Here is a 57,671-nt window from a genome sequence, read left to right as displayed (position 1 = left end):
TTACTTGTAGTCTTGGCAATAGTTTTAATTGGTGCATCAGTTGGCGGCACATTAGCTGTTCTATCTATGACGGGTGATAAAGAGGAAATGGCAGCAGAAGGTGAGGGCGGCGAAGAGGAAGTAGAAGAAGTTATGGCGCCGGCAATATATTACGCACTTAAACCGCCAATTATTGTGTCCTTTGATTCAAGAGGAAGACAAAGGCTTATGCAAGCTGAAATTACCTTGCTAACTCGAAGTGAAGCTGTTGTTGCCAATATCGAAACGCATATGCCGATGATTCGCAATGCTCTGGTGATGTTAATTGGTGGGCAGTTATTTGAAGAAATTCAAACGGCGGAGGGCAAGGAATTGTTGCGAGTGCAGTGTTTACAAGAACTACAGCGTTTAATGGAGAAAGAGACGGGGGAGCCCGGTATTGAACAAGTGCTATTTACCAATTTAGTGATGCAATAAAACTATTTATTGAAGATTACAGCGAAGAGTAGGCCGTGCAAGACTTATTATCACAAGATGAAATTGATGCCTTATTACATGGTGTCGACGATGGCGATGTTGAAACAGAAGGTGAAGAGGGTGGCGAAGGTGTTGCCTCCTATGACCTGACCAGCCAGGATCGTATCGTACGCGGGCGTATGCCCACTTTGGAAATGTTAAATGAACGTTTTGCCCGTTATACGCGCATTAGTATGTTCAATTTATTAAGACGAACAGCGGATGTTTCTGTTGGTGGAATTCAAATTCAAAAGTTTGGCGAATACGTTCATACCCTTTATGTTCCTACAAGTTTAAATATGGTGAAATTTCGCCCGCTAAGAGGAACGGCTCTTATTATTTTAGATGCTAAGTTAGTCTTTAAATTAGTGGATAACTTTTTCGGCGGGGATGGACGCCACGCAAAAATTGAAGGTCGTGAATTTACCCCCACAGAATTACGCGTGGTACAAATGGTACTGGAACAAGTATTCATTGATTTACGCGAAGCTTGGAAAGCCGTAAAAGAAATTACCTTTGAATATATAAATTCAGAGGTTAATCCTTCCATGGCGAATATTGTCAGTCCCAGCGAAGTGGTGGTCGTCAGTACATTTCATGTAGAGCTTGATGGTGGCGGGGGAGAGTTGCACGTAACTATGCCTTACTCCATGGTCGAACCTATTCGCGATGTGCTCGATGCAGGTTTACAGTCTGATACAGACGAGAAGGATGATCGTTGGGCCAAAGCGCTTCGTGAGGATGTTCTAGATGCACATATTAATCTCGAATGCGATATCGTGCGAAGAGAAATTCCGCTACGCGATATTGTGGACCTACGAACGGGAGATATTATCCCTGTCAATATGCCGGATGTTCATGTAGCAACCGCCAATGGTATTCCTTTTTTTAAAGCAACTTTAGGGCAATCTAACGATAATCTAGCTCTCAAAGTTTCTGAAATCATTTTAACTCCCGCTACCATTAAAGGCGATGATTCTGAAGGAGACGAGTAATGAGTGATGAAGATAATGAAGATAGCTCCAACCAGGATGACATGGCCGACGACTGGGCGGCGGCAATGGAACAACAAGCTAATGAAGAGAGTACCCAACAAGAAGAAGAGGGGCAAGATGCGGTCGATTCTGTAGACTTTGAAGATTTCGGTGATTCAGGCCAAAGTGGCGGTGCAGAAGGTAATCCAGATTTAGATGTTATCTTAGATATTCCCGTCTCTATCGCTATGGAAGTAGGCAGCACTTCAATTACTATTCGCAATCTTCTACAGCTTAACCAAGGTTCTGTAGTAGAGCTAGATCGGCTGGCGGGAGAGCCCTTAGATGTATTAGTTAACGGTACCTTGATTGCACATGGTGAAGTGGTTGTAGTGAATGAAAAGTTTGGTATTCGTATGACGGATGTGATTAGCCCATCTGAGCGGATTAAAAAGCTACGTTAATACCGTAATAGAAAGAGAGCCGGTGAGATGACACAGTATAACATTTACGTCATTGCGATGATTGTTCAATTTCTTGTCAATGATTATACAAACGCATTGGAAAGTACAAATGAGTTAAATGCATTGCAAACAATTCCAATGATGTCACAAGTTATTATTGGTTTGCTCTTTGTTACTACAATGATTTTTGCTTTGGCATGGCTGGCTAAAAAATTAGGTGCAGGAGCGATTTTACAGCAAAAAAATATGAAAGTTTCCGCGTCGCTAATGTTAGGGACACGAGAAAAAGCGGTATTATTAGAAGTGGAGGGTAAAAAAATACTGCTAGGTGTTTGCTCAAACCAAGTTTCTTGTTTACATGTCTTTGATCAGGAATATACTTTTGCTGAAGATAGCCACCATACTTCTTCTCACACTTCTTCTCATATCACTAGTATGGGCGCTGATGAAAAATACCCTGGCCACGAGAGAAATGTTGTCAATATTCCGACAGGAGATTTAGAAAAAAGTACCTCAGAAACTCCAAAAGCAGAGCGCATCGGTAGTTATCCATTGGGGTTTTCTCACTACTTTAAAAGTATTGTTAATAAAGCTTGTGGCAATGGCTCATGAATAACACATCCATTCTTAGAAGCCGATATATTTTTGCATTATTATTAGTTATATTTTCATGTTGCAGCTACGCACAAAACACTACTACAGCGAATAATACGCAAGCTAATACTGATCAAACCAGTGCTTCTAATGATAATAGCTTTAAAGCAATTGAAGCGATACCTGCGATCACTGTAAAAACTAATGAAGATGGATCTCAGGATTATACAATAAGTTTACAAATATTGTTATTGATGACGTCATTATCGTTTTTGCCTGCGATATTGATGATGATGACATCTTTTACTCGTATTATTATCGTTTTTTCGATCCTACGACAAGCAATGGGTTTACAACAATCACCCTCTAATCAAATATTAATAGGTTTGGCGCTTTTTCTGACGTTTTTTGTTATGTCACCAGTTTTAGAAAAGGTAAATCAAACGGCTCTTCAGCCTTATATCAATGAGAAAATTCCAGCAAAGGAAGCATTTGCACTAAGTAAAAAGCCTTTTCATGAATTTATGTTAGCGAATACTCGAGAAAGCGATATCGATTTATTTTTTCAAATTGGGAAAGTAGATCCTGTTGCCTCACCTGAGGATGTTCCCTTTAATATTCTAATGCCTGCTTTTGTAACTTCGGAGTTAAAAACAGCTTTCCAAATCGGATTTATGATATTTATTCCATTTTTAGTGATTGATATTGTTGTTGCCAGCGTGTTAATGGCAATGGGGATGATGATGTTATCGCCATTGATTATTTCTTTACCTTTTAAAATAATGTTATTTGTTCTAGTAGATGGTTGGGGGTTAATTATTGGGACATTAGCATCAAGCTTTGGGATTTAATATATGACTCCTGAAATCGCACTAGGATTATTTGGTGAAGCTTTTTTCCTTACTATGACAATGGTTTCGGTAATTGTTGGGCCAAGTTTAGCCGTAGGCTTACTTGTTAGTACATTTCAAGCAGCTACGCAAATTAACGAACAAACGCTGAGCTTTTTACCTCGATTACTTATTACCTTAGCTACTATTATGCTAACGGGCCCTTGGTTATTGCAAAATATATTGGATCTTTTTCAACGTATTATGCTCCAAGTTCCTGAAATACTTAGTTAACGAGAATGCCCTATGCAGTTTAGCGAAGCTGAAATTGCAGCATTTATACAGCAGTATTTTCTACCATTTGCCCGTATCTCTGCCATGTTTATGGTCATGCCTGTGCTAGGCTCTCGAACTGTGTCTCCGCGTGTAAGGCTAGTCCTTGCCTTTTTTGTCACACTCATTGCCGTGCCATTGATGCCCAAATTAGCCCATATGGATAGCCTTTCTCTTGCAAGCTTTTTAATAGTCATACAAGAGGTAATTGTCGGTTTGGTAGTTGGCTTTTCTTTTCAAGTTGTTTTTCAAGTATTTATTTTAACTGGGCAAATTATGGCCATGAAAATGGGACTTGGTTTTGCCTCTATGAATGACCCCACCAATGGCGTGCAAACGACGGCATTGTCACAATTTTTTCTAATGCTAGTTACGTTAATGTTTGTATCTGTTGATGGTCATATGGTGTTAATAAAATTATTGTTAGAAAGTTTTGTTAGCTTACCACCAGGAACATGGTTTTTGAATGCCAGCTTTTTCCAGTCTCTTTCTTCTCTTGCCAGCTGGATGTTTTCTGCAGCTCTAATCTTTTCTTTACCAGTATTAACATCTTTGTTAATTGTAAATATTGCTTTTGGCGTAATGAGCCGTGCTGCACCACAATTGAATATCTTTGCGGTAGGTTTTCCTTTTACTTTGGTCGTAGGACTGATGTTGGTATGGTTCGGTCTTACTAACTTTGTATCAGCATTTGAAGATGTGATGGCTTACGGCTTGTTTTTCTTAGAAGATTTACTTAGGATAAATTGATGGCGGAAGAAGACAGTTCTCAAGAAAAGACCGAAGAGGCGACGCCGAAACGTTTGCAAAAAGCCAAGGAAGATGGTCAGGCACCTCGTTCAAAAGAGTTGACAACTACCACAGTTATTTTGTCCGGCGCTTTGGCTCTTTTATTTTTTGGTGGGCTGCTAGCAGAAAAAATGTTGGCCGTGATGCGATTTAACTTTTCTATTAAAAGAGAGGTTTTATTCGACAATAACTTCATGATTGCCTATTTAGCCGAGTCATTTTACCAATCGCTACTAGGCTTAATTCCCTTCTTTGTGATTTTATTTGTTGCCGCTATCGCCGGGCCATTAGCTTTGGGCGGGTGGATTTTTAGTGGTAAATCTCTATTGCCTAAGGCCAGTCGTATTGACCCGCTTGCAGGTTTAAAGCGGATGTTTTCCGCAAAGTCTTTAATGGAGTTGTTTAAGGCAATTGGCAAAGTTGCCATCGTTATTGCGGTATCATATATTTTGCTACTGAGTATGAAAGATTCGCTTATGGGCTTGTCTTCAGAAGGGTTGCAACGTGGCATTGCTCATTCCTTGCAGCTTTCAATTCTAGCAACGATTATTTTATCTGCTTCCACCATTTTGATCGCACTTATTGATATTCCTTTCCAAATTCATGATTATACACAGAAGTTAAAAATGTCTCGTCAGGAAGTGAAAGATGAATTAAAAGATTCTGAAGGAAAGCCTGAAGTAAAAGGTAAAATTCGACAATTACAACAACAAATAGCACAACGCCAAATGATGTCGGCGGTACCAGAAGCTGATGTGATTATTACCAACCCCACGCATTTTTCTGTTGCTTTAAAATATGACCCAAAAACAATGGATACACCTTTATTGTTAGCAAAAGGTGTTGATCATATGGCGTTAAAAATACGCGAGGTTGGTAAAGCTAATGGTGTCGAGTTTGTGGAAGCGCCAGCTTTGGCTCGTGCTGTTTATCATACCACTAAGATTGAAGAAGCGATACCCGAAGGCTTGTATGTCGCTGTGGCACAGGTATTGGCTTATATCTTTCAATTAAGGGAGTATCGCCGAGGTAACACAGAAAAGCCCATGTATCCGCGATCCTTGAAGATACCAAAAGAAATGCAATATTAAAGACTGACAACTTATTAATAGAGCTTAAAAATAGTATCGAATATTTATTTGTTTGGTGTTAATAATATCTCTATACTTAAGCTAATTTCTTATAAAAATGAGGTCAGCTTAAACGCGAAAAAATGAAACAAGTTTATCAAGTTTGCCAGCCTGATTCGCCATGCTCTCGGCTGCAGCCATAGCTTGCTCAACCAGTGCAGCATTTTCCTGTGTCATGGAGTCCATTTGCATAATGGCTGAGCCTACTTGATCAATACCTGCTGATTGCTCTTGAGCACCCACAAGAATATCTTCCATCTTATCGCTCACCTGTTCAATTTCTTCGACAATGGTTTTTAATGTTTCGTCAGAGCTATTGACTAGGGTGGTACCATCTTCAACTTTTCGTACCGAATCCATAATCAAATCTTCAATTTCTTTCGCTGCCGCAGCTGAGCGTTGGGCTAGGTTGCGTACTTCTGATGCTACTACGCCGAATCCCTTTCCCTGTTCGCCAGCACGTGCTGCTTCTACTGCAGCATTTAATGAAAGAAGATTGGTTTGAAAGGCTATCTCATCAATAACGCTGATAATATTTGATATTTTCTTACTTGAGTCTGAAATCTCGGCCATAGAAGCTGCCGTTTTTTCTACTGATTCATTACCTTGGCGAGCAATATGAACAGAGTCAGTGGCTAAACTATTTGCCTCCTGAGCTTTGAGTTCACTTTGTTTGACTGTAGACGTCATCTGATCCATTCCTGAGGCTGTTTTTTCAAGCGAAGCGGCTTGCTGTTCCGTGCGTTTACCTAAGCTTTGCATACCCGCACTAATCTCACTTGAAGCTCTGGCGATGGTGTTCGATGCTTCGGTAATATCCCCTGTTACTGTACGTAGTTTGTTGACAGTCTTATTCGCGTCTAGTTTAAGTTGTCCAAAAGCACCTTGATAATTATGTTCTATTGTCTTGCTTAGATCGCCTGCTGCGAGGGCGGAAAATAGGTGGGCAATATCAGTAATAGCAATATTAATTGTCTGCAGCAGAGTGTTAAGTTCCTTGCTAATAGAATAGAAAAAACCTGATTTATTCGTTAAATTTAAACTCGTGCTAAAATCTCCCTGTGCGGCTTTATCAATAACGCTATCAATTTCTTTTTCTATTTTTATTTCTTCAGTTCTATCTTTCCATTCAATGACAGTGCCTAAACGCTTGCTGCGTTGATCAATAATTGGTGTGGTCGCTATGGCAAAGGTACTATTTGATGCATCTACCTGGTCAGATTTAGTTTTTGTTAATCTATCTATGTCAGATAATTTAAACGCGACATCTTTTTGAAATATATCAAGATTTTGTCCTATTAGTGAGGCGGAGTTAATTCTGCCAAAATGCTTATCTAAATCATGTCTCGTTCTATCAACCATGTTAACTAAAGCGCGGTTAGCATAGATGATGTTATGATTAGTATCTGCAATGAGAGTACAGGTGGATGAATTATCTAACGCTTGTCGAATGCGCGCATTTTCTTCTGATATTTTCCTCTCTTGTTTGATTTTTTTAAGCTCTTGTGTTTTATTAACCCATTCAATCACTGTTCCTAAGAAAACTCTGTCGTTATCAAAAATTGGCGTTGCATTAAGATTAAAGGTTAAATCAGCAACAGCAATCTCAGTTTCATAACCTTGTGTTAAACCAGATAGTAGTTGTCGCTGATGAGAGGGAATTTTGTGGAAGGTATCAATATTGCTGCCCATCAGCTGCGATGCCTGAAAATTTGGCAAAACTGTTTGTAAATTTCTTTCTACATCACGCATAAGTTGGTTAGATGCTTGGTTCATATAAATAATATTAAAATCAGCAGAAGCGATCATCACAGAAGTTGCTGATACATCAAGGGCCTGTTTAATGATAAGATTCTGTTGGGCCTGTTCCTTAGCTGCATTTGCGGCATGTTGAGCGGTTTTTGCGTTTTCTTTAGCAATTTTAGCGCTTTGTTGTGCAGATTTATCGGCGGCTTTAACTTGATCCACAGCGGTATTTACCCCTTGGATTAAATGTCCTAGCATACCTGCATATTGCTGAGTTACTTTATGTTCGAACCTTCCTTTGCTTAAATGGTCAAGTACACTATTAGTGCTATTAATAGCGCTTGATACATTGAACATCAATTGGTTAAAGGCCCTGGCAGTATGGCCAATTTCGTCTTGACTTTTATTATCGAGAGCGAGCCGAAAGTCTCCTTCTTTTTCCACCTTTTGAATGATGTTACTTAAAGCTATTATAGGTGATGAGATAAAGCGACTTACGTTAATAGCAAATAGTACAATTATTACGGCGAAGATTAGCATTAAGCCGACAATTGTTTGAGTGATGTCATCTATAGCTTCGAATGCTTCTTGCTTGTCTATTTGTGCTATGACAGCCCATTTAAATGAGCCTAAGTCTAAATGAGAAAACGATGACAAAGTTAATCTATTGTTGTAATCAAGGTTTATTTCATTACCGGATAAACCTTTTAGTCCCTGTTGGCTTGACTGAGTTTTGGCTTTTCCCTCAGCGGGGTTTTTAAATGAGGCTATAACAGAGTGGGTTTCTGGTGCAAGATATGAATCTGAGCGCATCAGAAAGTCTTCGCCTACCAGATAGGTTTCGCCACTTCTTCCCATTCCGGTATGTTCTGTCATAATTTCATTGAGAGGCTCTATAGGCATTTGAAATACTAAAACACCAACTATATTGTTATTGTCGTAAATGGGAGTTGCTATAAAACTCGCGGGCGCTTCATATGAAGGAGGGTAGGGGTGATAATCGGTAAGATCTATTTGATCTTCATTCATATTTGAAGCGTTTAAAAATGCTTTAGCGAAATGGCTGCTAGCGTAGACGCCGTTTATTAAAGATGTACCGTAGTCTACTTCTTTATAAACTGAATAAACAATGTCGCCATTTTCGATATTAATTAAAAATATATCGTAGAAATTAAATTTCTTAGCAAAAGATCGTATGCGGCTATGATAGACGCCATGGTGTCGATGGTAGTTATTTGCTTCGCTTGCTCTATCAAGCTGATCTTTTTCACCTAAATCATAAGGGTTGTTATAAATATAGTGATACTGAGCTACAACGGCTTGCTTGTCTAGCTTGCTTAGCAGAGGCGCAATGTCGATAGTACGGTTGCGATTATCTTGCTGATATTTTTTTGCATAACTATTTTTATAATACTCTGCTAGCTGTTTGCGCATGGCGCTAATTTCATTGTCACTCACTTTTTCACTGCTGGGAAGCTTCTCGAATGAATCGGCAAAATCTTTCATGGCATTGACAATTAAAGGCATTTTGGCCAATGAGGTTACTTGATTCTCCACTTGCTTAAAGTAACGAGTGACAGCTGCCGACTTTATTTCTCTTACAGCCGATAGCTCATTAAATGCTTTATCCTCGAAATACCCTTTTGCTATCTGCTCAGCGACAATTGTAACGATAAGCATTGGTATAAAGCCGGTGACTATCAGAACGAATATCTGCTTTTTTGAAATAGATAAATTTGAGAACCAGGATTTCATAGACACCTTTATAGGCTTCACGCGACCTTTTTGACGTATTTTTACGGCAATCAATATGAAGAAAGTTTCAGCTAACAATATGATTAACTATAGGAAGAAACCCGCAAAATGCGAGCTATACAAGGTGCAGCAGATTATTGATAAAGTGCTCATCGAGGAAAATCGCACTACATATTAGCGCTATCATACTAATAGTTATAAAAACGCTGCTGTTAATTTCAGACGTGTATGCTCGGTATGCTGCGCTGTAATAACGTATCTTGCTATTGATGCAGGCTAAGATTTCGACGCATTACTCTCTAACTTAAAACGGTAATTCCCTATAACCGTTCGATAAATAACCTTTTAATTCAACAAGATACGAGTGTTATATGAGTGATATGACTAATGTTTGCTCCATTGGCAAGATTATTAAAAAATAATGACATCTTGTGTTGACAAGCTGATGGTTTGATGTAGAATGCGCCCCTCTTCACCAAGGGTGGTTAGCTCAGTTGGTAGAGCGGCGCCCTTACAAGGCGTAGGTCACAGGTTCGACCCCTGTACCACCCACCAATAAGATTTCATATAAAAGAAGTCTTATGTAGAAATTGAAGAGTCTGCGGCCCGGTAGTTCAGTTGGTTAGAATGCCGGCCTGTCACGCCGGAGGTCGAGGGTTCAAGTCCCTTCCGGGTCGCCATACAAATAAAAAACCCCAGCATCGAAAGGTGCTGGGGTTTTTTATTTGTATCATGTTTCTGTAACGAATCCGGACTCAATGCGCAAGGTTCACAAATTCGTCAGGAACGAATTTGGTTGCGCAGCAATCCGAAGGATCAGCCACAAGGATGTGGCTGACAACTAATTCGTCAGGAACGAGTTTGCACAGCGATAGCTGCCCGCTGAACGAGCGCCAAGGAAGGCGCTCATGAACTTCCTTCCGGGTCGTTATATTTAATGAAATACCTTCTCCCTATTAAATAGACTCCTTTGGGACATCTCATTTCTTCATTTATTGGTATGTTTTATACAGCTTTAGGGGGAGAGCATATCCCTGCAGTTTAAAGTAATGCTTAAAGCAACCAAGTTAGGTGTGCATTGCTCGATAAAAGCTGAGATCTAAAACTATGAATAATGAAGAAAGTCAAGTTTCTGAAGCTGTAGAACGGCTTAAAAAAGCTCGCGACAAAATCATTGCAAAAAAACAGAAGTCAAATTTAGAAGAACCAAAATCTTTGGTCAGTGGCCACCTTGATGAAGTTGAACTTAAAAGGCGAGATAAAGGTATTGATAACAATGACTGACACGGTAAAAACTTCAAATATTGTAAAATCTATTGATGAAGCCAAAGCAAAAATTGAAAAAATAAAAAATGAAAAGGTAAAAAAGAATACAAAAAATCGAAAGATAAAAGAGGCTGCTAGGTAGTCTTCACGCTTTTAGTTTTTCTTATTCCCGCACCTTTTGTGCAGGAAAAATACGAATAATTTGGAAATATCTATCGCCAGGAAAATTTGAAAACCTTGCGAGCCACCTAAAATTTATCTTTACCCAAATTTTTTTCTTTTTCTTTTTCTTTTTCTTTTTTTATAAAAATATTCATTTTTTTAAGGCGAAGCTTAGTAGCTACCTCTTGATAGGGTAAATACTCATAAATATTAAATATAGTTTATTAATGAACTAACATGCAAAAATCCATACTTATATTGTAAACAAATAACAACGAGAAGAGGATAGAATGTTTGGCATTAGACAACACCAACGTGTACATCAACAAAGTAACTTAAATACTGATAGCGTAAAAAAAAATAGAAATCCATTTCGGGCGAAGTCATCTCGACCTCAGTTTTCCTCGTCAGCTGATAGCCTGCTGAGAAAAGAGGCAAAAGCTGCCTGGAAAAATAGCGATGCAAGAACTCAGTCACACAAAGAACACGGCATAGCTAAAATGACCTTAGTGGCAGGTGGTGTCTTGACGGCGACCACTCTAGTAGGTGGTGTGCTCGCGCCAGCTCTTGGCCCAGCGATAGCTATTGCAAATCGAAGAGAGGATAGAGAACAATTTATAGGCGAGTATCTACGGCAAAAACAACAGTAATATATTGTAAGGCATAACTCAGTCAGTAATTCATTGTATGCCTTATACCCCTAAAACCAAGGGGCATTCTATTTATGCCTTAAAATATAACGCTTTATGTGGTTCGAATAAAAAACAACCAATTTTGTGGGAATAATTATGGGACACTGTTTCAGTACAAACATAGATTCTGGTAGACGCAGTTCTACACATAATCCAGTTAGCAGCACACGACCAACTTCTGACTCCCGGCGACACAGAAGTGCAAGGCCGACTGCACCAGTCATGCCCTCAACATCGCAAAGTTTAACTCATAAACGATATCCTGGAGGTAATCATGGTGCTAACTATGTCTTCGGTAATGTTTCTGGAGACGAATTTAGAAAAACTGATATAACCTTGTCTAAACATCAACAATCCAGAAGAACACTTGTAGGACATGGAACTACGCAAGGAGGGCTTGTAGTTAATAACGAATATATTCCTACTCCAGAAGCGGCAAAGCGTATGAAAAGCACTATTTCAAGTGGTAGCTCATCCGTTAATTTGAATGTTTGTCACCCTGATAAAGGATTAGCTCAAGCCTTCGCCAATGAGTCAGGTAGGAGAGTACATTCGGCAAGTCATGGTAAAACCCAGGTTAAAATGCAGGAACACCCTAGAACTGGAGAAACCAGAAATGAACGCTTTGATTACAGCGACCCTACAGCAACAGAAAAAATTTACCGTCCAAACAATTCAAGAAGAAGATAAAAATAAAATGTAAGTTATCTAGCTATACTAGCTTGCACTAGTAATCTTTAAATCATATCCTTGTTCTAGGTATATCACATTCAGGTCAAATAACACTTATCATTACCCAATGTTATTGAGTTTTCTTGGGTTTTTCTTCTATTACTTTTATTGCTTCAAAAAATACCTGAAGCTTCTAATTCTGGAATAAGAATTTTTGGCGACTGTCCAGAGTTTCTTTATAAATGATTTTTTTAAATTATTTAATTTTTTTATGCCTTGAAGTTCTCCGAAATAACCTCTCGTGTTAGAACACTTATATGCTGAGTTAAGAGTATTCTTTTCAATGCTTGTATTCATTTAGAAGTGGAAATTACTGTTTGTTTGTCACTTTTTTTAGCGATCACATTATTTTTTAAAGTTTTTGTAAGAATATTATATTGAATCTATCTTTTTATCGTTTTAGTTGTTTGTTTTAGAAGGTAAATAAATCGCTCGAATAAGTCGTTTTGATAGTTTTCAAAAACAATACTGGAGATAAAAAAGAGAGAATATATAGTATATCTGGCTTTTGTCATTCTTATTCGCATGATCTTATTGTGTCGTTTTAAAGATGACGTTAAAGAAATTTTGAAATTTCATAGTAGTCTAAGTTAATACTAATAAATGCACATCCTCGAATAAGGCTCTTTTTAATGAATACTTATCTATAAAAGAAATAACTAAGTAGGGAAAATAAGCTTAGGAAATAAATAGAAATAAGTAATAAGTGCCAGATAGGAAAAAAAATTTGCTTTTGAGGGCGAAGCCACAAAATTAGTATTTGTCCGTTATAAAAATTAACTTAACTTTAAGTTAAAATAGGAATTATCTAATACAGAGCATTCATGCGCTATATGTAATTTTTTATGGCAGTGGAAGCATTGTATTTGACTAATAAATTATTGATATGCTTTTTATTTATTACGTTGTCGATGGTGGGGGATTATTAGCCTAAAAAAATATTTATTGAGTGGTTTTTAAGCGCAAACTGACATTGGTGTTTGAGATCCATAGGTTATTTCAAATAATTGCTATTTGTCGTCAGTATTAGCTTCTTAACGAATGCCGGATATTTTTATTTACTTGTTATTGATGTATCTGTCGTTTGTGCCTAGTTTGGACAGTTTTTATTTCTATGTTAATTATTGCGCTTGATTAGTGATGAATACCATAACCTTTCTTGTGACCGAATTTGTCAAATGTTTGTCATTTTTTGTACTTAAAATAAGATGATCAAACATAGCCTAATATCCTTTTTTAGAGGATTTGTATAGAGGATTCAACGTATGCAAGATTACACTGAAGAGCTTTTGGAGTTAAGTTTGTCACTTGAATTGTCAGCGCAAGATTATATTGATTCTGAAACTATCGACTTAGATGAATCTATTGACGACTATTCGTTCATATAAAAGATAATGCGGTCTTGTCATCAATAGTTGTTTTTTATCGCTCATATTATTTTGTTTGGTTATTAAACGTCCTATCTTAGTATTTTATTTGAATTTTTGTGATTTAATTCATAGCTTTTTCATCTTATTATAGAGTTTTAGTCTAATTGATTAGTAATGGTTCACATTTTTACGCCTCCTTTTGCTTGATAATGTAAAAGGATGGAAATAAGGACGGCACCTGTCTTATGGGCGGCTAAACTTTATACAAAACGCAAACAAAATAGGTTTCTTGAGTGATTTTTGATGAGCACGATCTAGCTGGCGCTGTATATATGTTCTCTGAGGATATGGAGGTTATCCGGGAGATGAACTTCGCCGAATTCCAAGCTGTTGTAGATGGCTATGCTCCTGCGGTCGACCTTGCCAACCGCAGTTTACATGCTGTTTTTGTTGAAATTAACTGCCATTACCATATCAGAAATGCAGTTTTCTTTAATGTTCGGTTCACTTCTGAGGGGTTTGTTGATTCCAACTATGCTTTGCCCCTATTCGAACTTTCCCAAAATACTATGCCTGGTCCTGACCTGGGCTCAGGCCCCATCGGTTTGGCTTGTTCGAGTCATTGTGCGCTCAAATCGATGGCGCCCATGCTATGGCAGCCAGACTTAAGCGAGAAACTTTCAGAGTTAAGAATTCTTGCGGATGTAGTGGTTCGCAATCGTATTGCCATTCATTTTAGTGATACCAGTAACAGCAGCGGTATTCGCATGGAGCGAGAGCCTGATATCAGCAGGCAAGTGATGGAACGCTCTATTTCTGAGAGTCTGCGCAAGGAATATGATAAAGAACTCAGAGAGCAATTGACGAAAGCCTTCCAAGAGCAGCACTTACGTGACGCTGAAGCTGTGAAAATGCGTGAGGGTGCTCTCTCTGAAATGAGGCAGCGGTATGACAGCCGCATAGATGAGTATCAAATGCGGCTCAGTGAGCTACAAAAGCGTTTGCAAGAAGAGCGTGACCGCAATGCTATGCTGACAGAGACAATTGATGGGCAGGCGAAGAAGATAGAAGGGTTGCGGGAGTACTTTGCACTTAAACTTGAGCAAATGGAGGCTCCCGAATCCGATGGTATTAGTGCCAACTATGAAGAAGATCTTAAAATGGCGGTTGAGGATGCCACCAGCGAGTTAAAAGATTTGCTGCAGATGCGTGAAGTGGAAATCCTGTACCGCAATGAACAGGAAAACAAACTTAACGAAGATCTAGATGACTTACGCGCCCAGAACAAAGCACTTATGTCTAATAGTGGCGATGTGCTACTTAGTCGTATGCTAGAAAACGGCATCAGCTTTGTCACTTTCCAACCGGGAGCTGGTCATATCACCTTACCTGTGGGAGAAATCTCTCGCTATATGGAAAATCCTGTGGCCTATGTGGCTGAGCGCTGTGATGTTTCCGAGGCTCACTACAATGCTTGGTTAGAGCATTATCATGTGCCTATTTGCCAAACGACAAATGATAGTGGCGAGTTTTGTGGAGAGAATATTAGTCGGGTTGAATCTCCTGCGGACTTTGTCGTAGGTGAGTCTGACTGTTGCCATAAGCATCGAAAGAGTAAAAAACCCAGGCTTAAGCTAGCTGGTAGCTAGCCCCAGTGCAAAAATCCACCGCATTAACTACGGCGCTATTTTTATATAAGTGTTCAAATATAAGTAGTGCCCTCACCAGCTAATTTTGGCATCATTTCTGAATTTCTAATTTTTATTCTTGGTAAGCTGTATTGTTACTTCCAAAAAACTGGACTGAGTACTGCCTCAGTGATATCGCTTGTATCGCCCCGTTGCAAGAAGTTAAATTAAAATCACTCAGTGACAGCGGTGTGCGCCTGTTTATCAAACGGGAGGATTTGCTTCACCCGATCATCGGCGGCAATAAAATATATAAATTACACGGCCATTTGCGCGAACATCAGTGCCACAGTTCTCATTTACCCATCGCATCCTTTGGTGGTGCATATTCAAATCATATTCTTGCCTTGGCCGTTACCGGTCAGATGTTAGGTATTGAGACCGTAGGAGTGATACGTGGCGAGCGTCCCACTAGATTGAGTTCAACCTTAAAAGATGCAGAGAATGCTGGAATGCGGTTGTTGTTTGTGTCGCGTCAGGACTATCGTCAACGCGGTGATAAACAATATCACACGCAACTAGAACGGCAACTCGGCCCCTGCTTCTGGGTTCCAGAAGGTGGCGCAGGTTCTCTAGGAATAGAGGGCTGTGCTGCTATGGCTCACGGCATTTTAAAAAGTTGTGAGCAGCACCCCACGGCGGTATTCCACGCATCTGGTACAGGAGCATCCATTGCTGGTTTAACAGTAGGTTTTGCAACTTATCGTGCCAATCAGGTGTATACTTATGGTGTGTCTGTTTTGAAAGGCTACACTACTCAAATGCGGCGAGATATTATTCGTGAGTTGACGCATAAAAAATTATACGACAGTCAGCATGGAACCGAAGGAGACGTAGTGTCGCAAACATGGAAAATATTGGATGAGTATCATTTTGGCGGCTATGCCAAATACCCTGAAAGGTTGGCGCAGTTTGTGCAAAGCTTTGAGCAAGAAACGATGATTCCATTAGACCCGGTATATACCGCTAAAGTCATATGGGCATGCGTAGACCAGATAAAAAGAAAAATGTTTTCTCCGGGGGATAGGTTGATTGTTATTCACTCTGGAGGCCTTCAGGGGCGACGAGGTTTTGGCTTAAACTTTGATAATGGGTGTGTATATTGATGATGGCATTTGATGCGTTGTTTCAATCGCGCGGGCAATTAGTAGCTAATGCTTTTCAGACGGCAGATACTCTAGTTCCCCTAAAATCATTACGGCCCACTTTTATAGAAGATTTATTTCAACATGTGACGGTTCATACCGTTTTTGCAAATGAAACTTTGTTTGAAGACGGTGCTATCGACGGCCAGCATATCTATTTGCAAAGTGGTGATGCTGAATTGCAATATCCCAATGGATTTGTCGAGGTGGTGAGGGCTTCCGAAACATTCTTACCTCTTGCGCATCAGCAACCTAGGCCTTGTCGCTGTGTCACTTTAAGTGACTGCACGGTAATGCGCATTGACAGTGATCGCGTTGATCGCACACTTGCCTGGAGTCAAATTTCCGAATATATGTTATCAGAATTGTCACTTGAACGTGATTACGATGAAGATATTGAATGGATGCAGACGGTATTAAATTCTAATTTGTTTCTCAAGGCGCCCCCTGTCAATGCTGAACATATATTCTCTCGACTGACTCCAATGGTGGTGGAAGATGGGGATGTAATTATTACTCAGGGAGAGGTAGGAGACTGCTGTTATTTTATTAAAGAAGGCAACGCTAAAGTTATCGTTCGTTATGAAGATGCAGATAATACCGAGCTTTTAGCTGAAATAGGTCCAGGCCGATGCTTCGGTGAAGATGCACTGGTTAACGACGCACCGCGCAACGCATCTGTTATTATGACTTCAGATGGTGTTTTAATGCGTCTTGAAAAGAGTGACTTTGCGGTGCTGCTGAGAGATCCGGCAATAGATGAGATTTCTCGGGAAGATGTCAAGGAGATGATGGAAGAACCTATTTATGTGGATGTGCGAACAGAGGAAGAGTACGCCGCTGGCCACCTTGCTTTCTCTGCCAATTTACCTTTGTCCTTGCTAAGTATTAAAAAGCGCTTATTAGCTCCCGAAAAATTGCATATCTTGTATTGTGATACCAGTAAACGAAGCTATGCTGCGGCCTATTTATTAGGCAAGCTAGGCTATAATGTGATGGCACTCGAAGGCGGGATCAATGGCGCAGAAATCAACGATGAGCTGGTTACTAATGAGAATCACATACTGCGAGATGGTGTGCTAGTCTCTGGCCAATGATCGGCTACCAACATTACGGGTATAAATCTTTCACTCGTTTGTGTGCCGTTTCTTATTAAAAGCAGTGTTGGTGGGGTGGTTTTTTTTACTCTCGCCGCATGTTCAAGTATTTCCTGAATTCTCTTTTCAATAGCTGCCGGGCAATGTAAGGTGTGTTGACGTTCAGGGCCAACAAACCATTCCATTTTTTCACAAAACAACACCTCATATGCGTGCTTTTTTACCTGTTTCAAGAATGCACTGTAGTGCATCCATGTGCCCTTTAGAGCATGTTGACTGGTGTCTAAAGGCATTTGTTGTGTCGTGTTAATGTCGTCATGGAGATAGCTTTTTAATTCACCATAGCTTTTACCAAACAGGTAGCCTTTAATAAGGTGTCTAGAGATAAGACGCTTCCCTTTGATACCAAGAGTATTTGTAATGTCTTCTAATGCGCTTTGGGTGAAGTCTTTGTGGGGCAGCGCCAATTGATGATCCATCATTCTATTGAGCTTTATATCTAAACGGTCTTTAGTATTAGGGCCAAGCCAATGATGCCATAGCTGATGACCGCAGTTTATTTGAAGATAATACTTCACTGCCAGCTCAATATGGATGATTTCGCCAGCGGTGTTTTCGATGAAGAAATCACACTCTCCCAATGTTGTCTTGTCTCGGTTGATCTGTATATTTCTTGCCAGTAATCGGTAGGGCGCTGCGCGAGTGTTGGCGTGTTGGAAATAAAACGCGAGCAGTGCTTCTGCATAAAGACCTAGCCTGCGAAAATTATCACGAGCGATGATATCAGGTGTGCTTTGTGGATCTTGACACCATTGTCGGTCAATATTTTCTAACCAGGGTAGTAAGGATGTTAGCGGCTCATTTATAGTAAATGCATCAAAATGCGCAAGCTTACCGTCGAGCATAGAAGGAGAAAGTAATAGCCAAGCCAAATCACGAACAACAGGGTGCTTGTATTTTAGCCATTTATTGGCGAAACGATAAGGTATATTCAGCATTAGGGTCTTATACTACACAAATAGCTGGTCGATCACTACGCCTGAAGCTACTATTATTGGCCATCAAACGATGGGACGGATTATGGAGCCTAGCATCCAAAAGTAAAAGAGAAGCAAAATTGAAGTGAGGTAGAGCGCTTATAAGACTGTTAGATATAAGAAATAAAGTCCTTAAGCCAATGTGTTTCGTATAATTTTGCTATTTACTTATACTTAGCTAGCTCCCGTTGGTTAACTTGATAATTTTATAGGTAGTAAAGGCTCAATACATGAGTGAATTTTCGACTATTGGTCTCATCGGTCGCTTAGCGAGTGAAAGTACCCAGTATTCATTGCAGCGCTTGGTAACTTATCTTAGCAAGCAGGACGTGACGATCTTATTAGATGAGGAAACTTCATCTGCCATGCCAGATAGCACGCTTAAAATTGAACCACGTAGCGTTTTGGCAGATAAGTGTGATTTGATAATTGTCGTTGGTGGCGATGGTAGTTTACTCTCAGCCGCAAGGGCTTTCGCGGGACGAGATGTGAAAATACTAGGTATCAATCGAGGTCGCCTTGGCTTTCTTACTGATATTTCTCCAGAGCAAATTGAATATAAAGTTGGTGAAGTACTCGACGGTAAATATGTCTCTGAGGAGAGGACACTGCTGAGCTCTATGGTGTATCGAAACCATAAGCCCGTGTCGCAAAGTATCGCGTTAAATGATGTGGTTGTTCATCCGGGAAAATTTATCCGCATGATTGAATTTGAGTTGTATATCGGTGAGCAGTTTGTTTATCGACAGCGTTCAGATGGTTTGATTATCTCATCGCCTACAGGCTCTACTGCCTATGCCTTGAGTTGCGGTGGTCCTATTATGCATCCTCAGTTGGATGCGATGGTTTTGGTTCCAATGAATCCGCATACTCTAAGTAGTCGCCCCATACTAGTTAATGGTGATAGTGACATTACGTTGGTCATTAGCACCAGCAACAATTTAAATCCGCACGTTACCTGCGACGGTCAGACACATGTAGTTTCGCAACCGGGTGATGAAGTGCGAATATCAAAAGCAAATAAGTCTATTACCCTTATTCACCCATCAGGGCATAACTTTTACGAAACATGTCGTTCGAAACTGGGGTGGGCAAGTCAGACGGGAACACATTGATGTTGGAGAGTTTTTAGATGCACTACAGCGGCTATGACTTCATTGGCGACGTCCATGGTTGCGCAAAAACCCTTGAAAGATTGTTATTGAAGCTGGGATATAAAAATGAAAGTGGCGTTTTTTGGCATCCTAAGCGCCAGGCAATTTTTGTTGGTGATATTGTAGATCGTGGCCCTCGTATTAGAGAGGCGCTACATATTGTTAAAAACATGGTTGAGGCTGGCACAGGTCTATGTGTCATGGGAAATCATGAGTATAACGCGTTAGGTTATATCACTCCAAAACCTGAAACCGCAGAAGGCGGTGATATAGCCTATGTGCGTGAACATAATCATCACCACAATCGCTTGATAGCAGAAACATTGACACAATTTGCTTCCTACCCTGAAGAGTGGCGAATGTTTCTCGACTGGTTTCGCGAGCTACCAATATTTCTGGAACTTGAAGGCTGTCGTGTTGTCCACGCTTGCTGGGATGCTGCGTTGATTGAAGAGTATCGATCACGGCAAATGCCAGCAAAACTTGATACTACATTCATCCAGCGATCAGCTGACAAAGCGACTTTTGAGGGGCGATTTATGGATCGTTTGACGCGTGGTACTAACCTTCCATTGCCGCAGGGCTATGTGATCAAAAGCAAAGATGGTTATCAGAGAAGCCTGTTTCGTACTAAATTCTGGTCACACCAACCGCAAACATTTGAAGATGTGGTTTTTCAGCCTGACCCATTGCCTCAGGAAGTGGCCAGTATCACCTTAAATGATGAACATAAGGCTTCTTTAATTTATTATGATGAAACACAGCCACCGGTATTTGTCGGCCATTATTGGTTACAAGGAAAGCCTAAACCTATGCGTCATAATGTCGCCTGTTTAGATTACAGTGCTGTAAAATATGGTCGTTTAGTGGCTTATCGTTTTGATGGCGAATCGCAATTAGACGAGGCAAAGTTTGTCTGGGTTTATGTGGACTCGGATGTTAACGAACAATAGATACTTTTAAAAATTCTGATATAGATAGAAATAATATTAATTGAGTGCCAATACGAAATTTAGCAGCAATATTTATAATGTAACTGTTAACAGTAATGACTAAGCACTTTTAATTAATTATTAATAACTAATAATAGACAAAAGAGATGACTTATCGAGATGGATGTTGCTAAATTCACACAAGCGCTCACTCCCGAGATTATTGAAAATTTTAAAACGGCTATAGAAATTGGCAAGTGGCCCGATGGCAAAAAGTTGACGAAGGAGCAACTGGAGACTTGTATGCAAGCAGTCATTGCATACGAGCACCAGCATTTAAAAGAACAAGAACGCACAGGCTATGTGCCGCCTAAAGAAACACCTTGCGCGAGCGATGATGAAACCCCACTTAAATGGGAAAAATAAATACATTTCGCGACTTATTTAAAGCGTCTGCCTTTAATGTTTGTTGCTTTTTAAGGCGAAACAGACACTATACAATTCGTGTGTACAGACCCTAACACACAATAAAACGAGAATAAAAATGAAAGATGCTCAACCGAAAGCAATATACTTAAAAGACTATCGTCAACCGGATTACTGGATTAATAAAACACATTTAAGTTTTGATTTAGAAGAAGAGTTCACAATAGTAAGTTCTTCTCTGGAATTAACTCGTAACGCTAACGCCGCTGAAAATACCCCTTTAGTACTTCATGGCCAGGAACTAGAACTTGTTTCACTCCATTTAAACGACAAGGAGTTGACAGCCGATGACTACTCTGTGGATGATGAGACGCTAGTCATTCATAGTTTACAACAACAAAATACTCTTCGGTGTGTGACCAAAATAAAACCGCAAGATAATACATCGTTAGAGGGCTTGTATCGTTCTCGTACAATGTATTGCACACAATGTGAGGCAGAAGGTTTTCGTAAAATCACTTATTACTTAGACAGACCTGATGTAATGAGTGAATTTATAACTAAAATAAGCGCTGATAAAAAACGTTATCCTTTACTACTTTCCAATGGCAATTTAATAGAATCTGGTGAACTAGATGCAGGTCGTCACTATGCTGTTTGGCATGATCCCTTTAAAAAACCTTGTTATTTGTTTGCCCTGGTAGCTGGTGATTTAGCATGTGTTGAAGATAGTTACACCACTATGTCTGGCCGTGACATAGTGTTACGTATTTTTGTGGAAGAAAAAGATTTAGATAAGTGCGATCATGCAATGACATCTTTGAAAAATTCTATGAAATGGGATGAAGATGTATACGGCCGCGAATATGATTTAGATATTTTTATGGTGGTTGCGGTTGACGACTTTAATATGGGGGCCATGGAAAATAAAGGCTTAAATATATTTAATACTTCTTGCGTATTGGCTAAGCCTGAAACTACAACGGATGCGGGCTTTCAACGAGTTGAAGGTGTTGTTGCTCACGAATACTTTCATAATTGGTCCGGTAATCGTGTTACCTGCCGTGATTGGTTTCAGCTGAGTTTAAAGGAAGGTTTTACGGTTTTTCGTGATCAGGAATTCTCTGCTGATATGGGGTCGCGAACAGTAAAACGTGTTGAGGATGTTTCGCTGCTTAGAACGATGCAGTTTGCCGAAGACGCCGGACCTATGTCTCATCAAGTTCAGCCAGATTCATTTATTGAGATCTCTAATTTTTATACCCTCACAATTTATGAAAAAGGTTCGGAAATTGTGCGGATGATTCATACTCTATTAGGGCCGGAATTATTTCGCAAAGGCTCCGATCTTTATTTTCAACGTAACGACGGTAAGGCAGCAACAATTGATGACTTCATCTCTGCTATGGCTGATGCGTCTGGGAGAGATTTCTCTCAGTTTATGCATTGGTATAAACAAGCAGGCACACCAGTAGTTAAAGCCCGTGGTCAATACAACGAGAATGATCAGACCTACACCCTTGAATTAGAGCAAAAGTTACCGTCGTCTGCGAGTGCGAAGCCATTTCATATTCCTGTGGCCATGGGATTACTCGGAGAAGCCGGTAGCTTACCTCTAAAATTGCAGGGCCAACAGACGAACATCGAAACCGAAGATAATACCCACTGTGTTGTGGAATTCACTGATACAAAGCAGCGTTTTATTTTTGAAGGTGTGAAAGAAGAACCCGTTCCAGCACTGTTACGTGGTTTTTCGGCCCCTGTAAAACTGCAGTATAACCATACACGCGATGACCTTGTGCGCTTAATGACGCAGGATGATGACGGCTTTTGTCGTTGGGATGCTTCTCAGCAGTTTGCTGTACAAGTAATTCATGAAGTAATGGCCGCTCTCGTACTAGAGCCTGCCCCCAAAGTTGATGAACGTTTTATTAATGCTTTGCGAGGGCTGTTAGCCGATAGCAGTTTGGATCCTGCGATGGTGGCATTAATGCTACAACTACCGAGTGAAGCTTATTTGGCTGAGCTTGCTGTCACGGTAGATGTGGATAGTATTCATCATGCACGTAAAAGGGTTGAGCGAAAAATTGCCCAAGCTTTGCACGATGATTTTATGCGGGTTTACTGCGATTACGATCATGATAGGCCTTATCGGGCAACTGCTGATGATATTGCGCGGCGCAGTTTGAAAAATATCGCGCTTCATTACCTGATGCTTGGCACCGATAAAGAGGCTATCTCACTATGTGAGCGCCAATGGCTAAATGCCACTAATATGACTGATGAATTAAGTGCATTCAGTGCTATTGTGCACTCTACAAAATCATCATTAGAAGAACTCAAAACTAAGGCTATTAATGACTTCTATCACAAATGGCGACACGAAGCCTTAGTTATTAATCATTGGTTTTCTGTGCAAGCCAGCGCTCCAGGAAGTAACACTCTGATGCGCGTGAAAGAGTTGATGGAGCATAGTGCGTTTGATATTAAGAACCCTAATAAATTGCGCTCACTAATTGGCAGCTTTACTATGCGAAACCCAATAAATTTTCATAATGCCAAAGGGGAGGGATATAGTTTCCTCGCTGATCGTATTATTTATTTGAATACGACTAACCCGCAAATTGCCGCGCGACTTTTGACACCATTAACCAAATGGAAGCGTTATGATGAAAACCGTCAAAATCTGATGAAAGCGGAGCTGGAAAGAATTAAAGTGCAACCTAAGTTATCCAAAGATGTCTACGAGGTAGTGACCAAAAGTCTGGGGTAGTTTTTAAAGGTGCCTTAATGAACGGTAGAGTCGAAAAATATGGGTTTATATGATAGTCGCAGGTGTTACGGTTGGATCAGTATAATATTACATTGGCTGACAGCTATTACTGTATTTGCTCTATTTGCCGTTGGCTTATGGATGGTTGATCTCGATTATTACAGTAATTGGTACAAACAAGCACCGCACTTGCATAAAAGTGTTGGTGTCATTTTAATTCTTACTGTGGTGTTTAGAATATGTTGGCGTATCAAAAATGTTCGCCCTGAGACACCTGAAAGTCATCATCGCTGGGAAAAAAGCTCGGCAAAAATTGCCCATTTCAGCCTTTATGCTTTATTGCTATTCATGTTGCCAAGTGGTTATTTAATTACCACTGCAAAGGGGCAGGGGCTAGATGTTTTTAACTGGTTTACCATTCCTTCGTTGATATCAGGCGTCGATAACCTTGAAGATATCGCTGGCGAATTACATGAGTTAGCGGCATTTGGAATTATCGCTATTGCGACTCTTCATGGTTTAGGTGCCTTGAAACACCATTTCATTGATAAAGATAATACACTTCGCCGTATGCTGGGCTTGGTGAAATAAAAACTCAATTTATTTAATGTGTTAATTTTTAAGACTGGAGTGATTTTATGAAAAAATTTATGCAAATTGCTTGCTCTGCAATCTTGATGTCGGCTTTGTCTCAGGCTTCTCTTGCTGCAGCTGGAACCTATGCTATTGATACTAAAGGCGCTCACGCTTTTGTTCAGTTCCGCTACAAGCATTTAGGCTATAGCTGGCTTTACGGTCGCTTCAATAAGTTTGATGGTGAATTTACTTATGACCCTAAAGATGACTCGAAAAATAGCGTAACAGTAACTGTTGATGTCACTAGTGTTGATAGTAACCATGCAGAAAGAGACAAACATTTTCGTTCAGGTAAGTATTTAAATACTGATAAGCATTCTCAGGCAAAATTTGTTAGTACCAAGTATAAGTCACTCGGTGATAATAAGGCGACACTTACCGGTAACTTAACGCTGATGGGAGTAACTAAACCTGTTACCTTAGACGTCGATGTTATTGGTGGAGGAGATGATCCCTGGGGCGGTGTGCGCCAAGGCTTTGAAGGTCGAACAACAATTAACCCTGCGGACTTTGGTATGAAAGCTGATATTGGTAAAGTGGAGTTGGTGTGGTCTGTTGAAGGTATTTTAAAATAGTGATGGATCTGTAGCTTGCCTTTGCTCTATTGTACAAAGTATATAGGTGGTACTTAGGCAGGCATTCTGACTCGAAAAGTTCTTTCTCTTCAATAGTTGTAAATACATTGCCTTTTAATTTTATCTAGATTGTAATGCGTGAGAGAGAGGCCGGCTATATTGCCGACCTCTTTATAAAGTTTTATTAAACAAAAATTTATAAACCGGAAACCGGGGGTAGTCCTATTTCAGCAGCGGTATATGTTTGCTGTGGAATACAAGATCTTTCAGATTCGATATTGTCAATAACGGGCACATTATTTAACTTGTTTAAGGCTAATGCATATGCAAATCGAACATAGATATAATGATATGAAAGTTGTCCAGCACTATCTACAGTTGTTGCCTCAACAACTCTCGATTGAAGCCTTTCACCTGAAATCGCGAAACTACAAGCATTTCCGACTCTAAAAGAAACAATTGGATTAATAAAACGAATTTCGCCGATATCTTTAAGATCACCGCCAATGTATTTATCTTGAATAATTAGTTTAGATTCGTTCTCTTGGCGGACTTTTACTTGATATGAGTTTTCAACAAAAGATGAAACCTGCTTGGGTGAACCAAGGCCGGAATAGTCTATTCGGTATCTACGGCTGCTACCACTATTGTGCGTAAAATGCCCTTGTTCCATTAATATAACGTCATCATTACCGGCTAAGGCCAAAATATTTGAGAAATAGCCGGCGACAACAGCTTGATTCTTTTTGTTAGAAGAAAAAACTTTTAGACTGTATTTTTCTGCTATTTGATCCAATTCACCTTGAGTTTTATCACTAGAAAACTGAACAAATGTTTCTTGCATACTGGAAGCTGTAAAGTCTTTAAATTCCACTCTAGATGACTCCGGGAATTTTGCTACAGGGCCTAGATTTTGCTCGGAAAAAGAATTGTGCGAAAACAAAGCAGCTAATGCGAGAAATAGTAATTTTTTCATGAAAACTCCGCAATATATTTAATGTATAAAATTCATTCACTACCTTAAGTAAATATAAGAACTTAGCGGTTAGTTTTTAAATCCTAACATTTTCAAAAAAAATAAAAAATTTTAATAGTGCCAATTGAATTGAAATCAATTTTTACTATGTTTTTGACGAAATTATGTGGTTTTTCTTGTTAAGAATAATTGACTATACTTATACAAAAATAGGAGTCTTCTTTTCTAATGTAATAAAAATAGGTTTTTCTCTTGCCTTTAATTTTTATTAAGTATATTTAGTTATGCTCTTTGGTGAGTCCCCCTTTAGTAATATACAAAAAATAAAGATATAAATTATATGCTGATTATAACTCGCAAGCGTCATTTTTAAAAAATAGACATCCATAATAGAAAGAACGAAAAGGAAAGAATGAAAAGTGAGAACGAAAAGTGACACCCATGATAAAAAGCAAGGGATAAACGTTTATGATAAAATGTTTATGTAAAAGAGATGTGTATAAAAACTGACGTCTTTAGGACTTATTGTTAATAGTGAAAGACTAATGACTTTACGATTTTATCTAACAGTAGGCGGTATTTCGTTTAGCTTTATACTATATGTAGGTTAAGTATTTTAAAAATGGAGAGTTTATTTTTATAGTGTTATTAACCTAGTAGTGTTTTGCAAACACTAACTCCTGGTGTTCTTCTAAATCCTAACATTTTAGCTGTAGACTGTAGTTTCCTTTTCATTCCTATAAAAGATTTAAATCGCTTTTCAAATTCAGTACTCAAGATTAACCACTTCTCTGACGAAATTGATAGCTGTGAAAGAATAGATGGGAGAAAAGATAATCTGACGTTTTGCTTGTCTTTTATAATGATGTTAGCGGTGTAGTCAACCAAGTTAATATAATCTTTAATATAAAAGGGTAAGGGTTGAAATATTGTGCTACGGGAGCACTCCTTCAATGGCATTAAATTTTCTGGCTGTAAGTTGTTCCCGCGAAGAGATTTATGGCGAAGTTTAATAGATGTGTGATTAGAAGTGTCGAGTGTAGAAGCTACATTGGCTCGAATGGGGTTTAGGTCTACATAAGCCATACAGGCTATTAAAGCTTTAGTATCAAGTAGCGCTTGAGATTTAAATCGCCCTTCCCAGAAACGTCCTGTACACTCATCTTCAGCATTAGCCCGTCGTGCAATAGGTTCATTGAGAGCGCGCATAAACCAACTGATACTGCACAGTTGCGAACGCCAAATTTGAAACTTATTCTCAAGTGTGCTGTATTCTTCTTTAGTTAAGGCTTCTCCTTTTAGGTAGCGACGTGCTAATTCACAACCCTTATAAAGCCGGTGCCAACGCAGGGCTACTTCTCTATCATCCCATTGATCGGATTTTGTCTTATTTATATGAAGAACTAAGTGTACATGATTACTCATAACGGCATAAGCACATACATCAATAGCAAACACACTGGCTAGATGATGAATTTGGTCTTCTACCCACTGTCGACGATGTTCATAGCTTCTATTAGAAAACCGGTCAAACCCACATAAAAAAGCACGTCTGACACAGCGCGAAACACAATGGTAATAAGGTGTTGCTTCGATGGAAATAAGGTGTTTTCGGGGTTTAGGCATAAATTTATCAATCCTTGATAATTGCTGTGATTATATACATGTTTTAAATTGATGGTCAATGATTTATTGTTGCTGTATGAAGCAAAAAGCTATGAGCCTCTAGTTAAGATGCATAGGATTATTTGAGGGTGCTTGTGACTAATGTATTAGGTGATTATTGACTATGGCTCCATTAAAAGTATCGGTAGTTATGCTTGTTGTTTTCAGCGTTATTTCTGTACCTCTCAGATCCGAGGTATTTTCTTGTAAGCATGATTGAAAAACCATCTTTACTGATGAGAAAAGTAAATGTAAATCAAAAGCTTAAAAAATTGAGTTAAAAATCTCAAAAGATAAGCGAGTAAATTATCGTTATCCTCAAAGGCAGTATCACAACAAAAGTTTTGTCTATAATATTTTTGTCGAATCTCCTGGAAAGAGTGAGGACATTAGTCAATTAAATCAAGCTGTTAGCAGACTTAGCGAAACTCTGGATTTTATTTTTAACAAAATACCTTCTGCTAGTCATGATTATCTAGAGGCTATTAACCTTTATATTATGATTGGGCCAAGATCGATGTTTGGTGGAGAGAGTAGTGGATTAGGTACTTTCCCAAGGGCGGAGATTCTACTTTGCTACTTGGTGATAAAGCATGGAAGCATTCAGTAGTGATATATAGTGTAGACAATTTTTTGTGGCTGTCTGACTTGTGGGTAAAAAAAAGTATTATGCACGAATTATCGCATGCATGGCATTATAAGGAGTGGTCTAAGAACTATCCAATACTGAAGAAAACTTGGCTTAGTTCCTGACACAAGGGACTTTATCTCTCACAAAAAAGTATAGATGGCGAGCTATTAAAACCTGCCTATGCTTCTAAAAATGAGAAAGAGTATTTTTCTGAACTCTCGGCAATATATTTTGTTGGTGGCAACTACTATCCCTATAGCAGGGAGGAACTAAAAATCTATGATATTGCAGGGTATTCAATGATTGAGACAATATGGGGATTATAAATTTATCGTGGGTGTCTTGTTATGAGGCCTATATACGGTAAGTCAAAACTTAAATCTCCAAGAGGCTAGTGTGTCTCCAACTTGATCATATCCCTACTAGGAATTGACATCTGAGGCTATCAATAAATATGAATGTCTCATTTTTTTGCCACAATTCTTAAATTTTATGTCTATAAATGTCGTGGAATATGCTCCTCAAAAGCTAGTAAGTCTAACTCAACATTACTTTTATCATGAAATTTTAGGGTTGAGATACTACAGTTGCCGAGCCATAAGTTCTGCCACTGTGCTCGATCCAATAAAAAATAACGAGAGATAAAATATCTGATAAGGTTAGCGTGACAGACAAAAGCAACTGAAGAGTCTTGTTTTTTTGGAAAAAACATTTCAGGTTGTTCCATTAAGTTATCTAAAAACGAACCAAGACACCTACTATATGTCTTTAGCATAAAGTATATCATTGATGTAGGTGTCTTGTTAGAAAGGAATAGTAAGTTTACAGTGTGTGTCTTGTTAGCGAGGAATTGGATCATAAGGTTAATATCATAATGAAAAAATTAAGTGCGATTGTTTGTTTAGCTTTATTTTTATCTACATTTCAAGCAAGAGCTGCTTGGCATGATGCTGGAAAGGTGACTTGCGTACATAGTGGCCATGGCAATGGGCCTTTTGCCTTTTCTACAGAAGTAAACATTAATATAGAGGGTTGTAGTCAAAAAAACTTTGGGTATTTTGTTAACGAGACAAATAGCGCTGCTGAGCGTATGTATAGCTTGATTCTTGCGGCTTATATGTCTGGTAAGTCAATAGCTATAGCTACGACGGGGCAATGTATTTCTAATCGCCCCGAGGTAGATGCTGTCCAATTCAAAGATACAACGTATTTCTAATAACGTTAACAAAGGTATTTAAGTAAGACATCCACATTGGTATTAATACGCGTGATTGCTTTGCTAATTATGGGTGTCTCATTTAGAGTGATTGGTGTCTGGCCTAAAGCATTAATAACTATTGGTGTCTGGCCTAAAGCAGGTAGCTGATCTAAGCTGCAATTTATGCTTAGAGCCTAGGTATTTATCGTACTATTCCTAGCACAGCTGTGTGATTCATTCTATTATCTATTTCATCCAGTACGGCTTGGTATTTTGCTGAGTTTATGTCGCCAAACTTTTCTCTGAATTGCCGTTGGTTTAAACCGTCAGGCAAGTTTTTAATGGGTGGAAAAATGTCATGTTCTGTCAGCTTTATTACACTGTATTCTTGCAGTAGTTGAGCGCTAAAGTTGTTATCAATAGCGACCTCCGCGAAGCGAATGCCTGCGCGATCTGCGGCTATATCGGAAAAGCTGAAGCCACTTCCACCTTTTTGTGTATCGATGACTTCTTTAATTTCACCGAGGGAAAAGCTCACGCCTTTTTTGGCTAAAATATGCAGAGCTACGGAATATACAAAGTGTTTTGCTAAATCTTGTCTGTTAGCAAGTGTTAAAATAACGGTTCCACTGGCATTAAGACGTCGCACATTTAAGTTTGCCACGAAGTGGCGAAATACGCCTGGTTCTACTTGAACAGCCAAGGCAAACAGGGCGGACAAATTTTCTTGCTCTGCAATGAAGCCGTAGTTCTGCGTTTGTTCGCGTGTTTTTTCAAGAAGTGCTTTTAAATATACAGTTAGAGATGTTTTTTCCCGTGGTAAGGCGCGCATCATGTCCACTAGAAATTCAAGATAAAATTGAATGCGTGCTGTGTTAAAGCTAATACTTTTTCCTGAATAAGCACTTAAATTTTGTGCGGCATCAGCAAAGCCTTGTTTTAAGCTCTTCGGCGGGCCGAAGTCTAGCTGTATTTGCTGCTCGTCCATTCTGACATTACTTATACCTAACAAAATATTTTGTCCGTAGTCTCTACCCAGCGCAAGCTTTACTATGTTGTTAAATGCGAAATCGGCGATGCTGTCACTGAGAGTAATTTTCCCCAAATTAATTTCGTTCCAGTGTAAACCGTCACTAGAAGCGTTGAGTTGACCAGAGGTATTGGCGTAAAGGGCTTGGCCTAGTAATATGACTTTTATTGAGAATTTAAATGTCGCAGATGCATCTTCTACCAGCACGTCACCTGTTATTGAGGAATAGGTACGGTTGGTAAGAGCGAGTACGCTCTTAAGCTCTTCCTCGCTTGCAGATATTGTGATCGTTTTGCGAACATTGAGAACTTGTTTACTGACACGCTTAAGGAACTGAGATGCCTTTTGTGCGTAACTGGCTGATACGGTTTGCTCTGAAGCGTGGCGTGGGGCTGTTTCAAATGCGAGAAAGAAGAAAATAATACTCGATAGGCTCACTACAACGAATAGCAATAGTCCGAGTTTCAATATCCACTTGAGTATATTTCTCGTAAATCTCCTCATATGTAATAATGATACCTAATGACCTGCTACCCAACTCGTCTCGCCTAATTTCGTCTTTTATCCAACGTCTTTATCCAACTTTGTCTCTATATATAGAGTGTAGTTATAGCTAAATCCTTTGGAGTCCAGCTCCTTGGCGCCAAAATTCTTGTATATAAACCTTTCGTAATGACTTTGTTTTAAATGCTAGCTACTAATTAGTCATGACATTCTATAATACTTCAGCGCAAGATTACCCTCTAAATGCACTATTTTATTGACGCTTATTTATGATGAAATTATAAGTTGCGAACCTTATCACTCTTTAAATATTGCCTTATTCATTGTCTGCCAGCATCCGTGTTGCCAATTCTACTGCTAGCTGACTTTAATATATTGGGCTCAGGTGGCATAGAACGCTTGCAGTTGGTCGTTCTCTTTTGAAGAGTGTTGTTTATCAATGGCTTGCTTGAGTGCTTTGATTAACTTTTCACCACTTACGTTATCGCCTGTTTTAGTGCTGTAGAGAGCCATGTCCAGTTGGCGGAGTTGCTGTATCACTTCGTCATCATTAACTTTTTTACCGATATCATCCAGGGTAAATATCTTATCATCTTGCCAATAGTATTTTGCCCAAACAAGTAGTGTGTCTCGTATATCCTGGGGCTTGTTAGTTTTACAACTTTTGGCGAGTTGTGACCAAAGAACTTTTTTCCCTGCTTGTTTACTATGCGCTTTAGGCTTAGATGCTAGACCTTTACGCGATCGCCACCACAGGGCAATGTTCGATAATAGTGTGAGTAGGAGGAATAAACAGACAGCTTGCCACAACAACACTTGATCTTTCAGGTTTTCTATAGCAGCAGATGATTGCTCCGACACCGATATTTGATCTGGTTCTGGCACCTCAGATGTCGAGGGAGCGGCCGTGTTTGCTGATCTGCCGCTGTTAGTGTTGCCTACTGCTGGTGTACTTGATTGTATTGTTTGTGCTGGAATTTCAGCGTATTTTAAACTATCTGTGCTTGTATCCCACCAAGGAATTCGAATCTTGGGCAGGGTGATGGGGCCATTACCCGCAATCACAACAGCGGCGCTTTCCACTCGTTCGGCCTGTACGCCTTTGTCCGATTTATCGTCGTTGATAGAGGGTTGATCGGCATAGGTTTTAACATCCCCATTATCAATATCTTGGGTTATTTGCGGCAGTTGCGAGGCCATGAGCCCTTTGGCTTTTAGCGTAATATTGCGCGTAATAGGTTCACCCACTTTAAATGTGCTAGGTGGTGAACTCCACGCTTGTTGCAAGGTTAGCTCTCTTGCTGGAATCCAAGGTTTGCCTGCGGGAAAGCTGGCAGGACGCGGGCGAACTTCAATGGTTTTTTTCTCTGTTCTTTGACGACTAATTTCATAGCGTCCGGAGAAGCCAAACAGCGTTCTATTACTATTTTTTTTGGGGATTTTTAAATCCCATAACAAGACGGGAATTTCCAGTGTGCCGCTATTTTGCGGGAATAGGGCATAAGCATACTCGGCGACTCGGTACAGCTTGTTATCTATTTTTCGTGTGTAACGCGTATCGGGCAGGTCAACTTTTACCACATTGTCCAGTTTAAGAGGCTGGGCATCAAGAGAATCAACATTAATGGAATAGTACAATTTATAGCGTACTATCACTTCCTCTTGTACATAAACAGAGTTTTTATCTACCACTGTTTCAATAAAGACATCTTTTACTTTTCCCGCTGGAGTAGGAGCAGCTTCAACGACACTGACAATAAGTGCGTCACTCACTTGGCCATCAAAGCGAAAAGAAGGGACAATGAGTCTGCCTTTTTGGCGCGGTGCTAATATCATTGTCCAGTTAGTAGAAGAGGTAACTTTGCCATTGATACTTTGGAATTGATTACTTTGGCTGGTGGATAGAATTTCAAAGTCTTCACTCAGCTGGGAAAAGTCAGGTTGTTGTTGAGTGCGCTTGCCTGAGTAGCGAACGGTTAGTTCCAAGGTCTCATCGACAGATATAAGATCTCTATTGACGGTGGACGTCAATGAATCAGCCTGACTTTGACTGCTGAGCGCAGCGGCAAATATGGCGCACAAAAATAACCATAGTGATGTGCTGTGCCGCCAAGAGAATAACGTTTTAGGCCGAGGAAATTGCATCATTATCATTACCAGCGTTCTTGTTCTGTATTTGGCGCGCGTCTTGAACGTGATTGCATTTCACGGCGACGCTTTTGATATTCGTATTTAAATTTATTGCGCAGTAGACCACTTGGGTCATCAGGTACTTTGCGCAACCACTGTTGCAGCGCTTGCTGCTGTTCTTTTTCTTCGTCTGTCATCTGTTCAGCGGCAAGTATCTGTTGTTCGCTTTGTTCCGGATTCTGTTGGTTCTGTTCCTGTTGTTGAGCTTGCTGTTGTTCTTGCTCTTGCTGTTCTTGATCGTATTTTTGATCGAGCGCCTGTTTTTGCTGCTCGTTTATATTCTCATTTTGTTGTTCTTCTTGCTGTTGATTTTGTTGCTCACCTTCTTGCGACTGATCGTCTTGTTGCTGATCGTTTTGCGTCTGTTGGTCGTTTTGCTGCTGTTGATTATTTTCACCTTCTTGCTGTTGATCATTGTTGGCGTCTTGCTGGTTGCTATCTGACTGTTGCTGATCTTTCTGATCGCCATCTTGTTGCTCGTTGTTTTCTCCATCGCCATTTTGTTGCTGCTGTTCTTGTTGTTCTTCGAGTTTTTTTAGTTGTTCAGCAATTGCGCGGTTATCTTTAGCGTTCTGAAAATCGGGGTTTAATTCTAAAGCTTTATCAAATGCAGCAATGGCATCATCATATTTTCCTTGATGAGTTAAAGCGTTACCATAATTATAATTGGCCTTAGCATCTTTACCTTGGGAAAACTGTTCACTGGCGCTTTCAAAGTTTCCGTTTTTGTATTCAGCAATGGCTTTCCAGTCGGGGTCTTTAAAAGTCTGAGCGGCGCCTTCAGTATCCCCTTGTTGCAATAATGCTTGCGCCTGTTGATCTTTAGTTTGCCATAAATCTTGCCAACCTAATGCTTTACCTTCCTGGGGAAACATAAAAATAGGCAGTAAACAAATGATCCAGCCACGTCGAAAAGCGAGAGCGGCGAAAGGTAAAATCAAAACCACCAACCAATGGCCTTGCTCCAACCATTGATCAAAAACTCGAGGGCTGCCATCGCTGGAGTTCTCTGTTTCCGTTTGCTTTAAACCAAAATGTAACAGCGATTTTAAATCACTGTTATCTGTGGTGAAAGGAATATACACCCCACCCATGCTGACGGCAGCATCTGATAATTCATCGTCATTGACTTTTGCCACCACAATTTCGCCGCGTCGGTTTTTCGCAAAACCCCCTGAAGGAAGTGGAATAGGCGCACCCTGTGCAGTACCAATCCCCCAAACGCTGACTTGGTGGGAGGTTTGGCGAATACTGCCTGCAAGAGTATTTAATGCATCTGGGGCGATGCCGTCGGTGGCGAAGACAATATCACCTTTAGTTACGCCAGTATCGTTTAATAACTCAATGGCCATATCGAGGGCATTTTCAGGGTTGCTGCCTTTGGCAGGCATCACGGAGGGGTTGATACCGGGTAACAAGCTTTTAATAGTACGAGTATCGTCGGTAAGAGGTGTTACTACATGGGCTTCACCAGAATAGGCGATAAGTGCAGTCAATCCGTCTTTGCGTTGATCGAGTAGATCTCTCAGTTTAAGTCTCGAGCGCACTAAACGAGACGGCTTAATATCTTGTGCATACATCGAGGGCGACATATCCCATAAAATGACCATGGAGGAGATATTTTTTTGTACTGGCTGCGGCTTTTGTTGCCAAGTTGGTCCAGCTAGCGCAAGTGTTGCTAATAGCCATAACGCTAGCAAGCCGTAAACAGGAGTCTTCTGGGTGTTAGAAAATTGACCATCCAATAAATAGGGCAGCAGCTTTTTATCGATTAGCGATGTCCACTGAGTATTGCGTTTATACTGGGCAAGCATGCTGGCAAATATAAGAGCAATGGGCAACGCGGCCAACAGCCAAAGAGGTCGGAGGAAATGAAAATTAGCAATAAAATCACTCATTTATTTCGTCTCCTGATGGCTGTGGAGTTGGCCTGTAACTTCTTTTACTTCGCGTTTGCCTTGCGAGAGATTCAATAATGACAATCCCATCTTGCCAATAGCAAGTAGTAAACTTGTAATAAGTGCCGCAGCTAGCGGCCAAAAATAGAGCGAGCGTGTTGGACGATAGGTATCGGCTTCTTGTTCAACAGGTTCCAGTGTATCTAGTACGTTATAAATACCTGCTAACTCCGCTGGATTGCGAGCGCGGAAATATTGTCCGCCGGTAGTTTCAGCAATATATTGCAGTGTTGCTTCGTCCAAATCTGCTGACGGATTAACCTTACGGTTAAAGGTACCAAACAGGCCTTGGCGAACCACCATTTCATCTGCACCCACGCCAATAGTATAGATTTTCACTCCTGCTTGTTTAGCCAGATCCGCTGCTTTTCTCGGTGCCACTTCACCTGCTGTATTCGCGCCATCAGTAAGTAAAATAAGCACTCTTTGAGAGTCAGGTCGATCTTTTAGTCGTTTAATAGCCAAACCAATTGCATCACCAATGGCGGTTTTTTCTCCAGCAAAACCTAACTGTGCTTCCTGTAGCAATTGATTGACCGTCTTACGGTCGAAGGTTAATGGGGATTGTAAATAGGCATTGGTACCGAACAGAATAAGTCCCAAGCGATCGTTTACACGGCGCTCTAAAAATTCACCTACTACATATTTGACCACCAAAACTCTCGGAATTTGCTGATCTTCCACCACCATATCTGCCGTTTCCATACTGCCAGAGATATCCACTGCAACCAATAAATCACGGCCACTGGAGGGTAGGGTAATGGCTTCACCCAGCCATTGAGGTTTTGCGGCTGCGCTGACAAGCATTAGCCAAATTAGGCCTAATACACATAGATTAAGCAGAGACTGACTGCGGCTTAGGCCGCTTTGCTGATTTAAAGCCCGTTCAGCGCGATGGAAGAATGGTACACGTAAAGAAGCTTGCTCCTGCTGTGCTTTTGGCAAAAAGAAATACACCAATAGAGGCAGGGGTAAACAGAGAAACATCCATAACCATTCAAATTCAAGCATGTGCTATGCCCTTCGAAGTTGCCGTATTGCCTGCAAGCTTATCTTGGTCGGCCGCTATGGCTTGGTTAATGCGTGTGTCTGTCCTATTTACTCTTTTGTTATTAGTTTTTCTATTTGACATTGAGCGATGATTCTTTATCCAGGTTTCTGCAAGTTGCTTTAACAGGCTCAAGGCAGCTTCATCTTTATCAGAAGGGCTGCTGTAGAGTAAATCATCAAATGATGTCACCTTAGCCTCAGTCGCAATACGCGAAAACTTTTTGCCTCCTGTTGCTCCCAATATATCCAGCCATTTTTGCCCATATACACCGGCCACTTGGTGACGATAGTGAGGATAGGCAGTAAAGAATGTTCGTTTTAGCAACTGCATTAAGATTTGTGCTTGTTGGTTGTGAGAGTGGGAGCTAGTTTGCAATAGATGCAGTTCCTCAAGCGCTTGCTTTCGATAGCGATTCCCGATAACTCGGCGCCAGCAGTAGCTGATTGCGGCGGCGATGATCGCCAACAATAATAGTGCTACCAACCACCATCCCGGAGCAGGCGGCCACCAACTTATATCCTGATAGCCCTCTACATCGTGCATTTGCGACAGTAAGGCTTGCCTTGGGTCTTGTTGTTGGGGCATACCCGGTGGCAATGCGCCAGGGGGCATATTGTGCGGCACAGGAGGTGGCATAGCACCGTTTTGTGAAGGCAGCGGCGGCTGACTGGAAAGATGTTTCTGCAAGTCTTTAAGATCTTGAGCTGTAGTATTTGGGTTTGCAGGGCCTGCTTGCTTAGTTCGAATCATACTCGCCATTTACTGCGTACCTCTTTTAGTTTTTCTGCGTGTACTAAAGAGATCTTGTACCAGGCCGCCAAGGGACTTCGCCACTGAAAACGAAGCAAAGTTAATACCTGACTGATTACAGGCTTTGCGAATTGCGAAGCGGTTTTGTTCGAAGCTTTTGGCAAAATTATCGCTGAAGTCGTGAGACTGCCCTGCGATATTTATTTTGTGCGTACCGTCAGATATGGATAGAGACTTATTGGCCGGCAAGTTTTTCTCCAAATCATCGTAGACTTGCAACATGGTGACATCATTGTGTCTGGCCAAAATCGACAAGGGCTCTTGGCAGCGTCTGTTGAAATCATGGAAATCACTTATTAAAAAAACTGCACTGCCGGGTTTGGCGATACGACGGATATCGTTAAGCATTTCTTCTAGTGAATTATCAATGCTCTGTCCAATAGGTGAGTTAAGGCGATGATTAAACTCAAACAATTGGTGAACAATACTCAGTGCAGCGTGTTTGCCTCGACGTGCTCGCGAGTCTGTTTGCTCACTATCTGAGAATATTAGAGCGCCGATGCGATCGTTATTTTGTAGTGCAGTCCACGCAATAACAGTAGCGAGCTTGGCAGCATAAACAGACTTAAACGTATGCCGACTGCCAAAAAACATCGGTGAGCGCTGATCCACTAAAATATATACGGGTCGCTCACGCTCTTCTTGGAAAAGTTTAGTATAGGGCTTTTGAGTACGGGCAGTAACTCGCCAGTCGATATTACGAATATCATCGCCTACCTGATAGGGGCGTACTTCAGCGAATTCCATGCCCCGTCCACGAAAACTGGTACGGCTGTCGCCGTCCATCATCGCCACGCTCTTTTTATTGGTTTCCAAGGATAGATCTTTCGCCATATGACGAAGGTCTATCAAGGCTTCAACAGAGACGTAAACACCTGCATCTATACCCGAATTCATTGTTGCCATAGCCAGTCCTAAGCGATGGGAACTCGTTTTATAAGTTCATCGATAATATTGTCTGCATTTTGACCATTGGCTTCAGCTTCAAAACTAAGGATCAAGCGATGGCGAAAGACATCGTGCAAAACCGCGCGAACATCATCAGGACTGACAAAATCGCGATTATTTAAGTAAGCGTGGGCGCGGGCGCAGCGATCAAGGCTAATGGTTGCCCGCGGACTGACACCGAATTCAATCCATTTGGCGAGATCTTGGCTGTAGGCTTCTGGTTTTCGCGTCGCTTGTGTCAACTGTACGATGTATTCCTCCACCGCAGTTGCCATATGAATACTCAAAGCTTCTTCCCGTGCGGCAAATAGTGCTGCTTGTGTCACGACTTGATCGAAACCTTGATGTTTGCTTGTTTGGCTGGCCTCTTTACGGCTCAGAGCTAGAATTTGTCGTTCTGCTACGGCATCGGGGAAATCCACCCGCACATGCATGAGGAAGCGATCCAGTTGAGCCTCAGGCAAAGGATAGGTGCCTTCCTGCTCAATAGGGTTTTGAGTGGCCATGACTAAAAACAGTTCTGGCAACTTGTAGGTGGATTTACCTACGCTTATCTGGCCCTCAGCCATGGCTTCAAGCAAGGCGGACTGCACCTTGGCGGGAGCGCGATTGATCTCATCGGCAAGCACTAGATTGTGAAAAATTGGGCCTTGTTGAAATTCAAAGGTGCTGGTTTCTGGACGAAAAATATCGGTGCCAGTAATGTCTGAAGGTAAAAGATCCGGTGTAAACTGGACGCGGTGAAAATTTCCTTCAATACCTTCAGAGAGGGTCTTAATCGCTTTTGTTTTTGCAAGGCCCGGTGCACCTTCAACTAATAAGTGCCCATCAGCAATAAGTGCAATGAGTAGACGGTCTATAAGTTCAGGTTGACCCACAATCTGGCTATCAAGCCAGGTTTTAAGTGATGTTAGCTGTACCAGCGTTGACATTGTTTTTTACTTCACCCTTTATCGTTGTTTTTTCTCTGTCACTAACAAAATCGCAATAAATTAAGATAGAAGCGCATAGACCCATCTTGTCGCAGCGAGTTCCCGTGATCTCCCACAGCCTATGATATTGCTGATATTTGCACCAATACTCCCGTGCCGTGACACTGGTTGGCACGACCATAGTGGTATGTAAGGTCGTTGGCGGCAATAATCAATAGCTCTGGGACACCTTTATTATACTAGCTTGGCAGAAATGAAGAGTACATCTCAGCACCTATTGACGGTCGAGCAAAACATGCACACTATTTGACGCTGGTAATAAATGACGGTGTGATGGACTTCAACCTTTATCGACCCTGACCCTAGCATCCATATACTTCATATGGTTTTGTGCTACGTCTATAGAGAGCAATCATAAAGGTCAGCTTTTAGGAATGATGGGGGTGTTTTGTTTGAGACTATTTTCTTGCGGCTAATTCGCTAAAACTTTAAATGTCCAGTTGTTGTTGAACTCAACACATCCGCATGGCTCACTGCTGTTGATTAACTTTCGAACATATTTATTTCACTTGTAAAGTTTTTAACTTATATGGTTGTGAATGTATATGCTTTACTCTTGCTTCTATACAGTTGAGCGTCATAACAGTTGAGCGTCACATTTGCTTCATATCTTTATGCATTGTGTGAATGACAGATAATAAAAATAATTGTTGTTAACGCATTGATGAAAAAAACAGGCTGTCTTTTGTAATATGGCTCGATAAGCTTGAACAGCTGCTAATGTTTTACTAGCCAATCGTGACAAATTATATTGCTTGTCCTGTGCTTCTTGAAAAATATATTTTTGCGTAAGGCAGTTTGCTAAACACATTTTAATTTTTAAATTCAAATGTTAAAAAGACTTGCACTATTATGGTGAAAACGCGATAAACTCAAACCTGATTTGTAGCAGACCTGAGGCCTGCTTTTTTGGATAAAAAATCAAAAAAATTGTTTATGCTAGAAATGCGTTGGTAAAAAAGTGTAAGGCTAAAATCGAGATAAAGTAGAAAAATAGGTTTAGAGTAAAAGTTGGGTCTATTGGAATAAGTTAAGAAGTAAATACTCAATAGAGATTAGCCAATGGGCAGTGGTCAATAAGATAATAGAGACAGTTAATAGGCGGTAAATAGAAAACAAGCTGAGAATGATAGAGCTTGAATGCTTGTTCCTTCTTTGTTTCCTGTAGCGAGCCGTGAATTCCAATACTTGTTTTTACGCAGGTGCAACATTTGGGGTGGAAATCTCTATTGGACGCTTGTGCCGATAGGCTCTCGATAAGAGGAGCAACGTTTCTATTTTTTATTCTTATATCTGTTATATAGCTACCATATAGCCACAATAACCTTAACTGGAATAATAACAATAGGCCGCTTGAATCGACTTTATCCTATTTGCTGCATTTCAACATAGAGAGGGGAGCTTATTGTGGCTTTATTCGTTTGGGCTTTCCCCTCATGACTTATTAAGGAGCTAAAGCGTGTTTGTGCTCGCTTTAATTCATGTCACTCTTAAATAGACTATTCTTATTTAAGATTTGTTAAATCCACAAAAACGAGGAAAAAACTGTGGAAATAAACGCGGGTCACGTCGGCGATCGTGCTGTTTTGATGAAAAATTACACGTCTTTTTTAGAAGGCAAGCTTAAGGCCACTGAGGCTAAGTCCATACTTGAATTTGCTGAATTCTACTTATCCTTCTTTCCTATGGATGCTTGGCTAGGGCGAGAGTTGAGTGATTTACATGGCTTCTTATATGGTTTACTGCATTTCATCCAGCCGGGCATTACTAAAGCGCCCAATGTGCAAGTGTTTAATCCTAACCTCGATGAGCATGGCTGGATGTGTGGGCGCACGGTGATCACAGTCTTGCAAAAGGATATGCCATTTTTAGTGGATTCCATCCGTTTGGAACTAAATCGTCGAGACATCCCCATTCATGTTGTGCAAAGCACAGTGATGAGTGTTAAGCGCAATGCTAAAGGGGGGTTTGTAAAAGTTGAGTCAGACCCTGCCGCTGTCGATGCCGACAAAACTAGCAAAGAGGCGCTTATTTATATAGAAACCAGCTTACATACTGATGAAAAAGAGTTGGCAGATATTAAACGCTCGGTCATGAATGTATTACATGATGCCGACAAAGTGGTGAGTGACTACCGAAATATCTTAGCTAAGCTGGAACATATTTGCGGTAATGTCGCCGAAAATCACAAATCGGCTGCTGAGTCTATATCCTTTCTTAAATGGTTGCAGGAATCCCATTTTACCTTTTTGGGGTATCGCGAATACGATGTGGTACGCAAAGGTCGCAAGCTAGGTTTGCAGGAGAAATGCGAGGAGCGCCTGGGTATTTTTCACAAGATTGATGGTACCAGTGATGTGGTTGATATAAGTTCTAACCCCGGTATGGAAAGCTTCCATAAGGGTAAAGACGTAGTATTTTTCTCCAAGTCTTCCACTCGCTCAAATATTCATCGCAGTGTATACCCTGATTATATTGTCGTTAAAAAATATGATGACAAAGGTAAGGTCTGTGGCGAAGTGCGCTTTTTAGGGCTGTTCACTTATGCGGTATTTAATATGTCGCCCACGCAAATCCCTATCTTGCGCCAGAAGGTAGACGCCGTTGTAAAACGCACGGGTTTGGATGTGCAGGGCTATTATGGTAAGAATTTGCTGCGTGTCATTGAAAATTTCCCTAAAGAAGAATTATTTCAGTCTGATCAAGAGACCTTGTATCAAAATATATGGAGTATTGCCTCGATTAACGAGCGTCACGTGGTGCGTTTAATAGTTCGCCGCGATGCCTTTGGCAGTTTCGTCAATTGTATGGTGTATGTACCCAGAGATTTATATAACACACGTATTCGCGTCAAAATCGAGAAGTTATTAGGGGCGGCCCTCAATAGTGATGAATGTGATTCCACCACTTTCTTCTCCGAATCTACACTGGCGCGTGCCCAATTTGTGTTTCGAATAGAAGACGATAAGCCGGTTGATGTAGATGTGGCGACGTTGGAAGCGGCTATTGTCGATATCACTAAGAACTGGGAAGAGCATTTGCAAATAGCTCTGGTCGAGAATTACGGCGAAACCCAAGGTATTCAAACCTTCAATGATTACCACAGTGCTTTTTCTTCCGGCTATCAGGAACAGTTTGACGCGCGTTCAGCCGTCACGGATATCCGTATGCTTGAGGCCCTTAAAGATGAAAATGATATCGCTATGAATCTTTATCGGCCCATCGGTGCATCTGAAGACAATATGCGTTTTAAAATCATGCACCTCAATCAGCCGATGGAGCTGTCTGATATTATTCCTATTTTAGAGAACCTTGGTTTTCGTGTGCTGGGTGAACAACCCCATAAAATTGAAAAAATGAACGGCGATGTCATATGGCTGCATGATTTCCAATTGGCATTCGGTCTGCCCGTTAAAGTGGATGTCCATGCAGCTCGCGGCCATTTTGAAGAGGCTTTTGCCAGCACTTGGCGCGGCAAGAGCGAAAGTGATGCCTTTAACCGCTTGGTGTTGGGCGCGCGGCTTAATTGGCGTGAAGTGACGATGTTGCGCGCTTATGCCAACTACTTAAAGCAAATCGGTTTTAATACCACGCAAGAATATATTGCCGATACCTTGGTTCACCACTTGGATATCACCCGCAATCTGGTAGCACTTTTTAAGGCTAGTTTTGATCCCCGCGTCAACAAAAATGAAGGTGTTAAAGACGAGCGTATCGAACGATTGAGAACCAAGGTGCTGGATGCTTTGGATGATGTCAGCAACCTCAACGAAGATAGAGTATTGCGCCGCTATCTCGATATGATTAGCGGCACTTTGCGCACTAATTACTTTCAAAAAGATAAGGATGATGAAGATAAATCTTATATCTCCATCAAATTTAGTCCGCGAGATATTCCCGATATTCCTGAGCCTCGTCCAATGTTCGAGATATTTGTCTACTCGCCTCGCATGGAAGGTGTGCACTTGCGCGGTGGTAAAGTGGCGAGGGGCGGCTTACGCTGGTCTGATCGACTGCAGGATTATCGAACTGAAGTGCTAGGTCTGGTCAAAGCCCAACAGGTAAAAAATGCCGTTATTGTTCCCAATGGAGCCAAAGGCGGTTTTGTCGCAAAGAAATTGAGCAAAACAATGTCGCGCCAAGAATTCTTAGATGAAGGTATTGCCTGCTACAAAATCTTTATCCAAGGTTTGCTCGATATTACTGATAACCTGGTCGAAGGCGATGTTGTTGCCCCTGAAAGTGTGATTCGTAAAGATCCCGATGACCCTTATCTCGTGGTTGCAGCAGATAAAGGGACAGCCACATTTTCTGACATTGCCAATGAAATCTCTGAAAATAACAACTTTTGGTTAGGTGATGCCTTTGCCTCTGGTGGCAGTCAAGGTTATGACCATAAAGGGATGGGGATCACAGCAAAAGGGGCGTGGATTTCAGTTCAGCGCCACTTCCGAGAGAAAGGTGTGGATGTCCAAAATGAAGATTTCACTGTGATTGGTATCGGTGATATGGCCGGTGATGTGTTTGGTAATGGTATGTTGTTATCTGAGCATATCCGCCTGATGTCAGCATTTAACCACTTGCATATTTTTATCGACCCAACCCCTGATTCTGCCAGCAGTTTCATCGAACGTAAGCGTTTGTTTGAGACTCCTGGAACCAGCTGGGAAGATTATGATAAATCGCTTATCTCTAAAGGCGGCGGTGTTTTTTCGCGGGCTGCTAAATCCATTAAAATTACTGGCGCAATGAAAAAAGCCTTTAATATTAGTGCCGATAAGCTTGCACCCAACGACTTAATTTCAGAGCTATTAAAAGCGCCGGTAGATCTTATTTGGAACGGTGGTATTGGTACCTATGTTAAAGCCAGTTGGGAAACCCATAGCGATGTTGGTGATAAAGCTAACGATAGTTTACGTGTTAATGGTAATGAATTGCGCTGTAAGGTCTTTGGGGAAGGAGGTAATCTAGGCCTCACTCAACTAGGTCGTGTAGAATTTGAACTCAATGGCGGAGCATGTAATACAGACTTTATTGATAATGCAGCGGGAGTAGACTGTTCTGACCACGAGGTAAATATTAAAATTGTGTTAGACGAGCTAGTCTCCAATGGAGATTTAACCTCTAAGCAGCGTAATAAATTCCTCGCCAATATGACCGATGCGGTATCTGACTTAGTTCTGCAAAATAATTATCGCCAAACGCTGTCAATAAGCTTAGCGGAGCATAGTGTTAGTAAGCGTATTACTGAGTATCGCCGTTTTATTACTTTCCTTGAGGGGGAAGGGCGTTTAGATCGGCAGTTAGAGTTTTTGCCCTCTGACGAGACGATTGTAGAACGTCAGGGACATGGCAAAGGCCTTACTCGCCCGGAGTTGTCGGTGTTAATTTCTTATGCCAAAGTGATGATGAAGGAGATACTTATTGCTTCAGATATCGCTGATAATGCCTATATTGCTAAGGAAATAGAAACCGCATTTCCAGAAAAGCTCATTAAGAAATATTCTGAGGAAATCCATAATCATCGTTTAAAACGTGAAATTGTGGGCACCCAAGTGGCTAATGACTTGATCAATAATTTGGGTATTACTGCTGGACACCGTTTACTGGAGACAACTGGAGCTTCTCTTGCCGATGTAGCTCGGGCCTATATTATTTCCCGCGATGTCTTCCAGTTTGAAAAATTCCAAGGCTATATTAAATCCCTTGATAATAAAGTGCCGGCTGAGTTTCAATATGAGTTGATGGCCAATATGATTCGCCGTGTTCGTCGTGGTACGCGGTGGTTCTTACGCAATCGACGCTCTGGTTTAAACCTGGCAAAAGAAGTGGCCATATTTCAAGAAGGGCTTGCAGGTGTGCAAAAAAATGCTCAGGACGTGGTCACGGGACAAGCACAAGAGGAATGGCAAGAGCGTCGCGATTACCTTAGTGTCAATAAAGTATTGGACGAGTGGGTATTACCTTTGTCTATGCCGGGTAATTTATTTTCTGGCTTAAGTATTGTCGAGGCTTCGATTTGTACCAAAGCCAAGTTAAAAGATGCATCTCGTGTTTTCTTTTTACTACTAGATCGTCTCAGTCTCGATTGGTTTGCTACGCAAATTTCCAATGTGCGCGTTGAATCCTATTGGCAGGCTTTAGCGCGTGAGAGCTATATCGATGACCTCGAAACACAACTGCGTAAGTTGACCGTATCGTTGCTGCGTTTAAAAGGCAAACGCGATGTTGAAGATATGTACAGTTCTTGGGCCGAACAGAATAAATATTTGGTGAATCGCTGGCGCTCCATGGTCAACGAAGTACAAAGTTCACAGTTAACTGATTACGCTATGTTCTCAGTAGCCTTGCGCGAACTCGTGGATTTAGTGCAAGCAACGGAGCAATGTGAAAGCTTATAAGGAGAGCTTAAGCGATTAAAAGTAAGGCGTTTTATTTTCATAATATAGTGTGATGTCGTTTGCGGGTAGTTCGATTATTGTGGATTTGAATATTTCTGCTGAGGAATATCTCAAGCTCTATCAGGGATCAGCGAGCAGCGTGCTTGCTCGCTCCCGAGATAGACGAACTATCCGTTTTCCTGCACAGGTGTTAAGGCCTTTTGTTACACGCGATGGCGTATCTGGTGCCTTTTGTATCTACTTTGATAAAAACATGAAATTTCTTAGAATAGATCGGGTTTCATGATCTACCCGTGACTGTTTTTTAGTCTTTTAACACGCTTTTCTGCTCCTTCTCTTTTCTGTATCCTTCTGCGACATTAATCACTATCTTTTAGCCTGACTATTACCTATGTATGCATTTGCCAAGAAGTTACTTTTTTGTCTCGACCCTGAGGTTTCTCATGAACTATCGCTCGATGCACTGGGTGCAGCTGAACGTTTGCACCTGCTTAAGTTTTTTTGTCAGGAGGTTGCAGACCACCCTGTAGAGGTGATGGGTTTGCGTTTTCCTAATCCTGTTGGTTTGGCGGCGGGACTTGATAAAAATGGCGATTACTATAATGCCTTAGGTTCCATGGGCTTTGGTTTTGTGGAAATTGGTACTGTAACTCCAAAGCCACAAGCGGGTAATCCTAAGCCGAGGCTTTTTCGCTTAACCCAAGAGCGTGCCATTATCAATCGTATGGGCTTTAACAACAAAGGTATTGAGCATCTGGTAGAACAAGTAAAAACAAGACGTTTTCAAGGCGTCTTAGGCATTAACATTGGGAAAAATAAGGATACTCCCCAGGAGGATGCTTTATCTGATTACGAGTTGTGTATGACGGCGGTTTATCCCTACGCTGACTATATTACGGTAAATATTTCTTCCCCAAACACTCCTGGACTTCGTACCTTACAGTTTGGTGAAGCCTTTGATCAATTACTAAACGGTATTAAACAAAAGCAGGAGCAGTTGACTTTGCAACATCATCGCCGAGTTCCGATAGCGGTTAAAATTGCACCGGATATGAGTGAACAAGAGCTGGATGAAGTGGCTGATAAATTATTGGAGCATAAGGTCGATGGTGTTATCGCGACCAATACCACCATCGGTCGGGAAGGGGTGGAATCGTCGAGATACAGAGACGAAGCGGGCGGGCTAAGTGGCGCACCTGTGCGTTTGAAATCTACGGATACTATTCGCCATTTAGCGCTAAAATTTAAGGGCGAAATCCCCATTATAGGTGTGGGAGGCATTATGGATGGCGACGCAGCGTTGGAAAAAATGACCGCAGGCGCGAGCCTAGTGCAGCTCTATAGTGGCTTTATTTATCGCGGCCCAGAACTGATATCTGAGTCAGTAGAGCGTATAAGGTCGGTTTACGATGTATCGTCGAGCTAAATGAGATAACACAGGAATCTGGCTAAGTTGAAGATTCCTGTGTCTTAGTGATAATAGGTAAGAGAATGGATAGAATAAGTTGTATAAGTATCTTACATATTGTTAAGCTTCTGGACTTGCGCCAGAGTGTTATAACCATTCCAGTGGTCTTCCCGACCCGTGCGCCAACCACTTAACCACATATGTCGTGCCTCACCGTTATCATGCGGACAAAGTGTTCTCGATTTGCCAGCTACTCCGGCTTGATAGCCTTTTGTGAGTGCGCGATCGGTGCTGTTTCGTTTTTGGCGTTTCATAGGCGAGTTACCTTAAGGACATATGGTTGAAAAGGGCGGTCGTTTATTTCGAATATCTGTCTAACTATATACTGTATGGTGTATACGTCAGCCGAGCACGTGGCGGCTATCAATAAATGCCCTTAAAATAAAGGGATTTGAGTAGCCACTGCCAGCGTGCCCGCTAGGACAGAGCCGAATGGACCCTTAATATTCCGCACAAGCGGACAGGTAGTGTCCCAAAGCCCGAAGTAAAAGTGAACGAATAAATTTTTATAGCAAGAGACTCTTATATGGCCGGTTTGAATAATGATTGAAAAAAATACTCAGCGAGAATATTTTGCCAGTTGCCCAAAGCGACTGGAACAACTATTAGAGGCCGAGCTAATAGATTTTGGTGTTAGTGATGTGCGGCAGACCAGTGCGGGCGTTTTTTTTAGCGCTACCTTAGAAGACATGTATAAAGTGTGTCTTCGTTCTCGTTTAGCTAATCGTATACTTATGCCGATTGCCCGAGAAAAGGGTATGACGGCAGAGGATTTATACCGCATTGCCTTAAATATTCAGTGGCATAGCTACTTTTCTTACGATTGTAATTTTGTGGTAGATTTTATCGGCAGTAATGATGAAATTCGCAACACACAATTTGGTGCACAAAAAGTCAAAGATGCGATTGTGGATTATTTTTTGCGCCGAGAAAATCATCGCCCCTCCATTGATAAGCATTTTCCTGATATACGCATCAATGTGCGCCTGACAAAAGCGGCGGTAATCATCTCTATTGATATGTCAGGAGACAGTCTTCATCGTCGTGGTTACCGTGACAGACAAGGTGCAGCACCACTAAAGGAAAATCTGGCAGCAGCACTTTTATATCGTGCCAAGTGGCCAGAAAAAGTAGCCCAGGCCCGTGTACAGGGGCAGCGTATTGCCATATTAGATCCTATGTGTGGTTCTGGAACCATTCTTATAGAAGCGGCATTGATGGCTGCCAATATTGCGCCTGGTTTATTGCGCAAAAAATTCGGCTTTGAAAAATTATTGGAGCATGATGAAACACTTTGGCAAACGGTAAAGACTCATGTGCAATCTCAGAGTCGCTCTGTTGAAGATGTAAACTTTCCGATGATCATTGGTTATGACCAGAACTCCCACGTACTGCGTCATGCCAATCACAATATTACCAATGCTAAGCTTAGCCACTGTATTAAAGTGGCAACACAGGAACTGAAGAATTTTACTAAACCTGTCAACGATACAATTAAATCAGGTTTATTGATATGTAACCCACCTTACGGTGAACGTTTAGGTGAAATTGAAGCGTTGCGAGACGATTACCGTTTGTTAGGTAAGCTTGTCAAACAAGAGCTTGCCGGCTGGCAAGTGGCGATTTTTAGTGGCAATCGTGATCTTACAAAAGAAATGCGCTTGCGTGCTCAATCTAAATATCAATTTCTCAACGGTACTATCCAAAGTGAACTTTCCATCTTTGATATCGTTGCCAGTGAGGCGACGTTGCGCGAAGATCGTGATCCAGCGTCAAGCCCCTTATCTGAAGGCGCCACTATGGTGTCCAATCGTTTATTAAAGAATCAACGGCGGCTGGAAAAATGGCGAAAAAAAGAGGGGGTTGAATGTTATCGTGTTTACGATGCTGATATACCTGAATATGCGGCGGCAATTGATATTTATGGTGATCACTATCATGTCCAAGAATATCAAGCACCCAAGAATATTGATCAAAATAAAGCACGTAGGCGCTTCGATGATATTATTCATGCGACAATTCACGCATTTAAATCAGAATCTGAAAAGATAATACCTAAGACACGTATGCGCACCCGGGGTAAGTCGCAGTATGAAAAATTAGGCAAAGATCTGCGTACAAGCGATTTTCTTGAAGTGCGTGAATTTAATGCCAAGCTATTAGTGAATTTAACCGATTATCTTGATACAGGTTTATTTTTGGATCATAGGCCTTTGCGCAAACGTATTGCTAATGAAGTAATGGGTAAGCGTTTTCTCAATTTATTTTGCTATACCGCAAGCGCCAGTGTTCATGCGGCGCTAGGTGGTGCGCAGTCTTCCGTCAGTGTGGATATGTCCAATACATATTTGTCTTGGGCGAAGTTGAACTATGAGAAGAATAATATTAATAGCCAGCGTCATAGCCTAGTGCGGGCTGACTGTATACAGTGGTTGCAGCAGTGTCGAGAAGGTTTTGACTTAATTATGTTAGACCCGCCAACTTTTTCTAATTCCAAAAAAACTTCAACAGTATTGGACGTGCAGCGAGATCATATGACATTAATTAATCGCTGTATGGAACTATTGACCCCGAAGGGTACACTTTATTTTTCTACTAATCTGAGAACTTTTAAAATAGATAATACAATTATCCAGCGATATAAAGTAGAAGATATTACTATGGATACACTAGATCCAGATTTTGAACGTAATACAAAAATACATAAGTGTTGGAAATTTCAACATTAGCGTTTGTTAACCCTTGATACTCAATATTGGTTAAACATCATATGTCGAAGCTATTTAACATCAAAAGTAAGTACAGTCCTGCAGGTGATCAGCCGACTGCAATAGATGGTTTGGTGCAAGGCTTGGATGCCGGTCTTGCCCACCAGACATTATTAGGGGTGACAGGTTCAGGTAAAACTTTCACCATTGCTAATGTTATACAAAAAGTACAGCGTCCCACTATTGTCATGGCCCATAATAAAACGCTTGCAGCGCAACTTTATGGAGAATTACGGGAGTTTTTTCCCGATAACTCGGTTGAGTACTTTGTTTCTTACTATGACTACTATCAACCGGAAGCCTATGTGCCATCTTCAGATACATTTATCGATAAAGATGCATCGGTAAATGAACATATCGAACAGATGCGTTTGTCGGCTACCAAGGCTCTTATGGAGCGCAAGGACTCTATAGTGGTGGCGACGGTGTCGGCTATTTACGGTTTGGGCGATCCTCAATCGTATATGAAGATGATGCTACATGTGGTGCGAGGTGATGCTTTGGATCAGCGCCAAATTTTGCGTCGCCTCGCCGAGTTACAGTATGAGCGCAATGAGACAGACTTTCGTCGTGGCACCTATCGCGTGAGGGGGGATGTGATCGATGTCTTTCCCGCAGATTCCAGTGCCGAAGCCATGCGCATTGAATTATTTGATGATGAAGTAGAACAGATTTCTATCTTTGATCCGCTCACAGGTGAAGTTTTTCAAAAGGTACCACGCTACACTATTTATCCAAAGACCCACTACGTCACTCCTCGTGAACGTATATTAGAAGCTATCGATGGCATTAAAGATGAATTAAAAGAACGTCTAAAACAATTACGCTCAATTGATAAGTTGGTAGAAGCCCAAAGGCTGGAGCAGCGTGCTAAATACGACTTAGAAATGATGCAAGAGTTGGGATATTGTACCGGCATTGAAAACTATTCCCGTTATTTATCTGGTCGGGAAAGTGGTGAGCCACCACCTACATTATTTGACTATCTGCCTGCAGATGCTCTGCTAGTATTAGATGAGTCTCACGTTACCGTGCCGCAGATTGGCGCTATGTATAAAGGTGACCGTTCCCGTAAGGAAACTTTAGTTGAATATGGCTTTCGTCTTCCTTCTGCTTTAGATAATCGCCCTTTACGCTTTGATGAATGGGAACGTTTAGCTCCGCAAATGATTTTTGTTTCGGCAACACCTGGCAAATATGAGGAAGAACATCAGGGGCAGGTCATCGAGCAAGTTGTTCGCCCCACAGGATTACTCGATCCTATTGTCGAAATCCGCTCCGCGCAAACACAGGTTGACGATTGCTTGTCGGAGATAAGTCGTTGTGTCGCGGCAGACGAGCGAGTATTAATTACCGTGTTAACAAAACGCATGGCGGAAGATCTTACCGAGTATTTAATGGAACACGGAACACGAGTGCGTTATTTGCATTCAGACATTGATACGGTTGAGCGGGTGGAAATTATCCGTGATTTGAGAATAGGTGAATTTGATGTATTGGTGGGAATAAACTTGTTACGTGAAGGCCTGGATATGCCCGAGGTATCACTCGTAGCAATTTTTGATGCGGACAAGGAAGGCTTTTTGCGTTCGGATCGTTCGCTTATTCAGACCATCGGTCGAGCTGCCCGGAATGTTAACGGCAAAGCGATTTTGTACGCCGATAGAGTGACCGATTCAATGCAGCGTGCGATCGACGAAACTGAGCGCCGCCGCAGCAAACAAACGGCTTTTAATGAGCAACATGGCATTGTGCCTAAAGGCATTAAAAAGTCTGTGGCTGATATTATGGAGGGCGCCAGAGCACCAGGGGCGAAGGCAGGCAACAAGAAACGTAAGGTGGCAGAAAAAACTCGCGATTACGCGCTAGATGTTCCGGATGGTAAATCTCCATGGGAGCATATTGAAGCCTTGGAAAAAGAAATGTTTGCTGCAGCTAAAGATTTGGATTTTGAAAAAGCCGCGGATCTTAGAGATCGTATTCAACAATTAAAAACTCAGGTAATGTAAGATCGATGAAAATTGCAGTACTGTCAGACATTCATAGCAATATTTATGCGTTACGCGCAGTTATGGATGATGTGCTTTGTCGCAAAGTGGATGCTATGTTTAATCTTGGTGATATTCTTTACGGCCCGATCGCACCCCAGGAAACTTTCGAGTACTTGCAGCAGTTTGATTTTATTACTATCGCGGGTAATCAGGATCGACAGATTTTTGATGCTTCTCAAAAAGATATTGATGCTAATCCAACACTCAAATTTATTTTTGATGACCTTAATGATCAAGCCGTCGCTTGGATGCGTGCGTTACCGAAAGATCGACAGTTTTCTAAAGAGGTATATTGCTGTCATGGTACTCCGACGAGTGATCTGATTTATCTTTTGGAAGATGTGCAAAGTGGTCAGCCTCAGCTACGCCCGGAGCAGGAAATTAGTGAGTATCTTGCGGGTCAAAAATCAGAGATTATTTTATGTGGTCATACCCACATCCCTCGCGTGGTGCAATTACAAACGGGGCAAACCATTGTTAATCCAGGCAGCGTCGGCTTGCCCGCTTATAGCGATGAATTGCCATGCCAGCATATGATGGAAACGTATAGCAGTATGGCTTCTTACGCTATTTTAGAAAAAACAGCCGCGCAAAAATGGAAAGTGGAGCTAGTTAAAGTTCCCTACGATGTCGCTCCAGCAGTAGATCTTGCGCTTAGTCATGGCCGAGAAGACTGGGCCTTTGCACTCAGTAGCGGGCGTGCTGTTTGATTGCAAACAGGAGTAATTAAATTACTGTTAACCGGACCTAGCGAATATATTGGCAGAGATATGCCACATCGATGTCAAGTTTTAGCTCGAAGGATTGATGTGCTTCGACCTCGAACACCTGGCCTTCAATAAAGGTGTGCCAACTATCATTCTGTGGTAACTTGACCTGACATTCTCCTGAGACGATAGTCATAATTTCTTTACAGTCTGTGGTAAAGCGATACTCTCCCGCTTCCATGACGCCTACAGTTGCCGGTAATGTCCTAGTTGTTAGTGTTATGGATTTAACCTTACCGTCAAAGTACTCATTTACATCTGGCATTTTCACTCCTCGCTATCGTCTGATAATTGATTGAACAGGGCATCTTTTTCGCTTTGTGTCACTTCAGATTTTATTGCAGCTTTCTCTGAGGCGTGATGAATGCGATTACGACCTAGTTGTTTAGCTTTATATAGCTGTTGGTCTGCTCCGTCAATAAAGTCATCGAGACTTCTATTTTGTTTGCGAGTGAAGGAGTCGATGCCTGCACTTATGGTAATAGCTAAATTGTGTTCATGATCTATAAAGGGCGTTTCTTCAATTTTCTTTCTTATACGTTCAGCTACCTGAATACCAATTAAAATAGGAGTGGAGGGGAGTATTACGGCAAACTCTTCGCCACCATAGCGGCAAGGGATATCAATTTTTCTCACTTCCGTTTTTATTAACGATGCGAGATGTATTAAAACTTTATCGCCTACCACATGGCCATAATTATCATTAACCCTTTTAAAATGATCTACATCGAGAATGATAAAGGTTGTGGGCTGATGGCTGCGATAAGTTCGCTCCATCTCTTGCTCTAAAGTAAAGCGCAAATGGCGAACATTAAATAAGCCGGTAAGAGGATCAGTGCTAACCTGCTGCTTGAGTTGTTGAATTTCTTGTTTTAAAGCCGCAATTGTTTCGTCGATGGGACAGCTGGCATTGCCCAATGGACAGCCCGATATTTTTTCTGGTGTGTTGTTTGTCCCCAATTGCTGCAAACCTAACGCTGATATTTATATATTTATTACTATAGCGTTAAAGATGGGAGTGTTCCAGCGCAACCTCTAAGAAGGGACGGAACCCTTGCTTAGAGGGGCTTATTCGCGGGTGGCGAATATTGGGATATGATTAATTAGACTATTCGTACTTAATAAATATTAATGACGGGTGTCTTTTCTTTTCGCAGAAGCTTCTTTTAATCTCCTTTCTAATGCAGAGAACGCATTTCTGACAGCGATATGCACAGATGGATCGTCTTGAGATACAGTAATGGGAGAGCCTTTTACTCCCAGCTCAATAGACGCTCGGAACAACTTGCCTTTGTGCTTGTGTTTGTGAGGGGCGTCTAATACAACGCGGCTATGAATGATAGAATCAGAGAATCTGTGGAGTTTTTCGATCTTTTTATAGATGATGTCATTTAGTGCAGGTGACGCATCGAAATCGCGATATACAACGTCTGCATTAGCCTTCATAATAGGCTTACCTCCATTATTTGCCGTTCAATTTACTAGCGTATTCCTAAACGAAAATCGTCTAGAAAAGTAAAGCTAGCTTCTCAAAATCAAGTGCTTAAAATAATGTGGCCACACTCCTATATTGACTTCTGTAATAAAAATTTCAAGGACTTTTTAAGAATATTATGATTTTTTTTTTGCGAAAACGGGTATAAGCAGGAAGAAGACTGTTTTTTCTATGGTTAATACCTCGAGTGCTTTGCATATGAGTACTCTTAATATCGACGAAAATAGGCGTAAAGATGAGTAATGTTTTCAATAAAGTACTTTTTTTGACCGGTGGCACAGGCTTTATTGGCACCGAATTAAGCAAAGCCTGGTTGTCTCGCTCGGATAGACATAAGGTAGTCATTCAAAGTCGTCATCCCGAAAAAAAGCGATCAAATGAGAAAATTAGCTATGTTTTAAACTATGCGGATATAGAGGAGCCTGTGTTTGCTCTAGTAAATCTGGCAGGGGCGCCGATTGCGGATAAACGTTGGTCACAATCAAGAAAACAAGAGCTGGAAAACAGTCGCATCACTTTGACGCGTGATTTGATTGAGCAGGTAAAAAAGGAAGAACAGTGTCCGCATGTGTTTATCAATGCTTCTGCTATCGGTTTTTATGGCTTAGGTGATGAGGATAAAGATGAGGCCTGCGAAGTGGGTGTAGGTTATGCCGCCAGTTTGTGTCAACGCTGGGAGTTGGAAGCCAATGAAATTGCAGAGTTTACACGTTTAGCCATTGCGCGCCTGGGGGTTGTTATTGGACACGGTGGTGTCTTGAAAAAACTATTGCCCATTTACCGCATGGGGTTAGGGGGAGCTATAGGTGACGGTAGCCAGTGGTTCTCATGGATTCATATGGATGATGTTGTAAATGCCATTTTACATATTATCGATAATAAACACATGAGTGGCATTTACAATCTCTCTTCCCCTAATCCTGTGCAACAGCGCGATTTTGCTTCAACTTTGGGAAAAACTTTGAGGCGACCGACGATTATTCCTACTCCTAGCTTTTTGCTATCTATTGGTTTGGGGGATATGGCGCGAGAACTTTTGCTTGGTGGGCAAAAAGTACTCCCAACGCGTTTACAGCAAGCAGGTTATCACTTTCAACATCAGTATCTTGATGGCGCTCTTGCAGCAAGTGTTTAGGGCCTGTCGCCGCTTATTTTAGACCCACTCAATTTTGTGGTGGGTCAGTTCAGCGTCGATGCTACTTTCACAGTAGTCGATTATTTTTGACAAAATAGATTCTACCGTTTTCTTATCGTTTGCCGCGCAAACAAAAGATAACTCAGCTCTTTGCTTTGAGTCTAGCGTGCCACTTTCGCATACGGCCAGGTTTTTGTTAGAACCATATTTATCTCTCAAGCCGCCGATCCTATGGCGTTTCTCTTTTAGCGATAAACAACCATGTAAATAAAATTTGATTTCTAATATAGCGATAAACATTTTTTAATTTTTTTCTTGAAAAACTCTAGATCGACACCATGTTAAGAAATGAGCCTGCTCAATGAGAGGTTTACTAAAACACTTATGTTTCTAGTTATCTTTCTAAAAACATAAGTAAATTCTAATGTATTTACTGACTTGATCATAGTGATAAGTCGCAAACTAAATTATTGCTCTTAATGAGGATATTGATTATGAGAGAATTTGATTTTTCCCCACTTTACCGTTCTGCCATTGGCTTTGATCGTATTGCCAGCTTGCTTGACAATATTAGCCGTACCGAACAAGGGCAGACATCCTATCCCCCCTACAATATTGAATTAATAGGTGAGGATGAATACCGAATCACAATGGCTGTTGCGGGTTTTACCGAGTCTGAACTCAATATTGAGATTAAGCAAAATAATTTGACCGTGACAGGCAAGAAAGAAAGCGCTAATAGAAATCAGCAGTTTTTGCATCAAGGTATTGCTGCAAGAAATTTCGAGAGACGCTTTCAGTTAGCAGATTATGTACGTGTTGAAAACGCAAGTATGGAAAATGGTTTGCTGCATATAGATTTAGTGCGAGAGATACCTGAAGCTATGAAACCACGAACAATTGCGATTAACAGTACTGATAAAAAGTCAGCATTTATCGAGAAAACAGCTGAAAAGGTTGCTTAACTTTTAATGCTTGAGTTAAGTATGGGGCTTGAGCCTCATACTTAACCAAAGATTATTCCGAAATATACAATGCAATTTTTGTTATTATTTTATTGTTAATTATTAAGGGTAAATAATTTAGCTCTAACCGTAGTGCGATATTGTCCAGGCGTAGTGCCGTGATGTTTTTTAAATAGCGTATTAAAATGTGCGATATCGTGATAGCCCACTTTATACATCATCTCGCTAATGGACAGGTTGGTGGTCTGTAGTAAATCTTTGGCAATTTCCATGCGAATTTTCTGTAAGTAGTTGAGCGGTGAAATGCCAGTTGCATTTTTAAATCGCCTATTAAAAGTCCTTATACTCATACCAAATTGCTTCGCCAGATCTTGCATTTTTACGTCTTTTGAATGGTTGTCGTTAAGCCACGTTTGCATGCGTACAATATCTTCATCTGGATGTGCTTTAACAATTTCTTGATAAAAGACTGAGCTGTCATAAGCACGCCGTATTTCATGAAAAAAATGACGTTCTACGTTACTCGCCACGTCTGGTGAAAAATGACGTTGAATAAAATGTATCGTTAAATCTGCTAAGGAGTTAATACTGCCAGCACAAAATAGATTATCAGCCTGAGTGATGAAATACTCTTGTTTTAAATTGACTTTGGGGTAGCGCTTTTTAAATTGATCAAAGTAATGCCAATGGGTTGTGGCAGCCTTATTATCCAGTAGTCCTGCTTCTGCCATTAAATAGCAACCGGTGCCAACGCCCGCAATAAGTACTCCTTTTTTTGCCTGTTGGCGAAGCCAAGGTAATAGAGCTGCATTCTGTGCAAGCACAGGCCGAGGGTTACGCCATAGCGCAGGTAAGTAAATGATGTCGCTGTTGTTGATGTCCAATGCCGAAGCATCTGGTGTAAAAACTAATCCCGTGTGTGTCTTGACCGGCTCACCATCCAATGATGCTAGTTTGATATTTAAGGTCGCTTGCCCTGCACGCATATTTTTGGGTGTTTCAGAATAAGCTTGTGCTTGTGCCGCCTTCAACTGCTCAAGAGGTAGAGAGACGCTAGTGGCTAGCATTTGGCGGCACAAGATAAATGTGATGTTGAGCATATCTTATCTACTTACTGCAGTGATTATGTTAATGGTGGCCAATATACCATGGTTTTTTGGCTTAAATCCCAAGGTTTTAATCATTCTGCTTCATTACACTGTTGCAAAAAATACACATTGGCGCAAAGACATCTAGGGGATTCGTAATGTCTAAATTACCAGTAATTGTTGGGTTCGGCGGTTTTAACGCTGCCGGTCGTAGTTCCGGCCATCAAGCCTATTGCCGTATGATTTTAGAGAGCTTAGATGTGGGTGCACGGCAAAAAACCTTGTCTGGTTTAGCGAACATGATGGGTTTGGATAATGCCTGTGCTGAACAAGTAGAACAGGGTACTTTGATTCGTAAGATTGAACCAAGCTATTTTGATGCTGATAACACACCATTGGCTAAGCGCTATATGTTGCCTGGTTCGGCAGCGAAACCTGTGGAGTTTGAGGTGTCTCGTCGTCAGTTGCCAACACGAATCCCCGGTAATTGGCAGGTGCAGCCCCTTGATGAAGAGGGGCGAAATTATAAAGTGAGTATCCTCGATAATCAGGAAGTTAAAATAGACACCTATGAGTCTATCGCTGTAAAAGCCGCTGGCCAACTTCCCTCAGGTTTTGATCCAGCGGCACAATACCGCTCGAAAAATCATCCTCGTGGTTTGCAAATGGCTGTTTTAGGTGCCTCCGATGCGGTTAAATCCATGGGGATCCAGTGGCAGGATATCACTTCACGAATTTCACCAGATCAGATCTCAGTATATAGTTCAAGCCTGATGAGTCAGCTT

The 57,671-nt window shown here is 41.1% G+C and carries 50 protein-coding genes and 2 tRNA genes (2 of these 52 running past the window's edge); 34 read left to right on the top strand and 18 right to left on the bottom strand.

Translation table 11 applies throughout. The features are described from left to right. The 8 genes in view from BVC89_RS17785 to flhB are tightly spaced (at most 35 nt apart) and all read left to right on the top strand, a layout consistent with a single transcriptional unit that may run on beyond the window. Nucleotides 1-456, top strand: the 3' portion of a protein-coding gene (locus tag BVC89_RS17785; RefSeq protein WP_086932484.1) for a flagellar basal body-associated FliL family protein. Its footprint begins 69 nt before the window's first position; only the last 456 of its 525 coding nucleotides appear in the window; the start codon falls outside the window, past its left edge; the stop codon is at nucleotides 454-456. A gap of 35 nt (nucleotides 457-491) precedes the next feature. After that, entirely contained in the window at nucleotides 492-1,490 is a 999-nt protein-coding gene (gene fliM, locus BVC89_RS17780; RefSeq protein ID WP_086932483.1) for a flagellar motor switch protein FliM, read from the top strand. Then, nucleotides 1,490-1,933, top strand: coding sequence for a flagellar motor switch protein FliN (fliN, locus tag BVC89_RS17775; RefSeq protein ID WP_086932482.1), 444 nt, complete (start codon nucleotides 1,490-1,492; stop codon nucleotides 1,931-1,933). The genes fliM and fliN overlap by 1 nt, the downstream gene beginning before the upstream one ends. Nucleotides 1,934-1,960: 27 nt before the next feature. Further along, entirely contained in the window at nucleotides 1,961-2,545 is a 585-nt protein-coding gene (gene fliO, locus BVC89_RS17770; RefSeq protein ID WP_086932481.1) for a flagellar biosynthetic protein FliO, read from the top strand. Then, nucleotides 2,542-3,378 carry a flagellar type III secretion system pore protein FliP gene (gene fliP / locus BVC89_RS17765; RefSeq protein WP_086932480.1) on the top strand — a complete coding sequence of 279 codons (837 nt, stop codon included), beginning with the start codon at nucleotides 2,542-2,544 and terminating at the stop codon, nucleotides 3,376-3,378. The genes fliO and fliP overlap by 4 nt, the downstream gene beginning before the upstream one ends. A gap of 3 nt (nucleotides 3,379-3,381) precedes the next feature. Beyond that, nucleotides 3,382-3,651: a flagellar biosynthetic protein FliQ gene (locus BVC89_RS17760; protein WP_086932479.1), complete on the top strand. Its 270-nt coding sequence runs from the start codon at nucleotides 3,382-3,384 to the stop codon at nucleotides 3,649-3,651. A gap of 12 nt (nucleotides 3,652-3,663) precedes the next feature. Beyond that, on the top strand, nucleotides 3,664-4,440 hold the full coding sequence (fliR, locus tag BVC89_RS17755) for a flagellar biosynthetic protein FliR (RefSeq protein WP_086932478.1): 777 nt from the start codon (nucleotides 3,664-3,666) through the stop codon (nucleotides 4,438-4,440). After that, entirely contained in the window at nucleotides 4,440-5,570 is a 1,131-nt protein-coding gene (flhB, locus tag BVC89_RS17750; protein ID WP_086932477.1) for a flagellar biosynthesis protein FlhB, read from the top strand. The genes fliR and flhB overlap by 1 nt, the downstream gene beginning before the upstream one ends. Before the next feature lie 108 nt (nucleotides 5,571-5,678). On the opposite strand, the gene BVC89_RS17745 is transcribed toward flhB, so the two are convergent. After that, entirely contained in the window at nucleotides 5,679-9,110 is a 3,432-nt protein-coding gene (locus BVC89_RS17745; protein ID WP_086932476.1) for a methyl-accepting chemotaxis protein, read from the bottom strand. A gap of 479 nt (nucleotides 9,111-9,589) precedes the next feature. Between BVC89_RS17745 and BVC89_RS17740 the strand changes: the two genes are divergently transcribed. The 10 genes from BVC89_RS17740 to BVC89_RS17710 all read left to right on the top strand — a co-directional run bounded on the left by BVC89_RS17740 (nucleotide 9,590) and on the right by BVC89_RS17710 (nucleotide 17,262). Beyond that, nucleotides 9,590-9,665: transfer RNA gene (locus tag BVC89_RS17740), tRNA-Val, on the top strand. 48 nt (nucleotides 9,666-9,713) lie between these two features. Further along, nucleotides 9,714-9,790: transfer RNA gene (locus tag BVC89_RS17735), tRNA-Asp, on the top strand. Nucleotides 9,791-10,217: 427 nt separating this feature from the next. Next, nucleotides 10,218-10,394 carry a hypothetical protein gene (locus BVC89_RS29855; RefSeq protein WP_158658009.1) on the top strand — a complete coding sequence of 59 codons (177 nt, stop codon included), beginning with the start codon at nucleotides 10,218-10,220 and terminating at the stop codon, nucleotides 10,392-10,394. Continuing rightward, nucleotides 10,387-10,518 carry a hypothetical protein gene (locus tag BVC89_RS30590; RefSeq protein ID WP_281260962.1) on the top strand — a complete coding sequence of 44 codons (132 nt, stop codon included), beginning with the start codon at nucleotides 10,387-10,389 and terminating at the stop codon, nucleotides 10,516-10,518. The genes BVC89_RS29855 and BVC89_RS30590 overlap by 8 nt, the downstream gene beginning before the upstream one ends. Nucleotides 10,519-10,828: 310 nt before the next feature. Further along, nucleotides 10,829-11,188 carry a hypothetical protein gene (locus BVC89_RS17730; RefSeq protein ID WP_086932475.1) on the top strand — a complete coding sequence of 120 codons (360 nt, stop codon included), beginning with the start codon at nucleotides 10,829-10,831 and terminating at the stop codon, nucleotides 11,186-11,188. A 138-nt stretch (nucleotides 11,189-11,326) separates the two neighbouring features. After that, nucleotides 11,327-11,920: a hypothetical protein gene (locus BVC89_RS17725; protein ID WP_158658008.1), complete on the top strand. Its 594-nt coding sequence runs from the start codon at nucleotides 11,327-11,329 to the stop codon at nucleotides 11,918-11,920. 1,307 nt (nucleotides 11,921-13,227) lie between these two features. Next, complete coding sequence (locus BVC89_RS30585; protein ID WP_281260961.1) at nucleotides 13,228-13,350, top strand: hypothetical protein; 123 nt, start codon at nucleotides 13,228-13,230, stop codon at nucleotides 13,348-13,350. Between the two features lie 275 nt (nucleotides 13,351-13,625). Beyond that, a complete protein-coding gene (locus tag BVC89_RS17720; RefSeq protein WP_086932473.1) occupies nucleotides 13,626-14,981 on the top strand; it encodes a hypothetical protein in 1,356 nt (451 codons plus the stop codon). Between the two features lie 131 nt (nucleotides 14,982-15,112). Beyond that, entirely contained in the window at nucleotides 15,113-16,126 is a 1,014-nt protein-coding gene (locus BVC89_RS17715; RefSeq protein WP_086932472.1) for a 1-aminocyclopropane-1-carboxylate deaminase/D-cysteine desulfhydrase, read from the top strand. Continuing rightward, nucleotides 16,126-17,262 carry a cyclic nucleotide-binding domain-containing protein gene (locus tag BVC89_RS17710; protein WP_086932471.1) on the top strand — a complete coding sequence of 379 codons (1,137 nt, stop codon included), beginning with the start codon at nucleotides 16,126-16,128 and terminating at the stop codon, nucleotides 17,260-17,262. The genes BVC89_RS17715 and BVC89_RS17710 overlap by 1 nt, the downstream gene beginning before the upstream one ends. Here the strand turns inward: BVC89_RS17710 and BVC89_RS17705 are convergent. Further along, nucleotides 17,223-18,260 carry a DUF1853 family protein gene (locus tag BVC89_RS17705; RefSeq protein ID WP_086932470.1) on the bottom strand — a complete coding sequence of 346 codons (1,038 nt, stop codon included), beginning with the start codon at nucleotides 18,258-18,260 and terminating at the stop codon, nucleotides 17,223-17,225. The genes BVC89_RS17710 and BVC89_RS17705 overlap by 40 nt on opposite strands. A gap of 269 nt (nucleotides 18,261-18,529) precedes the next feature. Here BVC89_RS17705 and BVC89_RS17700 point away from each other — a divergent pair, with 269 nt between their 5' ends. The 6 genes from BVC89_RS17700 (at nucleotide 18,530) to BVC89_RS17675 (ending at nucleotide 24,795) form a co-directional block, all read left to right on the top strand. After that, nucleotides 18,530-19,414 (top strand): NAD(+) kinase, encoded by an 885-nt coding sequence (locus tag BVC89_RS17700; RefSeq protein WP_086932469.1) that lies wholly within the window; start codon nucleotides 18,530-18,532, stop codon nucleotides 19,412-19,414. A 17-nt stretch (nucleotides 19,415-19,431) separates the two neighbouring features. Then, complete coding sequence (locus tag BVC89_RS17695) at nucleotides 19,432-20,406, top strand: metallophosphoesterase (RefSeq protein WP_086932468.1); 975 nt, start codon at nucleotides 19,432-19,434, stop codon at nucleotides 20,404-20,406. Between the two features lie 159 nt (nucleotides 20,407-20,565). After that, nucleotides 20,566-20,811, top strand: coding sequence for a YeaC family protein (locus BVC89_RS17690; protein ID WP_086932467.1), 246 nt, complete (start codon nucleotides 20,566-20,568; stop codon nucleotides 20,809-20,811). 118 nt (nucleotides 20,812-20,929) lie between these two features. Next, complete coding sequence (gene pepN / locus BVC89_RS17685) at nucleotides 20,930-23,584, top strand: aminopeptidase N (protein ID WP_086932466.1); 2,655 nt, start codon at nucleotides 20,930-20,932, stop codon at nucleotides 23,582-23,584. A 39-nt stretch (nucleotides 23,585-23,623) separates the two neighbouring features. Further along, nucleotides 23,624-24,175, top strand: coding sequence for a cytochrome b (locus BVC89_RS17680; protein WP_086932465.1), 552 nt, complete (start codon nucleotides 23,624-23,626; stop codon nucleotides 24,173-24,175). Nucleotides 24,176-24,222: 47 nt separating this feature from the next. Then, nucleotides 24,223-24,795, top strand: a complete 573-nt coding sequence (locus BVC89_RS17675) for a YceI family protein (protein WP_086932464.1) — start codon at nucleotides 24,223-24,225, stop codon at nucleotides 24,793-24,795. Between the two features lie 196 nt (nucleotides 24,796-24,991). On the opposite strand, the gene BVC89_RS17670 is transcribed toward BVC89_RS17675, so the two are convergent. The 3 genes from BVC89_RS17670 to BVC89_RS30740 all read right to left on the bottom strand — a co-directional run bounded on the left by BVC89_RS17670 (nucleotide 24,992) and on the right by BVC89_RS30740 (nucleotide 28,779). Next, nucleotides 24,992-25,771, bottom strand: a complete 780-nt coding sequence (locus BVC89_RS17670; protein ID WP_086932463.1) for a hypothetical protein — start codon at nucleotides 25,769-25,771, stop codon at nucleotides 24,992-24,994. A gap of 648 nt (nucleotides 25,772-26,419) precedes the next feature. Then, nucleotides 26,420-27,397 carry a transposase gene (locus BVC89_RS17665; RefSeq protein WP_086932462.1) on the bottom strand — a complete coding sequence of 326 codons (978 nt, stop codon included), beginning with the start codon at nucleotides 27,395-27,397 and terminating at the stop codon, nucleotides 26,420-26,422. A gap of 1,166 nt (nucleotides 27,398-28,563) precedes the next feature. After that, on the bottom strand, nucleotides 28,564-28,779 hold the full coding sequence (locus BVC89_RS30740) for a histidine phosphatase family protein (protein ID WP_158658007.1): 216 nt from the start codon (nucleotides 28,777-28,779) through the stop codon (nucleotides 28,564-28,566). A 162-nt stretch (nucleotides 28,780-28,941) separates the two neighbouring features. Here BVC89_RS30740 and BVC89_RS17655 point away from each other — a divergent pair, with 162 nt between their 5' ends. Further along, nucleotides 28,942-29,283: a hypothetical protein gene (locus BVC89_RS17655; protein ID WP_086932460.1), complete on the top strand. Its 342-nt coding sequence runs from the start codon at nucleotides 28,942-28,944 to the stop codon at nucleotides 29,281-29,283. Nucleotides 29,284-29,467: 184 nt separating this feature from the next. Here the strand turns inward: BVC89_RS17655 and BVC89_RS17650 are convergent, their stop codons facing one another. The 7 genes from BVC89_RS17650 to BVC89_RS17620 all read right to left on the bottom strand — a co-directional run bounded on the left by BVC89_RS17650 (nucleotide 29,468) and on the right by BVC89_RS17620 (nucleotide 38,688). Further along, entirely contained in the window at nucleotides 29,468-30,799 is a 1,332-nt protein-coding gene (locus BVC89_RS17650; protein ID WP_158658006.1) for a YfiM family lipoprotein, read from the bottom strand. A 381-nt stretch (nucleotides 30,800-31,180) separates the two neighbouring features. Then, entirely contained in the window at nucleotides 31,181-32,947 is a 1,767-nt protein-coding gene (locus BVC89_RS17645) for a BatD family protein (RefSeq protein ID WP_158658005.1), read from the bottom strand. Between the two features lie 5 nt (nucleotides 32,948-32,952). Further along, the gene (locus tag BVC89_RS17640) at nucleotides 32,953-34,887 is read right to left on the bottom strand and encodes a VWA domain-containing protein (RefSeq protein ID WP_086932457.1); all 1,935 of its coding nucleotides are present in this window, start codon (nucleotides 34,885-34,887) and stop codon (nucleotides 32,953-32,955) included. Continuing rightward, on the bottom strand, nucleotides 34,888-35,958 hold the full coding sequence (locus BVC89_RS17635; protein ID WP_086932456.1) for a vWA domain-containing protein: 1,071 nt from the start codon (nucleotides 35,956-35,958) through the stop codon (nucleotides 34,888-34,890). Next, on the bottom strand, nucleotides 35,951-36,757 hold the full coding sequence (locus BVC89_RS17630; RefSeq protein WP_086932455.1) for a DUF4381 domain-containing protein: 807 nt from the start codon (nucleotides 36,755-36,757) through the stop codon (nucleotides 35,951-35,953). Before BVC89_RS17630 ends, BVC89_RS17635 begins: the two co-directional genes overlap by 8 nt. Continuing rightward, a complete protein-coding gene (locus BVC89_RS17625) occupies nucleotides 36,758-37,714 on the bottom strand; it encodes a DUF58 domain-containing protein (RefSeq protein ID WP_086932454.1) in 957 nt (318 codons plus the stop codon). 8 nt (nucleotides 37,715-37,722) lie between these two features. After that, nucleotides 37,723-38,688, bottom strand: coding sequence for an AAA family ATPase (locus BVC89_RS17620; RefSeq protein ID WP_086932453.1), 966 nt, complete (start codon nucleotides 38,686-38,688; stop codon nucleotides 37,723-37,725). A gap of 1,607 nt (nucleotides 38,689-40,295) precedes the next feature. Between BVC89_RS17620 and BVC89_RS17615 the strand changes: the two genes are divergently transcribed. The 3 genes from BVC89_RS17615 (at nucleotide 40,296) to BVC89_RS17605 (ending at nucleotide 46,575) form a co-directional block, all read left to right on the top strand. Beyond that, entirely contained in the window at nucleotides 40,296-45,149 is a 4,854-nt protein-coding gene (locus BVC89_RS17615; RefSeq protein ID WP_245929130.1) for an NAD-glutamate dehydrogenase, read from the top strand. A 79-nt stretch (nucleotides 45,150-45,228) separates the two neighbouring features. After that, a complete protein-coding gene (locus tag BVC89_RS17610; protein WP_342752186.1) occupies nucleotides 45,229-45,435 on the top strand; it encodes a DUF2835 domain-containing protein in 207 nt (68 codons plus the stop codon). A gap of 105 nt (nucleotides 45,436-45,540) precedes the next feature. Then, the gene (locus BVC89_RS17605) at nucleotides 45,541-46,575 is read left to right on the top strand and encodes a quinone-dependent dihydroorotate dehydrogenase (RefSeq protein ID WP_086932451.1); all 1,035 of its coding nucleotides are present in this window, start codon (nucleotides 45,541-45,543) and stop codon (nucleotides 46,573-46,575) included. Between the two features lie 92 nt (nucleotides 46,576-46,667). On the opposite strand, the gene rmf is transcribed toward BVC89_RS17605, so the two are convergent. Then, nucleotides 46,668-46,871, bottom strand: coding sequence for a ribosome modulation factor (rmf, locus tag BVC89_RS17600; RefSeq protein ID WP_086932450.1), 204 nt, complete (start codon nucleotides 46,869-46,871; stop codon nucleotides 46,668-46,670). Between the two features lie 288 nt (nucleotides 46,872-47,159). Between rmf and rlmKL the strand changes: the two genes are divergently transcribed. From rlmKL to BVC89_RS17585, 3 genes are read left to right on the top strand one after another with little or no spacing between them, the layout of a single operon-like run. Further along, on the top strand, nucleotides 47,160-49,346 hold the full coding sequence (gene rlmKL / locus BVC89_RS17595; protein WP_086932449.1) for a bifunctional 23S rRNA (guanine(2069)-N(7))-methyltransferase RlmK/23S rRNA (guanine(2445)-N(2))-methyltransferase RlmL: 2,187 nt from the start codon (nucleotides 47,160-47,162) through the stop codon (nucleotides 49,344-49,346). 41 nt (nucleotides 49,347-49,387) lie between these two features. Further along, on the top strand, nucleotides 49,388-51,394 hold the full coding sequence (gene uvrB / locus BVC89_RS17590) for an excinuclease ABC subunit UvrB (RefSeq protein WP_086932448.1): 2,007 nt from the start codon (nucleotides 49,388-49,390) through the stop codon (nucleotides 51,392-51,394). 5 nt (nucleotides 51,395-51,399) lie between these two features. After that, nucleotides 51,400-52,146, top strand: a complete 747-nt coding sequence (locus BVC89_RS17585) for a metallophosphoesterase family protein (RefSeq protein WP_086932447.1) — start codon at nucleotides 51,400-51,402, stop codon at nucleotides 52,144-52,146. Between the two features lie 37 nt (nucleotides 52,147-52,183). Here BVC89_RS17585 and ppnP read toward each other — a convergent pair whose 3' ends face one another. The 3 genes from ppnP to hpf all read right to left on the bottom strand — a co-directional run bounded on the left by ppnP (nucleotide 52,184) and on the right by hpf (nucleotide 53,649). Further along, on the bottom strand, nucleotides 52,184-52,468 hold the full coding sequence (ppnP, locus tag BVC89_RS17580) for a pyrimidine/purine nucleoside phosphorylase (protein WP_086932446.1): 285 nt from the start codon (nucleotides 52,466-52,468) through the stop codon (nucleotides 52,184-52,186). A gap of 2 nt (nucleotides 52,469-52,470) precedes the next feature. Continuing rightward, a complete protein-coding gene (locus tag BVC89_RS17575; protein WP_158658004.1) occupies nucleotides 52,471-53,163 on the bottom strand; it encodes a GGDEF domain-containing protein in 693 nt (230 codons plus the stop codon). Between the two features lie 168 nt (nucleotides 53,164-53,331). Continuing rightward, on the bottom strand, nucleotides 53,332-53,649 hold the full coding sequence (gene hpf / locus BVC89_RS17570; RefSeq protein ID WP_086932444.1) for a ribosome hibernation-promoting factor, HPF/YfiA family: 318 nt from the start codon (nucleotides 53,647-53,649) through the stop codon (nucleotides 53,332-53,334). A 284-nt stretch (nucleotides 53,650-53,933) separates the two neighbouring features. Between hpf and BVC89_RS17565 the strand changes: the two genes are divergently transcribed. Next, the gene (locus BVC89_RS17565) at nucleotides 53,934-54,833 is read left to right on the top strand and encodes a TIGR01777 family oxidoreductase (RefSeq protein WP_086932443.1); all 900 of its coding nucleotides are present in this window, start codon (nucleotides 53,934-53,936) and stop codon (nucleotides 54,831-54,833) included. 18 nt (nucleotides 54,834-54,851) lie between these two features. On the opposite strand, the gene BVC89_RS17560 is transcribed toward BVC89_RS17565, so the two are convergent. Continuing rightward, on the bottom strand, nucleotides 54,852-55,133 hold the full coding sequence (locus BVC89_RS17560; RefSeq protein WP_086932442.1) for a DUF503 domain-containing protein: 282 nt from the start codon (nucleotides 55,131-55,133) through the stop codon (nucleotides 54,852-54,854). 194 nt (nucleotides 55,134-55,327) lie between these two features. Between BVC89_RS17560 and BVC89_RS17555 the strand changes: the two genes are divergently transcribed. Then, complete coding sequence (locus BVC89_RS17555) at nucleotides 55,328-55,798, top strand: Hsp20 family protein (protein ID WP_086932441.1); 471 nt, start codon at nucleotides 55,328-55,330, stop codon at nucleotides 55,796-55,798. Between the two features lie 95 nt (nucleotides 55,799-55,893). On the opposite strand, the gene BVC89_RS17550 is transcribed toward BVC89_RS17555, so the two are convergent. Beyond that, the gene (locus tag BVC89_RS17550; RefSeq protein WP_086932440.1) at nucleotides 55,894-56,898 is read right to left on the bottom strand and encodes a GlxA family transcriptional regulator; all 1,005 of its coding nucleotides are present in this window, start codon (nucleotides 56,896-56,898) and stop codon (nucleotides 55,894-55,896) included. Between the two features lie 146 nt (nucleotides 56,899-57,044). On the opposite strand from BVC89_RS17550, the gene BVC89_RS17545 reads away from it, so the two are divergent. Beyond that, a protein-coding gene (locus BVC89_RS17545) for a beta-ketoacyl synthase (protein ID WP_086932439.1) crosses the window boundary here: on the top strand, nucleotides 57,045-57,671 show its beginning. It continues 1,218 nt past the right edge of the window; the window shows 627 of its 1,845 coding nt (coding positions 1-627); its start codon is at nucleotides 57,045-57,047; its stop codon lies beyond the right edge, outside the window.

It is taken from the genome of Agarilytica rhodophyticola (assembly GCF_002157225.2).
In the GTDB taxonomy this organism is placed as follows: domain Bacteria; phylum Pseudomonadota; class Gammaproteobacteria; order Pseudomonadales; family Cellvibrionaceae; genus Agarilytica; species Agarilytica rhodophyticola.
The sequence above is the reverse complement of the archived record's forward strand: the minus strand, read 5'-3'. Positions and strand labels throughout refer to the sequence as shown.

What these genes read in the sequence shown, in the direction of transcription:
- BVC89_RS17640 (WP_086932457.1), bottom strand. Translation starts at nt 34,887, where the DNA reads ATGAGTGATTTTATTGCTAATTTTCATTTCCTCCGACCTCTTTGGCTG.
- BVC89_RS17700 (WP_086932469.1), top strand. Translation starts at nt 18,530, where the DNA reads ATGAGTGAATTTTCGACTATTGGTCTCATCGGTCGCTTAGCGAGTGAA.
- BVC89_RS17705 (WP_086932470.1), bottom strand. Translation starts at nt 18,260, where the DNA reads ATGCTGAATATACCTTATCGTTTCGCCAATAAATGGCTAAAATACAAG.
- uvrB (WP_086932448.1), top strand. Translation starts at nt 49,388, where the DNA reads ATGTCGAAGCTATTTAACATCAAAAGTAAGTACAGTCCTGCAGGTGAT.
- BVC89_RS17655 (WP_086932460.1), top strand. Translation starts at nt 28,942, where the DNA reads ATGAAAAAATTAAGTGCGATTGTTTGTTTAGCTTTATTTTTATCTACA.
- hpf (WP_086932444.1), bottom strand. Translation starts at nt 53,649, where the DNA reads ATGAAGGCTAATGCAGACGTTGTATATCGCGATTTCGATGCGTCACCT.
- BVC89_RS17690 (WP_086932467.1), top strand. Translation starts at nt 20,566, where the DNA reads ATGGATGTTGCTAAATTCACACAAGCGCTCACTCCCGAGATTATTGAA.
- rlmKL (WP_086932449.1), top strand. Translation starts at nt 47,160, where the DNA reads ATGATTGAAAAAAATACTCAGCGAGAATATTTTGCCAGTTGCCCAAAG.
- BVC89_RS17585 (WP_086932447.1), top strand. Translation starts at nt 51,400, where the DNA reads ATGAAAATTGCAGTACTGTCAGACATTCATAGCAATATTTATGCGTTA.
- BVC89_RS17680 (WP_086932465.1), top strand. Translation starts at nt 23,624, where the DNA reads ATGGGTTTATATGATAGTCGCAGGTGTTACGGTTGGATCAGTATAATA.
- BVC89_RS17730 (WP_086932475.1), top strand. Translation starts at nt 10,829, where the DNA reads ATGTTTGGCATTAGACAACACCAACGTGTACATCAACAAAGTAACTTA.
- BVC89_RS17625 (WP_086932454.1), bottom strand. Translation starts at nt 37,714, where the DNA reads ATGGCAACAATGAATTCGGGTATAGATGCAGGTGTTTACGTCTCTGTT.
- BVC89_RS17710 (WP_086932471.1), top strand. Translation starts at nt 16,126, where the DNA reads ATGATGGCATTTGATGCGTTGTTTCAATCGCGCGGGCAATTAGTAGCT.
- BVC89_RS17670 (WP_086932463.1), bottom strand. Translation starts at nt 25,771, where the DNA reads ATGAAAAAATTACTATTTCTCGCATTAGCTGCTTTGTTTTCGCACAAT.
- BVC89_RS17635 (WP_086932456.1), bottom strand. Translation starts at nt 35,958, where the DNA reads ATGCTTGAATTTGAATGGTTATGGATGTTTCTCTGTTTACCCCTGCCT.
- BVC89_RS17555 (WP_086932441.1), top strand. Translation starts at nt 55,328, where the DNA reads ATGAGAGAATTTGATTTTTCCCCACTTTACCGTTCTGCCATTGGCTTT.
- fliO (WP_086932481.1), top strand. Translation starts at nt 1,961, where the DNA reads ATGACACAGTATAACATTTACGTCATTGCGATGATTGTTCAATTTCTT.
- BVC89_RS17760 (WP_086932479.1), top strand. Translation starts at nt 3,382, where the DNA reads ATGACTCCTGAAATCGCACTAGGATTATTTGGTGAAGCTTTTTTCCTT.
- fliP (WP_086932480.1), top strand. Translation starts at nt 2,542, where the DNA reads ATGAATAACACATCCATTCTTAGAAGCCGATATATTTTTGCATTATTA.
- rmf (WP_086932450.1), bottom strand. Translation starts at nt 46,871, where the DNA reads ATGAAACGCCAAAAACGAAACAGCACCGATCGCGCACTCACAAAAGGC.
- fliR (WP_086932478.1), top strand. Translation starts at nt 3,664, where the DNA reads ATGCAGTTTAGCGAAGCTGAAATTGCAGCATTTATACAGCAGTATTTT.
- BVC89_RS17630 (WP_086932455.1), bottom strand. Translation starts at nt 36,757, where the DNA reads ATGGCGAGTATGATTCGAACTAAGCAAGCAGGCCCTGCAAACCCAAAT.
- BVC89_RS29855 (WP_158658009.1), top strand. Translation starts at nt 10,218, where the DNA reads ATGAATAATGAAGAAAGTCAAGTTTCTGAAGCTGTAGAACGGCTTAAA.
- BVC89_RS17605 (WP_086932451.1), top strand. Translation starts at nt 45,541, where the DNA reads ATGTATGCATTTGCCAAGAAGTTACTTTTTTGTCTCGACCCTGAGGTT.
- BVC89_RS30585 (WP_281260961.1), top strand. Translation starts at nt 13,228, where the DNA reads ATGCAAGATTACACTGAAGAGCTTTTGGAGTTAAGTTTGTCACTTGAA.
- BVC89_RS17650 (WP_158658006.1), bottom strand. Translation starts at nt 30,799, where the DNA reads ATGAGGAGATTTACGAGAAATATACTCAAGTGGATATTGAAACTCGGA.
- BVC89_RS30590 (WP_281260962.1), top strand. Translation starts at nt 10,387, where the DNA reads ATGACTGACACGGTAAAAACTTCAAATATTGTAAAATCTATTGATGAA.
- flhB (WP_086932477.1), top strand. Translation starts at nt 4,440, where the DNA reads ATGGCGGAAGAAGACAGTTCTCAAGAAAAGACCGAAGAGGCGACGCCG.
- pepN (WP_086932466.1), top strand. Translation starts at nt 20,930, where the DNA reads ATGAAAGATGCTCAACCGAAAGCAATATACTTAAAAGACTATCGTCAA.
- BVC89_RS17695 (WP_086932468.1), top strand. Translation starts at nt 19,432, where the DNA reads ATGCACTACAGCGGCTATGACTTCATTGGCGACGTCCATGGTTGCGCA.
- fliN (WP_086932482.1), top strand. Translation starts at nt 1,490, where the DNA reads ATGAGTGATGAAGATAATGAAGATAGCTCCAACCAGGATGACATGGCC.
- BVC89_RS17675 (WP_086932464.1), top strand. Translation starts at nt 24,223, where the DNA reads ATGAAAAAATTTATGCAAATTGCTTGCTCTGCAATCTTGATGTCGGCT.
- BVC89_RS17565 (WP_086932443.1), top strand. Translation starts at nt 53,934, where the DNA reads ATGAGTAATGTTTTCAATAAAGTACTTTTTTTGACCGGTGGCACAGGC.
- BVC89_RS17725 (WP_158658008.1), top strand. Translation starts at nt 11,327, where the DNA reads ATGGGACACTGTTTCAGTACAAACATAGATTCTGGTAGACGCAGTTCT.
- BVC89_RS17665 (WP_086932462.1), bottom strand. Translation starts at nt 27,397, where the DNA reads ATGCCTAAACCCCGAAAACACCTTATTTCCATCGAAGCAACACCTTAT.
- BVC89_RS17620 (WP_086932453.1), bottom strand. Translation starts at nt 38,688, where the DNA reads ATGTCAACGCTGGTACAGCTAACATCACTTAAAACCTGGCTTGATAGC.
- ppnP (WP_086932446.1), bottom strand. Translation starts at nt 52,468, where the DNA reads ATGCCAGATGTAAATGAGTACTTTGACGGTAAGGTTAAATCCATAACA.
- BVC89_RS17550 (WP_086932440.1), bottom strand. Translation starts at nt 56,898, where the DNA reads ATGCTCAACATCACATTTATCTTGTGCCGCCAAATGCTAGCCACTAGC.
- BVC89_RS17560 (WP_086932442.1), bottom strand. Translation starts at nt 55,133, where the DNA reads ATGTTTATCGCTATATTAGAAATCAAATTTTATTTACATGGTTGTTTA.
- BVC89_RS17745 (WP_086932476.1), bottom strand. Translation starts at nt 9,110, where the DNA reads ATGAAATCCTGGTTCTCAAATTTATCTATTTCAAAAAAGCAGATATTC.
- BVC89_RS30740 (WP_158658007.1), bottom strand. Translation starts at nt 28,779, where the DNA reads ATGTTTTTTCCAAAAAAACAAGACTCTTCAGTTGCTTTTGTCTGTCAC.
- BVC89_RS17645 (WP_158658005.1), bottom strand. Translation starts at nt 32,947, where the DNA reads ATGATGCAATTTCCTCGGCCTAAAACGTTATTCTCTTGGCGGCACAGC.